52 protein-coding genes and 5 pseudogenes (1 of these 57 running past the window's edge) are annotated in these 55,985 nt (G+C 69.6%); 19 read left to right on the top strand and 38 right to left on the bottom strand.

Going from position 1 to position 55,985, the window contains the following annotated elements; all coding sequences use genetic code 11:
• A protein-coding gene (locus tag ACWD4G_RS30485; protein WP_451299038.1) for a glycoside hydrolase family 3 protein crosses the window boundary here: on the bottom strand, positions 1–548 show its 5' end (the start). It extends 1,261 nt beyond the left edge of the window; the window shows 548 of its 1,809 coding nt (coding positions 1–548); it begins with the start codon at positions 546–548; the stop codon falls past the left edge of the window.
• A gap of 255 nt (positions 549–803) precedes the next feature.
• Positions 804–2,099, bottom strand: a complete 1,296-nt coding sequence (locus ACWD4G_RS30480; RefSeq protein WP_451299036.1) for an MFS transporter — start codon at positions 2,097–2,099, stop codon at positions 804–806.
• 96 nt (positions 2,100–2,195) lie between these two features.
• Between ACWD4G_RS30480 and ACWD4G_RS30475 the strand changes: the two genes are divergently transcribed.
• Positions 2,196–2,906 carry a TetR/AcrR family transcriptional regulator gene (locus ACWD4G_RS30475; RefSeq protein ID WP_451299034.1) on the top strand — a complete coding sequence of 237 codons (711 nt, stop codon included), beginning with the start codon at positions 2,196–2,198 and terminating at the stop codon, positions 2,904–2,906.
• Between the two features lie 455 nt (positions 2,907–3,361).
• Here the strand turns inward: ACWD4G_RS30475 and ACWD4G_RS30470 are convergent, their stop codons facing one another.
• On the bottom strand, positions 3,362–4,366 hold the full coding sequence (locus ACWD4G_RS30470) for an alpha/beta hydrolase (protein WP_451299032.1): 1,005 nt from the start codon (positions 4,364–4,366) through the stop codon (positions 3,362–3,364).
• 311 nt (positions 4,367–4,677) lie between these two features.
• Here ACWD4G_RS30470 and ACWD4G_RS30465 point away from each other — a divergent pair, with 311 nt between their 5' ends.
• The 4 genes from ACWD4G_RS30465 to ACWD4G_RS30450 all read left to right on the top strand — a co-directional run bounded on the left by ACWD4G_RS30465 (position 4,678) and on the right by ACWD4G_RS30450 (position 7,295).
• Positions 4,678–5,034, top strand: coding sequence for an antibiotic biosynthesis monooxygenase family protein (locus ACWD4G_RS30465; protein ID WP_451299030.1), 357 nt, complete (start codon positions 4,678–4,680; stop codon positions 5,032–5,034).
• Between the two features lie 33 nt (positions 5,035–5,067).
• A complete protein-coding gene (locus ACWD4G_RS30460) occupies positions 5,068–5,691 on the top strand; it encodes a TetR/AcrR family transcriptional regulator C-terminal ligand-binding domain-containing protein (RefSeq protein WP_451299028.1) in 624 nt (207 codons plus the stop codon).
• Positions 5,692–6,204: 513 nt separating this feature from the next.
• Positions 6,205–6,801, top strand: coding sequence for an isochorismatase family protein (locus tag ACWD4G_RS30455; protein WP_451299026.1), 597 nt, complete (start codon positions 6,205–6,207; stop codon positions 6,799–6,801).
• A 26-nt stretch (positions 6,802–6,827) separates the two neighbouring features.
• Positions 6,828–7,295 (top strand): cupin domain-containing protein, encoded by a 468-nt coding sequence (locus tag ACWD4G_RS30450; RefSeq protein ID WP_451299024.1) that lies wholly within the window; start codon positions 6,828–6,830, stop codon positions 7,293–7,295.
• Positions 7,296–7,324: 29 nt separating this feature from the next.
• On the opposite strand, the gene ACWD4G_RS30445 is transcribed toward ACWD4G_RS30450, so the two are convergent.
• The gene (locus ACWD4G_RS30445) at positions 7,325–7,774 is read right to left on the bottom strand and encodes a MarR family winged helix-turn-helix transcriptional regulator (RefSeq protein WP_451299022.1); all 450 of its coding nucleotides are present in this window, start codon (positions 7,772–7,774) and stop codon (positions 7,325–7,327) included.
• Positions 7,775–7,866: 92 nt separating this feature from the next.
• On the opposite strand from ACWD4G_RS30445, the gene ACWD4G_RS30440 reads away from it, so the two are divergent.
• The 3 genes from ACWD4G_RS30440 to ACWD4G_RS30430 all read left to right on the top strand — a co-directional run bounded on the left by ACWD4G_RS30440 (position 7,867) and on the right by ACWD4G_RS30430 (position 10,743).
• Positions 7,867–8,217, top strand: a complete 351-nt coding sequence (locus ACWD4G_RS30440; protein WP_451299020.1) for a DoxX family protein — start codon at positions 7,867–7,869, stop codon at positions 8,215–8,217.
• 252 nt (positions 8,218–8,469) lie between these two features.
• Entirely contained in the window at positions 8,470–9,228 is a 759-nt protein-coding gene (locus tag ACWD4G_RS30435) for an SDR family oxidoreductase (protein ID WP_451299018.1), read from the top strand.
• A gap of 75 nt (positions 9,229–9,303) precedes the next feature.
• Positions 9,304–10,743, top strand: coding sequence for a sugar porter family MFS transporter (locus ACWD4G_RS30430; protein WP_451299016.1), 1,440 nt, complete (start codon positions 9,304–9,306; stop codon positions 10,741–10,743).
• Here ACWD4G_RS30430 and ACWD4G_RS30425 read toward each other — a convergent pair.
• A pseudogene (locus ACWD4G_RS30425) lies at positions 10,697–11,103 on the bottom strand (hypothetical protein); the annotation flags it as partial. The gene ACWD4G_RS30430 and the pseudogene ACWD4G_RS30425 overlap by 47 nt on opposite strands.
• 98 nt (positions 11,104–11,201) lie before the next feature.
• Here ACWD4G_RS30425 and ACWD4G_RS30420 point away from each other — a divergent pair.
• Positions 11,202–11,630 (top strand): WD40 repeat domain-containing protein, encoded by a 429-nt coding sequence (locus tag ACWD4G_RS30420; protein ID WP_451299014.1) that lies wholly within the window; start codon positions 11,202–11,204, stop codon positions 11,628–11,630.
• Positions 11,631–11,699: 69 nt separating this feature from the next.
• Here the strand turns inward: ACWD4G_RS30420 and ACWD4G_RS30415 are convergent, their stop codons facing one another.
• From ACWD4G_RS30415 to ACWD4G_RS30390, 6 genes are all read right to left on the bottom strand, one after another.
• Positions 11,700–12,575, bottom strand: coding sequence for an alpha/beta fold hydrolase (locus tag ACWD4G_RS30415; protein WP_451299012.1), 876 nt, complete (start codon positions 12,573–12,575; stop codon positions 11,700–11,702).
• Between the two features lies 1 nt (position 12,576).
• Positions 12,577–13,095, bottom strand: coding sequence for a nuclear transport factor 2 family protein (locus ACWD4G_RS30410; protein WP_451299010.1), 519 nt, complete (start codon positions 13,093–13,095; stop codon positions 12,577–12,579).
• A gap of 248 nt (positions 13,096–13,343) precedes the next feature.
• A complete protein-coding gene (locus ACWD4G_RS30405; RefSeq protein WP_451299008.1) occupies positions 13,344–14,384 on the bottom strand; it encodes a hypothetical protein in 1,041 nt (346 codons plus the stop codon).
• Between the two features lie 109 nt (positions 14,385–14,493).
• Positions 14,494–16,404, bottom strand: coding sequence for a hypothetical protein (locus ACWD4G_RS30400; RefSeq protein ID WP_451299006.1), 1,911 nt, complete (start codon positions 16,402–16,404; stop codon positions 14,494–14,496).
• Positions 16,405–16,510: 106 nt separating this feature from the next.
• Positions 16,511–17,605: a hypothetical protein gene (locus ACWD4G_RS30395; protein WP_451299004.1), complete on the bottom strand. Its 1,095-nt coding sequence runs from the start codon at positions 17,603–17,605 to the stop codon at positions 16,511–16,513.
• Between the two features lie 63 nt (positions 17,606–17,668).
• Positions 17,669–18,709 carry an NAD(P)H-dependent amine dehydrogenase family protein gene (locus ACWD4G_RS30390; protein WP_451299002.1) on the bottom strand — a complete coding sequence of 347 codons (1,041 nt, stop codon included), beginning with the start codon at positions 18,707–18,709 and terminating at the stop codon, positions 17,669–17,671.
• Positions 18,710–18,956: 247 nt separating this feature from the next.
• On the opposite strand from ACWD4G_RS30390, the gene ACWD4G_RS30385 reads away from it, so the two are divergent.
• Together ACWD4G_RS30385 and ACWD4G_RS30380 are read left to right on the top strand one after the other, a co-directional pair.
• Positions 18,957–19,559, top strand: a complete 603-nt coding sequence (locus tag ACWD4G_RS30385) for a TetR/AcrR family transcriptional regulator (protein WP_451299000.1) — start codon at positions 18,957–18,959, stop codon at positions 19,557–19,559.
• Positions 19,560–19,688: 129 nt separating this feature from the next.
• Positions 19,689–20,543, top strand: a pseudogene (locus ACWD4G_RS30380) (transposase); the annotation flags it as partial.
• A gap of 22 nt (positions 20,544–20,565) precedes the next feature.
• Here ACWD4G_RS30380 and ACWD4G_RS30375 read toward each other — a convergent pair.
• The 4 genes from ACWD4G_RS30375 to ACWD4G_RS30360 form a co-directional block, all read right to left on the bottom strand.
• On the bottom strand, positions 20,566–22,203 hold the full coding sequence (locus ACWD4G_RS30375; RefSeq protein ID WP_451299260.1) for a flavin monoamine oxidase family protein: 1,638 nt from the start codon (positions 22,201–22,203) through the stop codon (positions 20,566–20,568).
• Between the two features lie 71 nt (positions 22,204–22,274).
• Positions 22,275–23,078: a nitrilase-related carbon-nitrogen hydrolase gene (locus ACWD4G_RS30370; RefSeq protein WP_451298998.1), complete on the bottom strand. Its 804-nt coding sequence runs from the start codon at positions 23,076–23,078 to the stop codon at positions 22,275–22,277.
• A complete protein-coding gene (locus ACWD4G_RS30365; RefSeq protein ID WP_451298996.1) occupies positions 23,065–24,348 on the bottom strand; it encodes a M20 family metallo-hydrolase in 1,284 nt (427 codons plus the stop codon). The genes ACWD4G_RS30370 and ACWD4G_RS30365 overlap by 14 nt, the downstream gene beginning before the upstream one ends.
• A 45-nt stretch (positions 24,349–24,393) precedes the next feature.
• Positions 24,394–25,857: an amino acid permease gene (locus ACWD4G_RS30360; protein ID WP_451298994.1), complete on the bottom strand. Its 1,464-nt coding sequence runs from the start codon at positions 25,855–25,857 to the stop codon at positions 24,394–24,396.
• Between the two features lie 206 nt (positions 25,858–26,063).
• Here ACWD4G_RS30360 and ACWD4G_RS30355 point away from each other — a divergent pair, with 206 nt between their 5' ends.
• The 7 genes and pseudogenes from ACWD4G_RS30355 to ACWD4G_RS30325 all read left to right on the top strand — a co-directional run bounded on the left by ACWD4G_RS30355 (position 26,064) and on the right by ACWD4G_RS30325 (position 34,374).
• Complete coding sequence (locus ACWD4G_RS30355; RefSeq protein WP_451298992.1) at positions 26,064–27,212, top strand: helix-turn-helix domain-containing protein; 1,149 nt, start codon at positions 26,064–26,066, stop codon at positions 27,210–27,212.
• 606 nt (positions 27,213–27,818) lie between these two features.
• Positions 27,819–28,163 (top strand): annotated as a pseudogene (locus ACWD4G_RS30350) (transposase family protein); the annotation flags it as partial.
• A 942-nt stretch (positions 28,164–29,105) separates the two neighbouring features.
• Positions 29,106–29,330: pseudogene (locus tag ACWD4G_RS30345) on the top strand (DUF5655 domain-containing protein); the annotation flags it as partial.
• Positions 29,331–29,450: 120 nt separating this feature from the next.
• A complete protein-coding gene (locus ACWD4G_RS30340; RefSeq protein WP_451298990.1) occupies positions 29,451–30,629 on the top strand; it encodes a tyrosine-type recombinase/integrase in 1,179 nt (392 codons plus the stop codon).
• Positions 30,626–33,250, top strand: coding sequence for a tyrosine-type recombinase/integrase (locus tag ACWD4G_RS30335; RefSeq protein ID WP_451298988.1), 2,625 nt, complete (start codon positions 30,626–30,628; stop codon positions 33,248–33,250). Before ACWD4G_RS30340 ends, ACWD4G_RS30335 begins: the two co-directional genes overlap by 4 nt.
• Positions 33,247–33,840, top strand: coding sequence for a DUF6262 family protein (locus tag ACWD4G_RS30330; RefSeq protein ID WP_451298986.1), 594 nt, complete (start codon positions 33,247–33,249; stop codon positions 33,838–33,840). The genes ACWD4G_RS30335 and ACWD4G_RS30330 overlap by 4 nt, the downstream gene beginning before the upstream one ends.
• A gap of 102 nt (positions 33,841–33,942) precedes the next feature.
• Positions 33,943–34,374 (top strand): hypothetical protein, encoded by a 432-nt coding sequence (locus tag ACWD4G_RS30325; RefSeq protein ID WP_451298984.1) that lies wholly within the window; start codon positions 33,943–33,945, stop codon positions 34,372–34,374.
• Between the two features lie 89 nt (positions 34,375–34,463).
• Here ACWD4G_RS30325 and ACWD4G_RS30320 read toward each other — a convergent pair whose 3' ends face one another.
• Positions 34,464–34,985, bottom strand: a complete 522-nt coding sequence (locus ACWD4G_RS30320; RefSeq protein WP_451298982.1) for a hypothetical protein — start codon at positions 34,983–34,985, stop codon at positions 34,464–34,466.
• A gap of 372 nt (positions 34,986–35,357) precedes the next feature.
• On the opposite strand from ACWD4G_RS30320, the gene ACWD4G_RS30315 reads away from it, so the two are divergent.
• Positions 35,358–36,065, top strand: coding sequence for a DUF5655 domain-containing protein (locus ACWD4G_RS30315; protein ID WP_451299258.1), 708 nt, complete (start codon positions 35,358–35,360; stop codon positions 36,063–36,065).
• A 301-nt stretch (positions 36,066–36,366) separates the two neighbouring features.
• Here the strand turns inward: ACWD4G_RS30315 and ACWD4G_RS30310 are convergent, their stop codons facing one another.
• From ACWD4G_RS30310 to ACWD4G_RS30205, 22 genes and pseudogenes are all read right to left on the bottom strand, one after another.
• Positions 36,367–37,758, bottom strand: coding sequence for a DUF317 domain-containing protein (locus tag ACWD4G_RS30310; protein ID WP_451298980.1), 1,392 nt, complete (start codon positions 37,756–37,758; stop codon positions 36,367–36,369).
• Positions 37,759–37,816: 58 nt separating this feature from the next.
• Entirely contained in the window at positions 37,817–38,944 is a 1,128-nt protein-coding gene (locus ACWD4G_RS30305; RefSeq protein WP_451298978.1) for a DnaB-like helicase N-terminal domain-containing protein, read from the bottom strand.
• The gene (locus ACWD4G_RS30300) at positions 38,944–40,209 is read right to left on the bottom strand and encodes a DNA cytosine methyltransferase (protein WP_451299256.1); all 1,266 of its coding nucleotides are present in this window, start codon (positions 40,207–40,209) and stop codon (positions 38,944–38,946) included. The genes ACWD4G_RS30305 and ACWD4G_RS30300 overlap by 1 nt, the downstream gene beginning before the upstream one ends.
• Before the next feature lie 5 nt (positions 40,210–40,214).
• Positions 40,215–41,087, bottom strand: coding sequence for a hypothetical protein (locus ACWD4G_RS30295; protein WP_451298976.1), 873 nt, complete (start codon positions 41,085–41,087; stop codon positions 40,215–40,217).
• A gap of 232 nt (positions 41,088–41,319) precedes the next feature.
• Positions 41,320–42,090, bottom strand: a complete 771-nt coding sequence (locus ACWD4G_RS30290) for a hypothetical protein (RefSeq protein WP_451298974.1) — start codon at positions 42,088–42,090, stop codon at positions 41,320–41,322.
• 118 nt (positions 42,091–42,208) lie between these two features.
• Entirely contained in the window at positions 42,209–42,973 is a 765-nt protein-coding gene (locus ACWD4G_RS30285; protein ID WP_451298972.1) for a hypothetical protein, read from the bottom strand.
• Entirely contained in the window at positions 42,970–43,434 is a 465-nt protein-coding gene (locus ACWD4G_RS30280) for a hypothetical protein (protein WP_451298970.1), read from the bottom strand. The genes ACWD4G_RS30285 and ACWD4G_RS30280 overlap by 4 nt, the downstream gene beginning before the upstream one ends.
• 109 nt (positions 43,435–43,543) lie before the next feature.
• Positions 43,544–44,350: a hypothetical protein gene (locus ACWD4G_RS30275; protein WP_451298968.1), complete on the bottom strand. Its 807-nt coding sequence runs from the start codon at positions 44,348–44,350 to the stop codon at positions 43,544–43,546.
• 17 nt (positions 44,351–44,367) lie between these two features.
• Complete coding sequence (locus tag ACWD4G_RS30270) at positions 44,368–46,161, bottom strand: type IV secretory system conjugative DNA transfer family protein (RefSeq protein WP_451298966.1); 1,794 nt, start codon at positions 46,159–46,161, stop codon at positions 44,368–44,370.
• 36 nt (positions 46,162–46,197) lie between these two features.
• Positions 46,198–46,968, bottom strand: coding sequence for a DUF317 domain-containing protein (locus ACWD4G_RS30265; RefSeq protein WP_451298964.1), 771 nt, complete (start codon positions 46,966–46,968; stop codon positions 46,198–46,200).
• A 5-nt stretch (positions 46,969–46,973) separates the two neighbouring features.
• Entirely contained in the window at positions 46,974–47,588 is a 615-nt protein-coding gene (locus ACWD4G_RS30260) for a hypothetical protein (RefSeq protein WP_451298962.1), read from the bottom strand.
• A complete protein-coding gene (locus tag ACWD4G_RS30255; RefSeq protein ID WP_451298960.1) occupies positions 47,585–48,439 on the bottom strand; it encodes a DUF317 domain-containing protein in 855 nt (284 codons plus the stop codon). Before ACWD4G_RS30255 ends, ACWD4G_RS30260 begins: the two co-directional genes overlap by 4 nt.
• A 248-nt stretch (positions 48,440–48,687) precedes the next feature.
• Complete coding sequence (locus ACWD4G_RS30250) at positions 48,688–49,500, bottom strand: DUF317 domain-containing protein (RefSeq protein WP_451298959.1); 813 nt, start codon at positions 49,498–49,500, stop codon at positions 48,688–48,690.
• Entirely contained in the window at positions 49,497–50,303 is an 807-nt protein-coding gene (locus ACWD4G_RS30245; RefSeq protein WP_451299254.1) for a DUF317 domain-containing protein, read from the bottom strand. The genes ACWD4G_RS30250 and ACWD4G_RS30245 overlap by 4 nt, the downstream gene beginning before the upstream one ends.
• Positions 50,300–50,689: a hypothetical protein gene (locus ACWD4G_RS30240; protein ID WP_365403814.1), complete on the bottom strand. Its 390-nt coding sequence runs from the start codon at positions 50,687–50,689 to the stop codon at positions 50,300–50,302. Before ACWD4G_RS30240 ends, ACWD4G_RS30245 begins: the two co-directional genes overlap by 4 nt.
• 299 nt (positions 50,690–50,988) lie before the next feature.
• Positions 50,989–51,750: a DUF317 domain-containing protein gene (locus ACWD4G_RS30235; protein ID WP_365403817.1), complete on the bottom strand. Its 762-nt coding sequence runs from the start codon at positions 51,748–51,750 to the stop codon at positions 50,989–50,991.
• Between the two features lie 12 nt (positions 51,751–51,762).
• Positions 51,763–52,521 carry a hypothetical protein gene (locus tag ACWD4G_RS30230; protein ID WP_451298956.1) on the bottom strand — a complete coding sequence of 253 codons (759 nt, stop codon included), beginning with the start codon at positions 52,519–52,521 and terminating at the stop codon, positions 51,763–51,765.
• Positions 52,522–52,554: 33 nt separating this feature from the next.
• Positions 52,555–53,475 (bottom strand): hypothetical protein, encoded by a 921-nt coding sequence (locus ACWD4G_RS30225; protein ID WP_451298954.1) that lies wholly within the window; start codon positions 53,473–53,475, stop codon positions 52,555–52,557.
• On the bottom strand, positions 53,472–54,254 hold the full coding sequence (locus ACWD4G_RS30220) for a tetratricopeptide repeat protein (RefSeq protein ID WP_451298952.1): 783 nt from the start codon (positions 54,252–54,254) through the stop codon (positions 53,472–53,474). Before ACWD4G_RS30220 ends, ACWD4G_RS30225 begins: the two co-directional genes overlap by 4 nt.
• Positions 54,251–54,673: a hypothetical protein gene (locus ACWD4G_RS30215; protein WP_451298950.1), complete on the bottom strand. Its 423-nt coding sequence runs from the start codon at positions 54,671–54,673 to the stop codon at positions 54,251–54,253. The genes ACWD4G_RS30220 and ACWD4G_RS30215 overlap by 4 nt, the downstream gene beginning before the upstream one ends.
• A 109-nt stretch (positions 54,674–54,782) precedes the next feature.
• Positions 54,783–55,268 carry a hypothetical protein gene (locus ACWD4G_RS30210; RefSeq protein WP_451299252.1) on the bottom strand — a complete coding sequence of 162 codons (486 nt, stop codon included), beginning with the start codon at positions 55,266–55,268 and terminating at the stop codon, positions 54,783–54,785.
• A 215-nt stretch (positions 55,269–55,483) separates the two neighbouring features.
• Positions 55,484–55,985 (bottom strand): annotated as a pseudogene (locus ACWD4G_RS30205) (hypothetical protein); the annotation flags it as partial.

Genomic DNA, 55,985 nt, shown 5'->3' with positions numbered 1-55,985 from the left:
GCGTCCTCGCCGAAGGTGGCGCTGATACGTGACCAGCGGGGCTCGGTGGCGAGGTCGATCTGCGGGTGCAGCGCGACCCGGATACCGACGGCGAGGTACTCGCGCCGTACGGTGTCGGCCCAGTGCCGGACCAGTTCCGGCGAGCCGATCGCGGCGAAGCCGAGCGGCTCGGGCCACTGCGAGAACGGACCGGCCACCAGCGCCGTCATGGGGTTGTTGGTGAAGGCGTGCCGGGGGTCGCTGGAGATGCTGACCGGGATACCGAGCGGGTGCCGGAGTGCCGTCCGCTGCACGGTGTTGTGCCATTCGGCGATGGCGCGGGCGGTGGGGCCGTACAGGACGTTGAAGTGGGTGATGCCCTTGGCCAGCAAGGACCCCATCGAGGGCATGCCGAACTGGCCGGGCTCGTCCAGCGGGGCGACGGTGGACGTGGGCTGGAACATCAGCGCGGCCTTGTCCTCCGGCCCCATGCGGGACAGCAGGTCCTCGACGCGCTGGTCGACGTCGAGCGAAGCGTCCTGGTAGGGGTGGCGGGGCTCGGTGGTCATGGTGCGGGGGCCTCTCTGACGTGGGGGGCAGGTGTTGTCGGGGTGCGTTCTTCGGCCATGCTGTCCCGCCGGGCAGGGCGGTGGGCGCTCGTCCTGTCGACGCCGAGGGCCGGTGGCTCGGTGCCCGACCCCGCCGCGCGGCCGGTCCCGGCCGGTCAGGCGGACGGTGCGGCGGACTTTCGTCGTGGCGGGGTCGGGCGGCATGAGGGGCGATGCCCCGCGGGACCGGCGGTCAGGTCGCTGGCCGGACGGTCGTCACGTGGCGCTCTTGACCCGGGTGATAAGGAGCGAGCCGAGCACGCAGAACAGTGCCGAGACGATGAACCACGTCGAGTAGCCGGCGCCGCCCAGCAGGGAGTTCCCCACCGGGATGACCAGGACGCCCGCCAGGAACGGGGAGACCGACGTGGGCAGGGTGTTGGCCATGTTGAGCACACCGAGGTCCTTGGCGGTGTCCTCCTTGCTTGGCAGCAGCTGGATGCAGAGTGCCTGGTCCACGGCGAAGAGCATGCCGGCGCCGATGCCGATGACGACCTCGACGACCAGCAGGACCGGGAGGCCGGCACCGCCCATCGCGGGAGTGAAGGCGGCCACGATGAGCGCGCCGGAGATGACCAGGCCCGAGACCAGGACGAACGGCTTACGCCGCCCGATCCGGTCGGACAGGAATCCGCCGAGGACGGCGCACACCATGAGCGGGGCGATGTTGAGGGCGTTGGCGATGGCGTTGAAGCGCAGCTGCTCGTCCGTGTCGGTCATGCCGAAGTGGGCGGCCAGGAACAGGGTGAGATAGCCGCTCAGGGCGCCGTAGCCGAGCACAATGAAGAACCTGCTCAGCCAGGCCCAGCCGAAGTCCGGGTTCTTGCGGGGGTTGAACACGAAGGACATGAGCAGGCTGCGGATGCCCAGCGGCTCCGTCGGTGGCTCCGCACGCACGCGGTCCTTGAGTCTGAGGCCGAACCAGGTCCCGAACGCGAGGGCGAACAGGGCGGGGACGAAGAACCGCAGGAAGTCGGTGGACAGGAAGGACAACAGCGCCGATCCCATGAGGATGCCGAGCGGGGTGCTCGCCCCGATGACGCCCGAGACGAACCCCCGCTTGTTCTCCGGGACCTGGTCGGCGACGGTGGCCGTGGCACCGGCGAAGGCGAAGTTCGCCGCGCCCTGAGCGATGCACCAGGCCACCAGCAGAATCGTTACGTCAGGGGCGACGGCGCAGACCGTCAATGCCAGGAACATCCCGAGGACGCCACCGACGACGAACGGCCGGCGCATGCCGAACCGGGACATGCTGCGGTCGGAGAGGCGTCCGGCCAGCGGCTGGCACACCATCGCGAACAGCGCGCCGGTCCCGGTCACCAGCCCCAGCTGGGTAGCCGCCGCGTCGACTCCCACCAGGTGCTGGATCCTGACGGACAGTCCGCCGACGAGCGGGGTCAGGATCGCCATGTACATAGCGAACTGGGCACCCGCCAGGCGGGGGACGTAGCCACGGGGAAGACGAGCGGGTTCGACGACCGCGGCCGGAGCCTCCGGAGAGGTTTCGAGCATGGCGACTCCTAGGGGGACGGGCCACGACGCCGTGGCCGAAACCAAATATCTACACTCGTGTAAGTATTCGTCAATACCCCTGCTAGAGTCGGCCCCATGAGGCCCACTGCCCCGGCGAGGACACGCAAGGCTGAGCAGCGGAACGGCTACGCCAAAGGGCGGGCCCGACGCGCCGCGATCATCCACACCGCTGCGGAACACTTCGCGCAGAAAGGTTTCGGGGCGGCGACGATTCTCGACATCGCCGCCGCCTGCGACATCTCGCGCGCCGGTCTGCTGCACTACTTCCCCGACAAGGAGGCCCTCCTGGAGGCCGTTCTCGTGGACCGCGACACCGAGGACCGCGCCCGGTTCCGGCCCTACGCCGGCCTTCCCGAGGGCCTGGGTGTGCTCCGGGGAATGGTCGATCTCGCCGGCCACAACCAGCTCGTGCCCGGGCTGATCGAGCTCTTCGTCCGTCTGTCGGCGGAGGCGTCCGACCCCGATCATCCGGCCCACGGCTACTTCGTCGAGCGCTACGACCGCATACGCCGCGGTACCGCGCACGCACTGCGGCAGGCGTACGAGGCCGGCCACCTGCGCCGCGACGTGGACCCGGACAAGGCGGCCGTCCGGCTCACCGCCCTCATGGACGGCCTTCAGGCGCAGTGGCTGTTCGACCGCACCATCGACATGGCCCAGGAAGTCCGGGCCGCCATTTTCGACGTCATGACGCCGACCGGGATCACCGCCTTCGAGGCCGTGTCGGTCGCGGCGGCGGAGAGTGCGGGGCCCGATACCACGGCGGCGGGCACCGGCACGTCCTGACCGGGCGGACGCAGGTCGGCCGGAAGCGGGGCCACCTCGTGGGCGATGCACTCGGCCCGGTGCCGCGACGACCGGAGATACGTCCACGACCGGAGATACGTCCACGACCGTGGTGAGGCGTGCTGCCAGGTCGGCCGGTCGGCCGCCCGATCGTCACCGTCTTCCACCGGTCGTTGGCAGAACGGCGACTGAGCGCGGCGGCGCCGGCCTACCCCGGGACCGGTGCGTCGGCGCGCGCTTCACCGACCGTCCCGCGCAGCCCTGTTCGGACAGGTCACCGTCCTCGCCGAGCAGGCGATCGACGCGCGGTGGGGCGTACGGCGCGCTTGCGCGGTCCTCACCGCCGGAACAGCGAGCGGCTACTTCACCGGCGCACAGTGCTCCGGTGAAGTGGCCGCTCGCCGCGTCTCCGTACCACCTGTCCTCGGTGTCGGGCGGAACTCGCCGGCCGGTGGCTATCGGCCGCCGCGGCCCCAGTGCGCGTCGATGAACCTGCGGATCTCGCCGGCCCTGTCCTGGTCCTCGGGTGCCGTGCCGTGGAAGCCGCCGTGGCCGGCCGCCTCGAAGACGTGCAGCTCGGCGGGGACTCCGGCGGCCCTGAGCGCACGGTGCAGGCGCACCGTGTCCGACAGCAGGCAGTCGCGGGTGCCCGAGAGCAGGATCGTGGGCGGGAAGCCCTTGGTGAAGTCGCCGAAGAGCGGTGACAGGTAGGGGTCGCGCAGGTCGCGGCCGTCGGCGTAGAGCCGTACCGCGGGTTGAAGGCTGTCGATCAGCACGGTGTCGATGCCCATGTTGGTCTGCCAGGTGTCGCCAGCCTCGGTCATGTCGGTGACCGGGGTCGACAGCACCAGCGCCGCCGGCAACGGCAGCCCCTCGTCCCGGACCCGCAGCATCAGCGCGGCCGCGAGGTTCCCGCCCGCCGAGGTGCCGCCGACGACGATGTCCTCCGGGTGGTGATCGTCCAGCAGCGTCCGGTAGACGGCCAGGCAGTCGTCGAGCGGGGTGGGATAGGGGTGGTCGGGCGGCATCCGGTAGTCGACCGCCCACAACGGGGCGCCGATCGCCGGGGCCGTGGCGATGGCGACGGCACGGCAGATCTCGCCGCCGCACAGCGTCCACGAGCCCCCGTGGATGTCGAGATATACACGGTGGTCGCCGGGGTCGACGCCCTCAGGGGTGACCGCGTAGACGGGCACGTCGCCTACCTTCAGGTCCTTGACGACCGTCCCGGGGGCAACCGCCCCGGCCGCGCCCGCGACGACCAGGGCGGCCAGGCCGGCGTCCATGGCCGCGATCATCTCGCGCCAGCCCTGGACGTCGTCCGGCGCGGGCCAGTCCGGTGCCGGCCCGGAGATGCCCTGGGCGAGCATCGCCTGAGCCTGTGGACTCACCGAGGTGGGAACCGGGATGTCCCGCGCCGGTATGCGCAGAGGGGGATGTGCGGGGTTCGGCGTCGTCATCGCGCTGCTCCTCAGCGGAAGGCCGGCCTCGAACACCGAGTGCCTGCCCGGGGCTCTGGCCGGCTGGTGATTGAGGAGGGTACCCAACGAAGGGCTTCCAGGTCTGCTGCGGGAAGGGATCTGCTGAAGCGGGGCCGCGGTCGCATGCGAGTGGCCCGGCTGGGTCGTCGCGCGGCAAGCGCCGGGCGGCTCGTCTCTATTTATGGGGCATGTTGTTCCAAAAAAGTTGCTAGATTTCTCGCGAGCACGGACTGCGAGGCAGCGACTTCTCCGGATGTCAGGGCACTCGCCGGCATGAGGAGCAGGACGACATGAACGACAGCGCCATCACCATCCGCGTCGGCGCCGACGGAGCCACGACGATGATCAATCAGTTCACCGTCGAACCGGGCGACCAGGACGAGCTCGTACGACTTGAGGTCACCGGCATGACGGACATCGCGAGCACGATGCCCGGGTTCGTGCGCGGCAGCATTCACCGCAGCCTCGACGGAACCCGTCTCGTGAACTACATCCACTGGGCGGACAGCGATGCCTGGCGAAACGCGCACGCGGCGCTGCAGGCGAACCCGGAGTACCGCGAGCACATGGAGAACGTCCGGCGCATCGCCACGGCCGACCCCCACCCCTACGAGGTCGTCGCGGTCATCGACGGCGCCGGTGCCTGAGCTTCGAGTGACGGCCGCTGCCGGCCTACGCCCATGAGTCCGACAGCCGATGAGCAGCCGTCCGGCGGCCGAGTGCGCGATCCCCGCCCCGACCGCAACCGCATCCTTGCTCTCGGCGCGGCGAAGGCGTTGCTCGTCGAGAGCGGCTGGGACGCGGTCACGCACCTCGCGGTCGCCGAGCGCAGTGGACTCGGGCGCACGACGCTGTACCGTTTCTGGCCCGAGCGGGCGGATCTTCTGCACGATCTGATCGAGAGCGAGCTGCCCTCGGACGAGCTGGTTCCGACGGGAGACCTGCGGGCCGACTTCGTCGCCGAACTCCTGCGGCTCGCCGACCGCGTGAACGACCCTCGCACGGCGACGATGACCCTCACGGTCATGGAGAGAGCCGCCACGGATCCCCAGTTCGCGAAGCTGCGGGCCCGCTGGCACTTCGAAGGCACCAGCGGAGTGCGGGCGCTCATCCGCGACGGTGTTGCCGCGGGCCTGCTCAGGCGGGACATCCCGACTCAGGACGCCGTGGACCAGCTGGCGGGCCCGCTGGTGCTGCGCGGCCTGTTCGCCGCCGAGCCGGTGACGCCGGCCTACGTGGAGCGAACGGTCGATCGCTTCCTCCGCGCGTTCGGGCCCGAGCGGCGCGAAACCCCGCTCGAATAGTTCTTGGACAGTTTGAGTTCTTGGGCAGTTTCCGCAGCGGGGCCTGGCCACCGGATCAGGGCCACGCCCGGCCCACCGTCGCGCGCATTACGTCCCCGAGCGGTGTCCGGCCCGTAGCGGGCGGTGCGCTGGTTTCGGACAAGGCGCGGTCCTGCTCTGTACGACAGGCAGGCGGGTCCGGCGTCCGGGCGCCCCCTGCGCGGGCAGGCGGCTTTGCCCGGCCTTCGGGAAAGGCCGTTGACCCCATGAGATCCGGGAGACGGCGTGCGCATTCCGGCACATCCTCGCGCGATCACGCTGTCCCCGGAGTGCGAGGAGCGGGCGCGAAGCGCACGATGGCTGACGGGTGGGGGCCCGGGTGGTGAGAGCCGGTGGGCGACAGGTTCACGGGCACACGCCCGCGCAGGAAGACCGATCCGCAGAGCAGCCCCTCCGATAGCCGGAACCACGTGCCGGGACCATCGACCGCCCCGCTTCCGCGTCGAGTACAGCACCCTCCGAAAGAGGCCCGTCATGACCGTAGAGATCGCAGAGCCGTTCACCGCCGAGAACTCCGCCCTGCTCCTCATCGACCACCAGGTCGGGACCATGGGCTGGGTCGGCTCGATCGCCTTCGAGGAGATGAAGGCCAACGCTCTGGCCCTGGCCAAGGCGGCCAAGGCCCTGGACATGCCGCTGGTTTTGACCTCCTCCATGGAGGAGTACGCGCAGGGCCCGCTGCTCGCCGAGCTGGCCGAGATAGCTCCGGAGGAGTTCGCCGGCCGGATCCAGCGTCAGGGCGTCGTCAACGCCTTCGACGACAAGGACTTCGCCGACGCCGTCAAGGCCACCGGTCGCAGCCACCTGATCATCGCCGGCGTCACCAACGACGTCTGCACCGTCTTCCCCACGCTCAAGGCCCTTGGTGCCGGTCACCGCGTCCAGGTCGTCGCCGACGCCGGCGGCTCCCCCTCCAAGATGGCCGACGACATCTCCATCCGCCGCATGGACAAGGCCGGCGCAGTCATCACCTCCACCAACCAGCTCCTCGCCGAACTCGCCGGAAACTGGACCACCGAAGAGGGCGGAAAGATGATCGGCATCGTCATGGAGCTTCTGCCTCAGAGCTGAACCAGTCACCGTAAGGAATCCGCATCATGTCCATGGCATTCCTGGCCCAGCCCGAGCAGCAGCAGACGCTGGAGTGGCTGGACGGGGGCACGTTCTCCGTCCTGCTCGACAGTGAGGCCACGGAGGGGCAGCTCACTGTGGGCAGGTTCGATGTCGCCAAGGGGGAGGCGCCGCCGTTTCACATGCACACGCGTGAGGACGAGATCTTCATGCTGATCAAGGGTGAGGCGCTGCTGTGGCTCGGTGACGAGCAGATGGAGCTGTCGGAGGGCGGGATCGTCTACCTGCCCCGGAACATCCCGCACGGCTACCGCATCACGTCGGACACCGCCGACCTGCTGATGATCACCACCCCCGGTGGTATTGAGGGCATGTTCCAGCACGCCGGCCGCGACATCAGCACCCCCCGCCCCAAGGACTTCGCCATCACCCCCGAGCGGCTGGCCGAAGCGGCCGAGAAGTACGGGCAGATCCTCCTCGGCCCGCCGCGCTGACGCGCTTCACCGCCCGAGGCGCACAGTTTCTAGCAGTTGTAGTGACCGCCCGCTGTCCGGATCCGGTTGAGCAGCTCGCTCAGCTGCTCCCGCTCGTGTTGCGTGAGGTCCGCGAACAACTCGTCCTCGCACCTGGTCAACGCGGCGCTCGTGGTCTCCAGCGTCGCGGCCCCCTGCGGCGTGATCTCCACGATGTGGCGGCGGCGGTCGGCGGGGTCGCGTCGGCGCCTGGCGAACTCGTCTCGTTCGAGGTCGTTGAGGATCGCCACGAGTTGGCTCGGGTCCACCGCGAGCAGTTCGGCCAGCTTCTGCTGGCTCACCGGTCCGGCGTCGTCCAGGTACATGAGCGTCATGGCGTGTCGTGGGCTCAGCCCGGTGACACCGAGTGCGCTGCGCACCTGGGCGTCAGTGATCGCGCCCCGCACTGCGAGGAGAAACCCCAGGCGATCCATGGGCGCCCCGCCGCTCGCTGTTGCCATGCCCGCCATCCTATAGCGACGGAGATTGCTAACGAAGGAAAACCATTGATAGCCTTCAATCATTCTGGAAGGTTCATCGTTGGAGGAAGTTCATGTTCGTTGCCTACGCCGTCGTCGCGATCCTGGTGTCGCTGCTCATGACGGCCTCCGGCGGTCTGCTCATAGCCCGGACCGAGGACATGAAGGCCACCATGGCCGCCCTCGATGTGCCACTGGCCTGGTTCACCCCCCTTGCCCTGCTGAAGTTCGCAGGCGCGCTGGGGCTGCTGGCCGGCATCTTCTACCGTCCGCTCGGTGTCGCGGCCGGCATCGGCCTCGTCCTCTACTTCGTCGGGGCGGTCCTAGCGCATCTCCGGGTGAAGGACGTCAAGGGGACGCCGGTCCCCGTCGTGCTGGTCCTGCTTGCGGCCGCCCCGGTGGTGCTCGGTATCGCCTCGGCCTGACGCGAGGCCGGACTCCGCCTGTGCGACCGCGAGGTCGGGCATCCTGCCGTCCATGAATTGCACCCTAAGTGTGCACACATCTACTATTCTGGTGACCGGGTTTGCGCTCTGAGTCAGTCGTGACGGCCCATCGGAGAGTCATTGTGCATGCACTCATAGAGGTGACTTTCGGGTGAAGGCGCCTCTGACAGGACGGGACCAGGGACAGGGGACCGACCCGGCCTCCACTGTGGAACAACCTACGGAGACGCCATGACACCCCCCGCCCCGCAGGCCCTCACCAGCACCGACGTCATGGTCGTCGCCGGCGGTAGCGGCAACATCGGCGAAGGCATCGTCCGGGCCGGTCTGCGCGCCGGTGCCACCGTCGTCGTACCGTCCCGCAGCCGGTCGCGGCTCGACGCCCTGCGCGGGTACGTCGAGGAGTTCGGCGTGGAGGACGCGAAGCTGGACACGCGCGTCGCCGACGTGAGCGACTTCGCCCAGGCGCGCGACTTGCTCGCCCAGGTCGCGGCCGACCACGGCCACGTCGACCTGACAGTCGGCTCGCTCGGTGGCTACTGGTCGGGGCCCGGGCTGCTGCGGACCGAGGAGGGCGAGTTCCAGCGGGTCCTGACCGACAACCTGACCGCGCACTACACGTTCGCCCGGCATGCGCTGGCGCTGATGGCGGCCCAGGGCCACGGCACCCACGTCCTGATCGGCGGCCCGGGAAACCTGCTGTTCAACCGGCACTCCAGCCTGGTCACCATCACGGGACACGCGCAGCTGGCCATGGCGCAGATCCTCGACGCGGAGGCGCGTGAGCAGGGTGTGCGTTCCTATCAGCTCTTCGTCGGGCACATCCAGGACCGTCGGCGCGGTGGTGGCGGCGGCCCGGGAGTGGTCACCCCGGACCGGATCGGTGAGCGGGTGCTGGCTCTGTCCGCACAGCAGCCGAAGGACACCGTCCACACGCTGTTCGCCCGTGCGGTCCCCGGATTCCCCTTTCCGACCGAGACCGGCGAATGACGCCTGCGTCCCCGCTCGACACTCTTGCCACACCGCCCGGTTGTCGCACCGCCCTCTGAACGGAACGTCGCCAGCATGAGCACAGGCACGACCCCCGACCGGCCCGCAGGCACAGCCCCCGCCCCCGCCCCCGGCAAGCTGGGGCGGAGTGTCTTCATCGCGGCGGTGGCCGCGATCGGCGGCTTCCTCTTCGGCTATGACAGTGCCGTCATCAACGGCGCGGTGATCGGTATCCAGCGCCACTTCGACGTGTCGTCGGCGGAGACGGGCACGGTCGTCGCCAGCGCACTGCTCGGCTCAGCCGCGGGTGCTGCCGCGGCGGGACGGCTCGCCGACCGGCTGGGCCGCCTGCGGGTGATGCACATGGCGGCGGCCCTCTTCGCCGTCAGCTCCGTCGGGTCCTCGCTCGCGCAGTCCGTGTGGGACCTGGGCGCCTGGCGCGTCCTGGGCGGCATGGCGATCGGCCTGTCCTCCGTCATCGGCCCCACCTACATCGCCGAGATCGCCCCCGCCGCGTACCGGGGCCGCCTCGCGTCGTTCCAGCAGGGGGCCATCGTCCTCGGCATCACCGCCTCCCAGCTCGTCAACTGGGCGATAGCCAAAGGCGCGGGAGGCCGCAGCGAGAACCCCCTGGGCCCGCTCGACGCCTGGCAGTGGATGCTCCTGGCCGCCGTAGTACCCGCGGTGCTGTACTACGTCCTCACCTCACGCATCCCGGAATCCCCCCACTACCTCGTCGCCCGCGGCCGCAACGACGAGGCCCGCCGGGCGGTGACCGAGGTGCAGGGCACCGAAGCGGACGCCGACACCCGGCTCGCCGAGATCGAGCACGCGCTGCGCAACGCCCACAAGCCCCGTGTACGGGACCTGTTCGGCGGTTCCTTCGGCCTGCTGCCGATCGTCTGGGCGGGCATCGGACTCGCCGTCTTCCAGCAACTCGTCGGCATCAACGTCATCTTCTACTACTCGTCGATCCTGTGGCAGTCGGTCGGCATCGACCAGTCCGGCTCCCTGCTGATCAGCCTGTCCACCTCGATCGTCAACATCGTCGGCACCGTGGTGGCGATGCTGTTCATCGACCGCGTCGGCCGCAGACCGCTCGCCCTGACCGGCTCGGCGGGCATGGCCTTGTCCCTCGCCTTGGCATCCTGGGCCTTCTCCTACAAGACGGGCACGGGCGACAGCATCTCCATTCCCGACGCCCAGGGCACGGTGGCCCTCGTGGCGGCCCACACCTTCGTCTTCTTCTTCGCCGTCTCCTGGGGCGTCATCCTGTGGGTCATGGTCGGTGAGATGTTCCCGTTCCGGATCCGGGCCGCCGCGATATCCGTGGCGACCGCCTTCAACTGGCTCGCCAACTGGGCCGTCACGGAGAGCTTCCCGCGCATGGCGGACTGGAACCTCTCGGCCACGTACGCCTGCTACGCCGCCTTCGCGTTGCTGTCCGGTGTCTTCGTGCTGAAGGTGGTCAAGGAGACCAAGGGCAGACAGCTGGAGGACACGACCGTGGTTTGAGGCGAGCGGGAAACCCGAGCAGACAGGACGGCCTGCCGTAGTAGGCGTTATGGACCGAGATCGTCGACGTGTTGTTCGTCTTGTCGGTGATCTTGGCGCGAAGGGAGACGGCCCTGCCCTTCGCCGAGTCCCTCGACGGTGACCGGGAAGGTGGCCTTCTTGCCTGCGACGACCTTGCTGTCCAGGCCGGTGGAGGCGTGGAAGCGGGCCACGGAGGCCGGCAGTTGTACCGTCTGCCCGGCGGACGGCTCATTCGAGTGGAAGGGTCCAGGTCGTGTCGATCCGGGTGGACGCGGACGCGAGCTTGGAGCTGCGCTAGACCGAGGTGGTCAGTCGGTACGCGGCGACGCCGGCCGGGACTGGCGAGCAGCCACCTCACACCCCGCGCCGGCGGCCGCCTCCTCGCTGGCGACAACCGCGCGGTCCGTCTCCCCTCCGGGTGTCTCACGGTCCGGAACTTGGTCCAGGGCGAGGACGGCACGTTCCTCTCCTTCACGGCCGACGGCTCCCCGCTCGCCGCTGGCGACCTCGCCGGCCGTGTCGCTCTCTGGGGACGGCGACCTGCGTCACCGCACGGGCGTCATAGGCAACGCTTCCCCAACTCCCCGTCCGAAAACGGGGATACGGTCAGCGCCCTCGCCCTGAGCCCCGACGGCCGTACGCTCGCGGTGGGCGGCGACAAGGGAACGTTCCAGCTGTGGGACACGGAGACCGGGCAACCACTCGGCGGCCCTCTTCGGACCCCCGGTGAGGCGATCGACACCCTGGCCTTCGCAGCCGACAACCACACCCTGTACGCGGGCAGCGCCCACGTCCCCCTCCAGCGGCACGCCGTCGCCCCCGCCCAGGTGGTCCGAGGGGTCTGCGCCCGGCGGGGGCCGACCTGACGAGGGCGCAGTGGAAGACGTATGCGCCGGAGACCGCGTACCGGAGGGCGTGTGGCCAGGGGCGCTGGGTCAGTGATCGGGATCCGCCGGCCGCGCCGCGAGCGAACGGATGACGTCGATCACGAAGTCCGGACGCTCCTCCGCCGCCCAGTGCCCGCACCGTTCGATGACACCGCCGGTCGCGTGCTTCGCGACCTGCTGGACGGAGGCGAGGCTGAGCCCTCCGAGGCAGGACTCGCCGCCCCACGCCACGACCGGGATGTCCAGCGGGACCTTCGCCCGCTCGGTCACCTGCTCGGCGGTGGTGAAGAAGTCCTGGTAGACGCCGAGTCCGGCGCGCAGTGCGCCGACCTGGGTGATGGCCGCCACGTACTCGTCGAGATCGCTCTCGGTGATCGCGGCGGGGTCGAAGGCGAAGTGCTCGAAGAACCAGCGCAGATAGGGCCGTTCCTTGCCGGCGATGAGGAACTCCGGCAGGTCGGGGACGGACTGGAATCCCATGTGCCAGAGGAAGTTGCCGCCCGGCTGCGGCTGCATGGCCGCTTCCATCATCCCGACTCCGGGCAGCGCCATCTCGATGATGCCGAGCGCGCTCACTCGGTCGCGGTGGTCCGCGGCGTAGAGATAGGCGAAGACCGCCCCCCAGTCGTGGCCGACGACCGTCACGTCGTGGAGGTCGAGGAGCCGTACGAGCTCTGCCAGGTCGCGGGCGATGGTGACGCCGTCGTAGCCGGCGGCCGGCTTGCCCGAATAGCCGAAACCGCGCAGGTCGGGCGCGACGACGGTGTAACCGGAGAGCCCGGCCATGACCTGGCGCCACTCGTACCAGGTCTGCGGCCACCCGTGCAGCAGCAGTACGGCCGGACCGGAGCCTCCGATGACGTAGTGCAGGCGGACGCCGTTGACGTTCGCGGTCCTGTGCTCGAAACCGGCGGGCGTATCCACGTCAGGCTCCGAAGATGGCGGCGGCTGCGGTCTGCCACGCGGGATCGGTGACGTCGATCAGCGTCGGGTTGCCGTCGCACCACTGGAAGGTGTGCTTGAGCCGAGAGATCTTCCAGCCGTCGTCGGTGCGCCGGAAACTGTTCTCGTACCAGCCGTACTGCGTGTAGTGGTCGTCTCCGGTGCGGTTGGGCATCCGGTGCCGCGACACGTGGTAGAAGACGCCGTCCGCCTCGTCGCCTCGCACGTCGATGGAGAAGTTCGAGTACTGGTGCATCACGACCAGCCGTCCGAGGCAGGCTTCGGCGAACTCCGCCCAGACCGTCGGCGTGGTCGTCGCCGCGGGGCGGCCCGTCAGGTCGAAGAAGTCCACCTCGAACGGGTCCGCGAGGGTGTCGGCGTACAGCTTCCAGTCGTGCAGGTCGAGCCCGCGGCCGAAGCGCAGCATGACGTCGGAGATCTGCTGCCTGTCCCAGAGGTTCTGCACCATCACGTCGGTGTTCGGCGGCGTTGCCAAGCCCATCGTCGACTCCCTTGTCCGGCACGATGCGCGATGCACTCGCATCGCACTCTCGCGATGTGGGCGACCGTAATGTGTATGCAGTTTGGGTGTCAATGTGCTTGACGCGCACTGTTGGCGGAGGGGTGTGTGGGTGCCTTTGCCTGGGGCTCGGCTTGCCGACGGGGTGGTGGTTCGATCTTGATCTTGGTTTAACTGTATGCAGTTTTGTTCATGCGGTCTCGCGGGAGGCGGCGCTCGTCGTCCGCTGTTCAGAATCCCCGGACGCAGCGGAACGTGCCGCCCGTCATGGCGTAGGCCACGCCGGGCCCGGAGCAGCTTCCGGTGTCGGTGTCCGCGTCGTGCGTGGCGGTCGCGGTGGTGCCCGGGCCGGAGGCGTAGGCGTAGGCCGTGAAGCCCTTGCCGGTCGCCGTCGCGGTGGCGGTGGCGCCCAGGTCGGCGAACGCGCGGGCTGTGGCGGCGAGCCGGGCGATGGCGTTGGCCGTGCTCTTGGCGCCTTCGGCACGGGCCAGGGCGAAACTGTTGCCTCCGGTTGCCTGGGAGGAGGCGAAGGCGGCGAGGGCCGTCGCCAGGGAGTCGGCGGAGTTGCCGTCGCCGCCCTGGGCGCTGCTGGAGGCGCGTCCGCCCGAACTGCTCTTGGAGAGCGCCTTGTTGAAGTCACCGTCGAGTGCGCCGGCCTGCGCGACGGACTTCCTGCCGCCCGAGTCCGCGCTCGCGACGTTGTGGTCGCCGTTGCCGGACGCGGAGAAGGCACAGGCGTTGTCCGCCGTACCGACGCAGCCGTCGGCCACCGATGTGGCGGAGTTGTGACTGCCGTTCGCCGCGCTGGCGTTGGCGAAGGAGTCCGGGCGCTCGGCCCGGGCCACCGCGCTGTTGCCGACCGCGCCGCTCTTGCCCTCGGCGTTGACACCGGACCGGGCGAGCGCGCCGCCGCCGTCGGTCGCGGCGGCGAGCGAGGTGTTGTTGTCGCTGCTGAGGTCGGACCTGCCCTTGTCGAACAGAGCGAGCGAACCGGCCACGGCGCCCGCCGACGAGCCCTCGCCGTCAGCGTCGGCGGACGCCTTGTTGCCGTCGCCGCCCAGGGCGTACGCCTCGCAGGCGGCGTTGCCCTTCTGCGCGCCGTCCTTGGCTCCGTCGACCTGCGCGCACCGATGCGCCTGCGCCGTCCTGCCCGAGGCCGGCTCGTTCGCGGCCTCCTCGCTGCATCCCGCGAGCAGCAGCGCGCACGTGCCGAGGGCGATGACGCGCCGGAGGTGTCTGCACCTGGCTGGGGCTGTCCACTTGGCGCGCATCGGCTGCCTTTCCTTGTCTGTCGGTCGGGGGGCGGGGGAGAGCGCGGGTCGGGGTGGCGAGGTTCCGCCCCTCCGACCCGCGCGTGTTGCCTGGGCCGTCGGACGTCGGTCAGAACCCGCTGCCGCAGCTCTGGCCCGTACCGATCAGCGCGTACGTCACGCTCGCGGCCGAACACGACACCCCGGTCGTCAGGTTGACGCCCAGGAAGCCGGTCGTCGTCGTGGTGTTGTGCACGGCGCTCACCGTGCCGCCCTTACTGGCCGTGGCCGTTGCCTGGGAGTGCGGGCCGGCGGCTGTGGCGTCGGCCTTGGAGCCGGTGCCGTCCGCGTTGGCCAGGGCCACGTTCTCGTAGCCGAGGATGGCCAGGGTGTCGGCCTTGCCGCCGCCGGTGGCCGCCGACTTGGCGGTGCCGTAGTTGTTGTAGATGGCCCGGGACCGCGCCTGGGAGTCCTTGCCCTCACCGGTGGCGAGCGTCTGGTTGTAGCTGCCTCCCGAGGCCTCGGACCAGGTGAAGACGTGATCGCCGTTCGGGACCGCGACAGCCAGGTTGCCGTCGCCGTAGCTGGCCTTGGCCGTGGCGTTGCCGCACGGCTGCTGCGCCTGCGGCAGCGGCGGCAGCGGCCACGGGCAGTCGGCCTTCATCCCCGCGTGCGGGTTGGTGGGCTGGTTCGGCAGCGAGGGCGTGGTGTTCCACACGATGTCACCGCCGTCGGTGGCCTTCGTGATCGCGGTGTTGTACTTGCCCCGTTCGGCCACGGAGTACGCCTTCGCCTTGTCGGCCGTGGAGATCGCCGTGTTGGTGTCGCCGTCCACCGCGCGGGCGTTGGCGGTGGCGCAGGCGTCCAGCGGATAGGTCGTCTCCCCGGAGTTCACGGCCTGCCCGATGGGCGAGCACGGACCTGTCGATCCGTTGCCCTTGGACTTGGCGATGGCGAGCATGTTGTCGCCGTAGCTGTCGTACGCCAGCGCGTGACCCCGGTCGGTGGCTGTGGCGAAGGCTTCGCTGTCCTCGCCCTGGGCCGCGTCGGCCCGTGCCTGGGAGTTGGCGCCCGAAGTTGCGGCCGCCCGGTGACCGTCGCCGTAGCCGGCGTTGGTGATGGCGGCCGAGTTCTGGCCGTTGGCGATCGACAGGGCCTGGTTCTTGAAGCCGAGGAGGGTGGTGGCCTGGGCGCCCGAAGGCCCGTCGCCGTCGTTGCTGCCGTTGAAGCCCAGCGCGATGGAGCTGTTGTCGTCGCCGGACCTGCCGGCGGCGCGGGCTTCGCCGTTGTCGGAGGAGCCCGCGAAGGTCTTGTTCCGGTCGCCGTTGATGCTGTCGGCGGTGGAGAGCGACTTGTCGTTGCCGACGGCCGTCGCCTGGTTGCGCTGGTCGTGGTCGCCGGTACCGGAGTTCGCCGTCGTCCGGGATCCGGCTGTGGAGATCGCGTCCGACGTGTTGCCGCTCTGGCCGGCGCGGTCCGCGTCGCCGGACTTCGCGGTGGCGGCCGAACCGGCGCCCTGGGCCTTGGCGTCCGCGTCGCCGTCGTGGTTGGCGCTCGCCTTGGCCGAGGCGGCATCGCCCTCGGCCCGGGCGCGCGACCGGTCGTCGCGGTCGGCGTTGGTGGTGCACACGGCGGTCCCCGACTTCACGACGTCGGTGCCATCCTGCTGTGTGCAGGCGTCGGTGGCCCCCGCGGCCCAGCTGGGAGCGAGACTCTCCGCCTTGGGCACCGCGCCCTGGGCCGACTTCAGGAGGGCGGCGATGTCCGCGTCGAGCTTCGCCTTGGCGTCGACGCCGACCTGTTTCATCGCCTTGTCGTCGGCGATGTCGGCCTCGTCCATGAACTTCTGGAGTGCGGCGACAGACTGGTCCGCGGAAGCGGAGAGCTTGCCGGTCGACGCGTCGACGACCGCCTTGAACGTCGCCAGCGCGTCCGCCGGGGTCGACGGACGGGCGGACGCCGCCTCGGCCGGCTTCCCCTCCGGGCGTTGCTTCGGCTCGGCCGGAGACGCTCCCATGGTGACGCCGATGAGCACTGCCACGTAAGCGCTGTTGCGTATGCGCCTGCCAGTACTCCGTCTTCTCGCCCTGGTCCTGCGTGACATCACTGTCCCGCCCTTCTCTGGAATCTGCTGGAATTCTCCGAGTTCATACGCGCGGTACGGTCAGCGGCTGGAACTCGGCGCCGCCGATGAGCATGTCGGGATACGACTTCCACTGCCGGATGAGGGTTCCGCCAAGCCCGTTGGTGAGTGTGCGCGTGCGGCCGTCCGGGTAAGTGAAGGTGCCTTCGATCCGGTCCCAGTCCAGCAGGATGGTGGGGGAGTCCGGCGACTCGCCGACACTGCTCGCGGCGTAACTCCCCACCGCTTTACCGGTGAACTCCAGGACGCCTGCCTCTGTTTCCACGGTCACGTGGTAGCGAGACGGGATGAAGGTGCCGGTCGACGGGTTGTACGCCCAGTCGTGGTGCTCGATCTGGAATTCTCCGGTCGGGAAGTACTGCTTCTCCTCGTTGAGGTAGAGCGCCATGTCCTTGTGTTTGCTGAGTTTCATCTCGTCGAGGTTTCCGGACAGTTCGTCGAAGTGGAACCACATCCAGTCGTGCCATGCGCCCACCTCCGCGGGGCAGGCGTCGACCGCGTAGTACCGTTCCCGCTGGCCCGCGCCGCGGATCGCCACTTCCCGACCCCGCACATGCAGCGTGCCCTCGACCGTGCCGGCCCAGATGTAGCCGTAGGAGATGCTGTGGGGTACGTACGACTGCGGTGTCTCCTTCCCGTACCACATGGGAAATCCGTTGCCGGTGTGCACCCACTCTCCCGATATCCCCGCGGCCTGGTCCTCCACCGTGTAGTGCCACGTTCCGTCGGGCCTGCAGACGATATGGACGGTGTCGATGTCGACCGCGACCTGATCGCTCGTCTTTGTCACGGTGAGAACGCCACGCGGGTGGACGTGCCATTCCGTGGCGAGGCCCTTGGGGAATTCGGTGACCTTGTGGGCCGATCCGCTGGGTTGGGCGACCCTTCCCGGCTCCGAGCGGAGACACATCTGCCAGAAGTCCAGGTTGCCCCAGCCCTGGGCCAGTGACATCGCGCCGATGTTGAACCAGTACTGGTTCCCGTCGTCCCCGTGGACGCTGGTGACCAGATTCCAGCCGATCATCGCCGTGTCGCGTGCTTCTTCCGGGAACCCGTGCCCGTCTTCTTCGAGCGTGACCTCCGGGTTGGACACCTTCATCGCGGTGTACTCCTTGTCTCTGGAAGGTCGGTTGTTTTCGCTTTCCTCGGGGATACGGCGGCCTCAGGCCAGGTTGGCGACGATCTGCGGCAGGTCGAGCGAGGAGGCGATGCCGGGCGGGGCCGCGCAGACGTAGGGCACCGCGTTCACCGGGCGGCTCGCGTTGCCGTAGCCGACGAGGGACCGGTCCTCCTCCGTCGGCCAGATGAAGCGGACGGTGGTGTCCAGGGGCACGTCGCCGTCGACGACGACGCGCCAACCCTGTCCCGCGAAGGGGAAGTTCCAGGACGGATCGAGATCGGGGGTGATGTACCAGGTGGGGATCATCCGCAGCACGGGTGCACCGCCCCGGAGCCCCTGGATCTCGATCCGCCATGCCGCCACGCTTCCGGCGGCGAAGGTGCCCGCCGCGGTGGTGACCGGGGTCTTCGCGACCGCTACCTCGGCCGACGCGGTGATGTCGTCGAGCGGCAGCGCGAGCGACTTCGCCAGCCGGCGCAGCGAAGAACCGTAGTGCTCCCTCGTGGAGGCGGCGACGCCGGTGACATGGGCCGCCGCGGGATCGCCCCCGAACAGCATGGAGAGCATCTCGGGCGAATCGCGCTCCGACATGTCGGCGTACTCGTGGATCGTCAGACAGGTGAGCCGCCGCTGGAGCGAGGTCAGCGCGACCGGGAGGGCCTCGGTGATGAACCCGGGGCTCGATCCGGCGCTGCACAGTGAGGTTCCACCGCGTCGGCAGGCCGCCTCGATGCGCTGCCGTATGCCAGGATCCATGCTGTCGGGGTCGTGGAAATGTTCGAGCAGGGTTGAGATGTTCGCACCCGACTCCAGGAGTCGGCACACGTCGTCGAGGTCGTACGTCATCGGCATGTAGACGACGCAGTCGGGCTCGGCGGCGACGATGTCGTCGATGCTCCTGGTGGCGACGACGCCCGTACGGTCCCTGCCGCACAGGTCACCGGCGTCGCGCCCCGCCTTCTCGTCGGAGTACACGTACACGCCGACGAGGTCGAACCGCGGGTGGTCGATCAGGGCGCGTAGGGCGGCCATCCCGCTGTGGCCCGTGCCCCACTGGGCCACGCGATAGCGCTTGTCGCTCATCTTTCACCTCGGTCATCCGGTGGCAGGAATGCTGTTCGCCCGCGCGTACTCGAAGCGGGTGCGGATCGGTGACCAGTGGCTCGCGGTGACGCGGCCGGGGGTGGGGGAGGCGTCTCACCGTGCCACGGCTCCTGGTCGGAGCTGTGATGCGTGAATGCGCGACCGGCTATTTTATGCTTAGCCGATCGGCTAGTTGGAAGTTAGCTGAGCGGCCAGCTCAGGGTCAAGCCGTCTGTATGCTTCTGCCGTGAACAAGGCCGACGCCCCGAACATCCGACGCCCCGTGCCCGGGACGGTGACAGCTGCTCAGTCTCGTGTCGTCTCGGCCGCACTCGATCTCTTCGCTCAACACGGTGTGGCGGGAACGTCGTTGCAGATGATCGCCGACGAACTGGGCATCACGAAGGCGGCCGTCTACCACCACTACAAGACAAAGGACGAGATCGTCCTCGCGGTCGCCGACGCCGAACTCGCGCGGATGGAGGCGACGATCGACGACGCCGAGGAAGAGCAGTCATGGACGCAGGCGCGCGAACGGCTCCTGAACAACATGGTCGCGCTGGCTGTCGAGCGACGTCGGACGATGGCGACCATCCTCGCGGATCCCGGCATCGCGCGATTCGCCCCCATGACGGGATCGTTCCGGCGTGTCATGGGCCGCATGAATCGCCTGCTCCTTGGCAATGACCCTGGACCGGACGGGGCCGTTCGCACGGCGATGATCATCGCCGCGATCAGCGGGGCGGCCGTGCATCCCTTGGTCGTCGACCTCGACGACGACACCCTCCGTGCCCAGCTGCTGCCGCTCGCGAAGCGTTTTCTCGATCCGACCCGGCCTGATTCGACCTGACGGGGCGAGGCCGACCGGCACCGCGCGTGCGGACCCACCCTGACGTGAGCAGGCGACTGGTGGGGGATCCGTCAGGCGTGGGTGCATGCCGTAACGCATGACGAAACCTGCACCGCGGCCGGCTTCAGCATCGAGACGAAGCGGGGCTCGCCGAGCGCACGAAGGGCTAGCCGATCGCGGCAGGCAGATGCTCGCCCTCCTCATCCAGACGGGCCTGGATACTGCGATCTGGATGTGGTGCTCGCGGTCGCCCTCGGTGGCGGCTGCCTGGCCGACATCGGCATGCTGCGGGCCGAGCCGGCCGTGTTCGGGCCGGTGGCCTCGGACCCGACAGTCTCCCGGCTGATCGACACGCTCGCGGCGGGCGGCCGGCGCGCCCTGGACGCGATCCGCAGTGTCCGCTCCCAAGTGCGCGAACTTGTATGGAAGTTGGCCGGCGCGTCGGCGCCTGATGCGACCGGTTGTGTGACCGTGGACCTGGGCGGCGTGTTGGTGATCGCGTACTCCGACAAGGAAGACGCGGCTGCGACCTGGAAGAAGACCTTCGGCCATCACCCGCTGATGGGCTCCGTCGACCACGGGTCCGGCGAGCCGGTGGCCGGTCTGCTCAGGCCCGGAAACGCCGGCAGCAACACCGCTGCCGATCACATCACGGCCACCCAACTGGCCCTGGCCCAGCTGCCCAATCCCTATCGACGCGGACGGTGGCTGTCGTATTCGGTCGGCATGACCATCACCGACGCAATTCACCAGGCCGTACTCACGGTGCCACTCGCGGGATGGACGCCGGCCGCCGAGCCGGACGGAGAGATCCGCGACGGGGCCTGGGTCGCCGAACTCACCGGCGACATGCTCAACGGTTGGCCGAAGGACATACGGCTGATCGTCTGGAAGGAACGGCTGGACCCCGGCGCCCAGTTGAGGATTACGGATGCCGACGGCATGCGGATCACGTGCTTCGCCACCGACACCACCAGCCGCCCCACCCCCGCAGGACGCTAGCGGCCTACGGCAGCCTGATCGGCCTGAGTTCCTCGAAGCGGTCGCCCGGTCCGGGATTTGTGGCCGTGGTCTTGCCGCCCAGCTGGGTCAGTACGCCCCACACCGCGTTGAGGCCTGTGGTGACGGCGCCCTCGGCCCAGCCGCCGGTCCAGGACACGTCGTCGCCGGCGAGGTAGATGCCGCGGTGCGCCGGATCGAAGTCGTCCTGCATGAAGTGGGTGTAGAGGCGTTCCTGGTAGCGGTAGTGGCCGGGCAGGTTGTCGCTGAAGGCGCCCATGAAGTTCGGGTCGTCCTCCCACGAGATGGTGACGGGGTCGCCGATGATGTGCGAGGCGATGTCGACGTTCGGGTAGATCTGCTTGAGGGAGTGCAGCATCAGCCGTACGCGCTCCTCGACGTCCAGCGGCAGCCACTTCAGCGCGTCGTCGTTCCAGGTGTAGGACAGGCAGATGAGCGCGGGCTGGTCTGGGCCGTTGTCCAGCAGATAGGTGCCGCGGGTCAGCCGGTCCGTCAGCGTCGTGCTCATCACGTGCTGCCCGGTCTCGGGGTCGATGTCCTTCCAGAAGGGGCGGTCGACGACCACGAACGTCTTCGAGGACTGCATGTAGTGGGTGCGCTCGATCGCCGTCCACATCGGGTGGCTGAAGAGCGATTCGTCGGTGTCGATCCGTGCGGACAGCAGCCAGGACTGGCAGGTGGCGATGACCGCCGGGTAGGCCGAGGCGCGGCCCCAGCGGTCGGTGATCTCGATGCTGTTGCCGGGTATGTCGGTGCGCCGGATCCGCTTGACCGCTCCGCGGGGCGCGCCCCCGTGCAGGGAGGCCAGGCTGGTACCGGCCGGCCAGTGGGCGATGCCCTCGGGTGCGTGCTGCCACAGGCGTTGGGGCAGGAGTTGCGCGCCACCGAGGAGGCGCTGCTGGTCGTCCTCGGCGTTGACGTACACGACCCGGAGGATTTCCAGCATCGAGTCGGGGAAGTTGGTGTCCCAGCCACCGGTGCCGAACCCGACGAGTCCGAAGGCCTCCCGGTACTCGAACGGCAGCGACGAGAACGCCTTCGACGTGGCCAGGTAGTGCGAGAAGGACATGTCGTCGAGGCGCGGGACCAGCTCGTTCCAGAGCGTCTTGATCCTGGCGTAGTCGCGCTCCGCGATGGCCTGCTGCATGGCGCCGAAGTGGGCGCGTTCCTCCAGGCAGTCCCTCCACGCGGCACCCACGTCGTGGAACATCTGCGGCAGGTCCGCCGGGGACTCCGCGTAATGCCGGCGGCCCGCGATCTCGATCACGGTGCTGTCGGAGGCCGAGGTGAGCGGGTTGGGGAACGGCTGGGTGTCGAGGCCGAGCAGGTCGACGTAGTGGAAGAAGGCCCGCGCGGAGCGGGGAAAGCGCATCCCGCCGAGGTCGGCGACGGGGTGGTCGGTGCCGGGCTGGCGGGCGCCGCGCAGTCTGCCGCCGAGCTGGGCGGACTCGTACACGACCGGCTTCAGGCCCAGCTTCATCAGCTCGTACGCGGCGACCAGGCCGGACATGCCGGCGCCGACGACGGCGACTTCCCTCCCGTGCTGCTCGGCCGGGACCGAGCCCAGGCCGTCGGGGTGGGCCAGGTACTCGTCGTAGGGGAAGGGAAAGTCGGGGACCAGCATGCTGATCCCGCGCGAAGGCGTGTTCACTTGGGTTCCTGAAGGGCTCGTGCCGGGGTGTGATCCGGCGCGGGTCATATGAGCGAGGAGGAGAGGTAGTCGGTGTCGCGGCGGGCGTCGAGCAGGGTGCGGCGGTCCACGTCGGCCACCACCAGCTCCTCGCCGGTCTCGTCGGCGGCGACGCGGCGTCCATAGGGGTCGCTGAGACAGCTCAGTCCCGCGAAGCCGGGCCCGGCGTGGTTGGCGTAGGCGATGAAGAGCTGGCTCTCCAAGGCCCGGGTGGGGACGACCATGCCGGGGACGAGACGGGTGTCGAAGGGGGCGGGCTGTCCGTCGGCGGACGAGCGGAGCGGCACGGCGGTGGGCACGCACAGCAGCTCGGCGCCGGAGCGCGCCACCGCGCGGGTGAACTCGGGGAACTCGACGTCGAAGCAGATGCCGAGCGCGATGTTCACGCCGTGCAGGGGGACGACCCGGGGCTGCTCAGTGCCGGGCGTGAACACCGAGTTCTCCGCCGGGCCGAACAGATGCGTCTTGTGGTACCTGGTCAGTTCCAGCCCGTCGGCGCCGAACAGCGACGCGCTGACGAAGCGTTCGCCGTGGCGGTGGTCGACGGTCGAGGCGACCAGGGCCAGCCCGGCCGACCGCGCGATGTCCGCGATCGACCGCCGCTGGGCGTGACCGTCGTCGGCCGCGACGGTCGCCGGGTCGTAGCCGCTGACGAACAGCTCCGGAGTCACCAGGAGTTGCACGTCCTGCGACCGGCCGGTGTGGGCCGCCTTCTCCAGGGTCGTGAGGTTGTGCTGCGGGTCTCCGATCACCGCGGTGGCCTGGAGGACCCCCACCCGCAGCCGCGCGGGCTGCTCAGCGGGTGTCATCGAGCGCGCCTTCGCACAGCCGCCGTGCGACCTCGGTGAGCACGTCGACTCCGGCGCACAGGTCGGTGTCGTTCGTGTACTCGCCCTCGTTGTGGCTGACGCCCTCGACGCTCGGGACGAACAGCATCACGGTGGGGACGACGTCGTTCATGTTGATGGAGTCGTGCCCGGCCAGCGTATGGACGGGCCTGCTGGTGAGCCCAAGGCCGTCGGCACACTCGCGCGCCAGGCCGACGCCGGCGGCCGGGTACGGCCGCACGCCCCAGGCGTGCGAGCCGTGCACCTCGATACGGACGTCGACCTCGTCCTCGATCAGCTTGATGCCGTTCTCCAGGAGCTGCTTGGCCTCCGCGAGGACCTCCTCGTCCGCCGAGCGCAGGTCCATGGTCAGGTCGACCCGGCGGGCGACGACGACCGGGGAGTTCGGCAGCACGGTGAACTGGCCCACCGAGGTGTGCAGCACGCCGGCGGGGTAGCGGTCGGCCAGCTCGCGCAGCAGCACTACCAGGCGGGAGGCACCGAGTACGGCGTCACGGCGGTCGGCGATGACGGTGGAGCCGGTGTGCGCCTGCTCGCCGTGCACGGTGACCGTGAACTTCTCCGCCGCCCAGCAGGAGTCGACGAGCCCGATCGTGGTGCCGGAGTCCTCCAGCGAACGACCCTGCTCGATGTGGATCTCGGCGCACGCGGCGGGTACCGGCCCGGTGCCGGTACCGGTGTGCCCGATGGCGGAGAGGGCCTGCGCGACCGTCACCCCGTCCGTGTCCCGGATGGCCAGGGCGTCCGCGGCCGTCATCTTCCCGGTGTAGACGGAGCTGCCCATCATGGACGGGGCGAACCGCGACCCCTCCTCGTTGAACCAGTCCACCACCGCCAGGTTGTACTTCGGCAGGTGCCCGGGCACGTGGCCCGAGGCCAGCCGCCGCCCGGCATGCAGCGCCGCCGCGACACCGTAGGCCCCGTCGAACTTGCCGGCCAGGGGCTGGCTGTCCAGGTGAGAGCCGACCAGGACGTACGGGGCTCCCGGGTTCCACTCCAACAGCCCGAAGACGTTGCCGATCGCATCGGTCTCCACCGTGAACCCGTACTGGCTGAGCAGGGCGGTGAACCATGCCCGCGACTGGGCGTCGGCGGTGGTCGCAGCCTGGCGGTCGACACCGCCGCCGGGGGTCTCGCCGATTCGGCTCAGCGAGCGGAAGTCACGCAGGAAGAGTTCGGCATCGGTGGGGCCGCTCGCAACGCCGGGCGTGTCGGTTCGGTCAGTGGTCATGGGGGAGTCCTCCTCGGGACGGATTGGTGGGGGAAACGGCCGGTGTCACTGGGGAGTCGGGTCGCTCTCGGCTTCGGCGGGGCTACGGTCGGCCGCGAGGGCGAGGACCCGGCCGCGCACCCCGAACCAGCCGACGATCAGCGCGGGGACGATGACGAGGAGTGTTCCGACCGTGAAGGTCCCCACCGGGTAGTCGAAGAGCATCAGGACGAGGACCCCGAACAGGAACACAAGCGTCAGGTACGAGGTCCAGGGGGCGCCGAAGAGACGGAAGGCGGGGCGGCTCACCCGGCCCTGCCGCGACCAGCGGTACAGCCGCAGCTGACACAGCACGATGGTCGCCCAGGTGCAGAGGATCGCCAGGGCGGTCGCATTGATAGCGATCTCGAACGCCCGCTTCGGGACGAGGGCGTTGAGACCGACCCCGAGCAGGGCCAGTACGGCGGTGAAGAGCACGCCTCCGTAGGGCACTCCCTGTCGGCTGAGGCGGCCCATGTACCGGGGAGCGGTGCCGGAACGGGACATCGAGCGGTAGATACGGCCGGTCGAGTACAGGCCGGCGTTGAGGCTCGACAGCGCCGCCGTGAGCACCACCAGGTTCATCACGCCGCCCGCGCCGGGCACGCCGATGCCGTTGAAGAACGTCACGAACGGCGACTCGCCGGCCCGGTAGGAGGTGTACGGCAACAGCAGGGCGAGCAGGGTCGTGGAGCCGACGTAGAACACGGCGATGCGCCAGATGACGGCGTTGACCGCACGCGGCATCACCTTGGCGGGGTTCTCGGCCTCGCCGGCCGCGACACCTATCAGGTCGATGCCGGCATAGGCGAAGACGACGCCCTGCACGATGATCACCGCGGGCAGGAGCCCGTTCGGCAGGATCCCTCCGTTGTCGGCCACGGTCGAGAGCCCGGCGTTATGCCCGTCGACCGGGAACCCGGCGGCGAGGAACACGGCTCCGGTCACCAGGAAGACCACGATCGCGGCGACCTTGACGAGAGCGAACCAGAACTCCATCTCGCCGAAGAAGCGCACGGACACGAGGTTCGCGCAGGTCACGACGAGCAGCGCGGTGAGCGCCAGGAGCCACTGGGGGACGCTGCGCAGCTCCGGCCAGTAATGGAAGTACGTCGCGACCGCGGTGATGTCGACGATCGCGGTGAGAGCCCACGAAATCGAATAGACCCAGCCGGACACAAAGGCGGCCTTTTCCCCGAAGAACTCGCGGGCGTACGAGACAAAGGACCCCGAGTTCGGGCGGTGCAGTACCAGTTCGCCGAGTGCGCGCAGAATGAAGAAGGCGAAGATTCCGCAGAATGCGTAGACGATCGCCAGCGCAGGTCCGGCCGATGCGAGTCGGCCGCCGGCGCCCAGGAAAAGGCCGGTACCGATGGCCCCGCCGATGCCGATCATCTGGATCTGCCGGTTGGAAAGTCGCTGCTGGTAGCCCGACGAGTCGCCGCTGGAACCAGCGGGAAGCGTGGACTGCGTGTCCGTTTCGACAGCCACGAGCTCCTCCTTTTTTCTCGGCACCTGGGGGTGCGCACCGGAAGAGTGTCAGCGGCAGTTGGAACGGACAATGAAAAATCGCACCGCGCGCGGCGGCAAAAATTTGGCCTATGCACAATGGGAGTCCGACGATTTCCGCCACGGGCCACCGCTACGTAACATCACTGCACCGCGTGGCATGGCGCAGCGGTGGAAAGGAGACGTGCGTGTCCGACCACGACACGGAGCGATGGGACGACGCCATCGAGCGCACACGCGGTCGACTGGACGCGATGGTCGAGCAGTTCCTGGCCCGGACCATGGCGGACCCCGCGTACGCCGACTCCGTGCTGACGGCGGAGGATCTGCGGCGGACAAGTGTCCAGTCCTTCTCCGCCATCCTTGACAGCCTGCGCTCCGACGGGACCGCTGACGTGCTGGCCTCCATCGCGCAGTCCATCGGCACTCGGCGGGCCGGGCAGGCCGTCCCGCTGGACAGCCTGCTGCGGGCCGTCCGGCTCGACTTCACCGTGCTCTGGGACAACCTCGCGGACCCCTCCTGCGGGGCAGATCCAGCCCTCCTGGTGCGCAACGCGGGACGGGTGTGGGCCACGGTGGACACCTTCGCGGCCCACGTCCAGGAGCACTACCTCGCGGAACAGGTGGCGATCGAACAGGCCGACGCCGACCTCCAACGGCAGTACCTGTCCCAGCTGTTCGGGCCCACACGTCCGACCGCCGCCGCGCTGGACCGGATCGCCGGGGCGCTCCGCATTCCCAGGACGGGACGTTTCTGTGTGGCGGCCACATCCCGGGACGACGGAGTCACCGTCCGCAGAAGACTGAGGGCCCTCACCCGGCGGGACGACGTCTTCTTCACCTACGACATGGGACACCACACGCTCTTCATCTGGCCAACCGCGCAGACTGCCCTGGCCGGACTCCCTGCCACGGCCAAGGAGCTGTTCGCCGACACGGCAGTCGCCGTCGCACCGGTGGCGCGCGGACTCGTCCGGGTCCGGGAGGCGGCTGCGGCGGCCCGGGAGATCATGACGGACCTGCCGATGGACAGCACGGGTGTCGCGACCCTGTCCGACCGCTGGAGATCGGTGACGCGGCACCTGCTGGCCGGTGTCGGTTGTGAACTCGGGCAGATCGTCTTTCCGTATCTGGAGAAGTGCACGGAGCTGGAAAGGACGAAGATTCTCGAAACGGTCCGCAACTATCTGGAAACGGGCAGCCTCGGAGAGACCGGTCGCGCTCTGAACTGCCACCGCAACACCGTGCTGAACCGGCTCAACGCGTTCGAGAAGTACACCGGGCTCGATGTGCAGCGGCCCTACGACGCGGCAGCCGTGATCATCTGCCTGGAATAGCGGCGAGGCCGCCGCCTTGCCATCCGATGGCCCCAAGCCCATGGTGGGTATAGCCTGCGGAGATCATCGGCAGGCCGGTGACTGACCTCTTCACCGCCGATGGCGCGACGCTGCATTGCGACGAGCGACACCTGGACTCGCGGGTGCGCCGGAGCCCCTTGCTCGACGCCTACTGTGAGGCGGCATGCCTGGTGACCGTCGACTCCGGCCGCGCGTCGGACGCGCCCTCGGACGACACGCTCATGCGATTGATGTTCGAACAACATCCCGCTCCCCACGTCGTGTACGACCGCGACGCAAGGGTGCTGCACGGGAACGCGATGATGCTCAGGACAACCGGTGTCTCGCAGGACGAGGCCGCGGCCGACGACCGACCGAACTCGTCGACGACGGAGTGTCCGAGGACGTGGAGCGGCGGATCCTGTGGGTGGGTCCGAGTGGGGGGCCGGAGTTCACCGCGCCCTTCGTCAAGCTCCCGGGTGATCCACGGCCCACGCCTGGGCCGTGGACATCTATCCGCTCCATGACGCGGCAGGCTTGACCCACACAGCGGGCTGGGCGGTGTCCGACGACTCCCAGCAGTACGCCTCCCGGCAGCGCCTCGCCCTGGTGATCGCCGCGGCCCGGCCGGTGCCGGGCACCACCGCGGACGCCCATGCCTGGCGTGCCTCCGGCCTGGCCGAGCACTGCCAGGACGTGACTGTGCTGGGCGACGGCGCCTACCTCAACTGCGGGATGGTCACCCCGCACCGCAAACGCCCCCATCGGGCCCTGCTGTCGGGCGAGGAAGAAGACAACGCCGCCCACCGCAAGGTCCGCGCGCGGGTGGAGCATGTGATCGGCCGGATGAAGAACTACAAGATCCTCCGGGACTGCCGGCAACGCGGCGACGGCCTTCACCATGCCGTCCAGGCCGTCGCGCACATGCACAACCTCGCCCTCGCGTCATGACCAGAGGACTGCCTCCACGGGCCCTGACCTGCCCGAACACCGCCTTGTGCAACACGCTTTAGAGAGCCCTAGACCCAGTCGGTTTGATTCGGCTCTACCAGTAATTCGATGGAAGCGCCGAGGAGGAAGTGCTTCAACCGACACTTCGCCGCACAGCAACTGCCCTGTGGAGTCACGGCCGTGCACGGCCGAGACTTCACAAAATCAACCATCAACGTGGCCTTCTTGACCGCGCGGGGTACACGGACTCGTACTGCAGCTCGCGGACGGTGCCGGTCGTTTGGTGATCCTGGAAGAGGGTGAGTTCTCCGGCAGCGCTGCCGTACCCTCAGGCCGGTCACCAGTGCCGACAACGTGCGACACAGTGGGAGACACGGTACAACTGGCTGTCGTATAAGGATAGGAGAGGGTGAACATGGGTCAGGGAGCTTCTCTATGTAGTTGGTCTCCCGACCGCTATGCGATGCGCCGCGCGTGTATGCGAGTTGGTGCGAAGAGGCTCCTGCCTCAAGTTGGTGGCGGGAATGACTCCTGGACCGATCGCCGAACGCGTGTCGGCCCCACCACCGTTTCGCGCGAGGCGGTTCCAGCGTGTTCTCGCTCCCTTTGCCGACCAGGCCAGCCCCCATGAGACGGGGCCAATGCAGATTCCCGATCGAGCCTCACGGAGATCGCGAAATGGAGGCAAGTGCCATCCGAATGTGGGTCCACTTCTCGTTCCTGAAGCCACTCAAGACCTGGGCAGGCCCGGCCGAGCTATCCCTCCGGGCAGGGAACGGTGTGTAGGTTCTTCTTTCCTCATCCGCGAAGTGCTGTGGGAAGTCAGCACGTCCCAGTAGCCAGGGCGGAGCTTTTCACGCCATCTTCACGTGTTCGAAGGCGGTCGCGGAAACAATTCCGGCCCTCCCTCGCGTTCTCGATCTTCGAGCGGAGGAGGGGAAGGTGTCGGGCCTGAAGCTGTTCCACACGACGAAGGGCGGCGTGACGGAGGTCGCGCCGCGTCTTGCTGAGGCCGAGGCGGATGTGCAGGCACTCATAGAGGCGCACATGGAGACGATGCTGGGGGTGCGGTTCCTGGCGAGCGAGTACAGCACCGGCCCCTTGCACAGAGGCCGAATCGACTCGCTCGGCCTCGACGAGAACGGCGCCCCTGTGATCGTCGAGTTTACCGACCGCAGGTAGTCCTGCCCGTGATGTCCGTCTGGGACTGTGACCAGCACGTCCCAGGCTTGTTTACCGACCTTGTCCGGGGCGTCTGTCATGTTCTGGAGTCGGTACGGAGGACGAGTGGCACGGCACGTGGTGGTCGGGGACTTGCGGGTCCAGCGGATCGAGCGGAAGGACGGGTGGCGGTCGTGGACGATCGTGTGGCCCGAAGGTGCGGTGCACACGGAGGCGGACCGGTTCCTGCGTCTGCATGATGGTTCGGGTACGCAGAGGACGTACGCGTATCTGCTGGTGGACCATCTGCGGTGGCTGGAGCGGGAGTGCCTGGCCTTCACCGAGGTCCAACTGCGGGATCTGGAACGGTACATGGGCATCATCGGTGCCGAGGTCCGCATGCCGCTCGGCGAGCCGTGGCGGGTCGGTAAGCGCCCCTATGGCCGCTCCGCGTTGTCGATCGCGGCAGCTTGTCTGAAGGGCTTCTACCTGCATCAGTCCGCCCTCGGTATCAACGGCGAGCTCGGCAAGAGGCTCGATAAGTCGCGGCTGCCGTCGCGGGTGGACCGGCGGCGTTCGTTTCTCGGGCATGTGAAGTCGTCGCTGCCCACCAACGCATTGGCGCCGAAGGGGCCGCGCCGCCGGCATCCGAAGATGCTTCCGGACGGCGCTCGGGAGAGGCTGCTGGAGACGGTGAACTCCGCCCGGGACCGGCTGGTGGTCACCTGGCTCGCCGACGGCGGGCTTCGCATCGGCGAGCTCTGCGGACTTCATCTGGTCGACCTGCACTTGCGGGAGAACGCGGCCTGTGGCGAGTGCCGCGCCCCTCACCTGCATGTCTGCCACCGGCCTGGCAACCCGAACTGCGCTGAGGCCAAGAGTAAGCAGCCCTGGCGGGTCGAGCACGGCATCGTGACCGGTGGGCTGATCAAGCGGGTCAGCCCGGCGATGGTGCATACCTACTTCGAGTACGTCACCACCGAGTACCCGCGCGGAGCCGGGCACGGCATGCTCCTGGTCCAACTGCACGGCGCTGATACCGGACAGCCGTGGGCGCCGGTCGGGGCCCGGCGGATGCTCGGACGGGCCGGGAAGCGTGCCGGGCTCGGGGTCGTGAAACCCCATGCCTTCCGGCACTCGTTTACTTCCGCGGTTCTTGACGCTGCCGACGGCAACACGTTGATCGCCCGCGACGCCGGCGGCTGGGCGTCGGCCGCGATGGTGGATGAGGTCTACGGACACGTCGATGTACACGACCCGGTCTTCGATGCCGCCCTGCGCACGGTCTGGGGTGAGACGAAGTGACGGCGCCGTCGCTGCTGCCGCAGGAGGATGCCCGCACGCGACGGGACCGGCTGGAGGTGCTCACCGCGCTGGTCAACGGGCCCGAGTTCGACCAGGCGCTGCGCGGCGGGGTGCTGAAGATCCCGCCGATGCACCTGGTCTTTCCGTGGAGCTGCACGGTCGTCGACTGCGCGCGGCCCCGCTGGCGGCGCTACGCGATGTGCTCGGTGCACGCCGGGCAGTGGCAGGAGGCGGAGGCGCGCGGGATGAGCCGGGCTCAGTTCCTGCAGATGGCGGAGCCGCTGTCGGCCACGGAGATGCCGGAGGCGATGATGTGCCGGATCTGCCCGCAGCGTCCGGCGTTCAGCCTGCAGCTGGTGCTGTGCTTCCGGCACCGCAACCGGTGGCTGAGCCACCTGAAGCGGCACCCCGGCGGGGGCGAGGAGGAGTTCGAGCGGTGGCTGGCCGACCAGCCGGCGCTGCCGGGCTACGGTGAGTGCCGCGCGGACGTGTGCGACGAACTGGCCGCCTCGCCGCTGGGGTTGTGCGGTGCGCACGAGCGCGGCTACATCCGGGCCGGGCGGCCAGGCGGGGCGAAGCTGCCGAAGAACTTCTTCGCCACCTACGAGCGCCGTGATCGCCCTGTCCCGGTGACCTGCGAGGACGAAGTCGCCTTCCGCGCCTGGTGCCGCGCGCAGCTGCCGGTGCACCGCACCGGAACGGTCAACCTGCGCGGGCTGCGGCCCTTGCTGCGGGCGGAGTTGCAGTGGGGCGTGTATGTCCATGGCCTGCAGCCCGTCGCCGTGTGGCATCTGACGTGGGTGCAGTCGCTCGCGGACGAGTGCCAGCGCCGCGACGTGGAATCCCTGGCCGGCCTGGATGCGTCCGTCTTCCACCGCGACTACCACCAGCGCATGGTCCAGGAGATACAACAGGCCCTGCGGAAGATCTACTTCACCCCCTCCGACACCCGGAATGCTGGCTACATCGAGACCGAGCACTTCGGGGTCCGCTTCCCCCACCGCTCCAGCTACATCGACCTGACCTGCATCACCCAGCGGTGGCTGCGCGACCTCTTGTGGGACCACATCGCCGACGTGCTGCGCTCACCCACCTGCCCGCGCAGCGCCCAGCCGGTGGACTTCGTGCGCCGCGCCGGCGCCGAACTGTCCGCGTTCTTGGAAGCCGAGGCGCCCGGCGGCGGCCACGACCCATCCGTGCTGCGCGGCGAGCACGTCCACCGCTTCGTCGCAGACCTGCGCAACCGCGAACGCCTCGGCCTGGCCTTCCGCGGACAGGCCCGCCTGGACGGCAAAAGGGCGAAAGTCACCGAGAACTCGCGCCGGATGGTGTTCAACTACGGCCGGTCTCTTCTGCGCGGCGCGCTGGACAGCGGCAGTGCCGAGCAGATTGGCCTGGACCGCGCCTTCATCGCCGCCATGCCGGTCGGCGGCCCGGGCACCCCCCGCAGCCGCAACCCCTTCCCCGACGAAGTCGCCCGCGCGCTTGCCGACGAGGCCAACCTGCGGCAGCTCGCCGACGGCTACGACCGTCACGACCGGGGCCTGCGGGATGTGTGGGAGACCATCATCGTCACTGGCCGGCGCGCCGGCGAGGTCATCCAGCTCCGGCTGGACTGCGTCGGCCGCTACGGCGGGCTGCCTCTGCTCTGGCACGACCAGACCAAGGTCGGCAACCTGAACGCGGCCGTCCGCATCCCCGACCATCTCCTGGACCGGCTCGAAGAACGCCGCCGCAAGACCCTGGCCCACTTCGCCGATCGGCACGCCGGCCGCCCGCCCACTGCTGCCGAGCGCGCCCACCTGGCGCTGTTCCCCACCGACATCCTCAACCCCGACGGCCGCCGCGCCCTGTCCTACACCTGGTTCCACACCGGCTTCCGCACCTGGATCGCCGACCTCGACCTCGGCGGTCACTACGTCGCCCACCAGGCCCGGCACACGCTGGCCACCCGACTGCTACGGCACGGCGCGACCCTGACTCACATCCGCCGCTACCTCGGCCACGTCTCCGACCGCATGGCCGAGCACTACGTCCACCTGACCCAGTCGGACCTGGACAACGTCCTCCAACACGTGTGGGTCGCCGGCCCCGGCACCGCTCACCCCGGCGAACTCCTCACCAGCGACACCACCCCGCTCACCCACGAGCAGGCCCAGGCCCTGGCCATCGACCTCTCTCGCCGCAGCACCCCCGCCGAGGGTGGATTCTGCACGTTCCAGCCCGTCGTCAACGGCGGCACCTGCCCCTGGAACCTCGACTGCCACAACTGCGACAAGTTCGTCCTCTCTGGCGCCGACCTCCTCTACTGGCGGCGCAAGCGCGAGCAGTGGCGGCTGCTGGCCGAGCGCGCCCCCGACGACACCACCGCCGACTACCTCCACCGCTACTTCGAGCCCACTGCCCGTGCCATCGACGGCCTGGAAAAGGCCCTGGCCGGCCTCGGCCTCCTCGACGACGCCCTCGCCCTGGACCTGCGCAAACCCCAGGACTACTTCCACCGCGTGTGGTCCACCGCCTTCCGGGCCGCCGACCTCGCCGACGCTGGCGTTGAGGAGAAGAGCGAGTACAGCGATACGTGCTCAGCCGAGGACACCGGCCCCGAACAGGATGTCGCATGACCACCGCCCACGCACCGCGCACGACCGCGGCCCTGGCGGCCCGTCGCCAGAAGACCGGTGCCGCCCTTCAGCGCGTTCACGACGCCATCGCTCGATTGCGGCGTGAGAAGGCCCAGGTCAGCGTCGTCGCCGTCGCCCGCCGCGCGGACGTCTCGCGCACCTTCCTCTATGACAACCCCGATGCCCGGGCCGCCATCGCTTCGGCAATGACGGAGGCCGGCGAACGACGATCGGGGATGCTCGTGGAAAAGGACGACGAACGCGAGGCAACCTGGCGCGAACGCGCGCTGAACGCAGAGGATGGTCTCAAGGCCGCCCACGCCGAAATCCGCACCCAGCGCACCAGCATCGGCGAACTTCTCGGCCAGATCCGCGACTTGGAAGCAGAGTGGACCGAGGCGGCCATCCAGCGGATCACCACAGAGAACACCACCCTCAAGCAACGGGTCCGGCAGCTCACCGCCGACAACCGCCACCTCGACGAACGCCTCCAGGCCGCCCGTTCCAACCTCCGCTTCCAGGACCGCCGCATCGCAGACCTCGAAGCCCGGCTCGCCGCACCAGGGGCAGGGGCAGGGGCAGGAACATGATCCTGCCCCGCTGAACAAGGCTTCGGGGAACAATGGAGCAGCCGTTCGGACGGACGGCTGCTCCATTGTTCCCCGAAGCCGACGAAGGACTACACATTGACCATGCAGTTCCCGGATCCCGGGCACGTCATCGAGACCGAGATCCGGATCAAGGCCCGAAGGATCCTCAAAGCCATGTCCGCCGATGCCCTCGCGGTGTGGGAAGAGGCCATGGAAGAGATCAAGGAAGATGCACTGGGCGAAGGCATTGTGTTGTCCACCCAGGCATTCAAAGGAAAGTTCGACACCGACGACGAAGTCTGGCTCGGCCCCCGGGAGCTGAACCTTGACCGGTACATGTGCGAAGAGGGCCTGGGCGTGCTGACGATGGTCGAGTACGCCATCGCAGGAACCGTCACGCGGTGCGAGGTGGTCACGTGCCGTCAGTTCGGTGATGTGGTCCACCGCATGGTCGTCGGGGAAATCGTAGTGGGCGGCACGCTCACCAATCCCAGCCGTCCGGCGATCCCCCAAGAACGGCTGGAACTGCCCTAAAAGCAAATACAGTTCAACGGAGCAGATTACCTTCGTGACCGATGGGGGTGCCTATCGGAGAACAACGGAAGGCACCTCCCTCACCCTTGTCACGCGGATTCCGCCTCCGCTGCGGCCCGGCGGGCCAGTCGGTGCGCTTCGGGAAGGGCTTCGGGCGTCGTCAGAGGAAGACGCACCGCATGGGCATTGTCGGCTTGGACGTTGCGCGCGGCAGCAAAGCGACAGCCGTCCGCGGCGTGGCCGGGAAGACGGAAGTCCAGGTACGTACGGTCCGGACGTACGTAGCAGTAAGCCCCCACCCTGCGCGGCCCCGGAACGTACAGCTTCACATAGCTGGTCTTCTCAGTGCCGAGTTCGGCGACGGCACCGTGATCGCGAACTTCCGTTTCTACGAACGAGATGAAGAGGTCGGCGTGCTGGGAGGGGGCACGCGTGCGCAGCAGGGTGAGCACGTCGCGATCCAGTACAGGTTCGGTCCGCACCTCTGCCGCCTGCGAAGTGCTGTGCAGACTGAAATCGGCCCCGTGAGCGGCCAACGCATCAATCAGCGCGGGCAGTTCCTCGGGGCTCGCGTGAATGCTCACCTTGATCATCTGAATCGGCTCCTTCATCTCGTACGGGTACCTTGCGGCAGCCAACCGAGAGCAGCATAGGGGAAGCAGATGGCCAACTGTCAACAGTTCACCGACTGCTGTTCGTTTACTCTTCGGGTTCGCGGCAGCTGCGATCGTCAGGGTTGTCTGTCCTGTCCGATATCGCGGCATGTGTGCACCGTTTTGCGGCCAGGCGGGCGGAGCCGCCATTCGACAGGCCGTGACTCCGGTCGCTCACGCTTCGACGGCACACGCTTGCGGTTCAGTGCCACGGAGTAGCCGCTCTGATGGACGGGCCCTCCCCGGAGAGGCCCCGGACGGGGTACGGCAACGACCCAGACTCGGCGTCACGGGCATGTAGTCTATGTATCGTCGCAGTTCAGAGTCGGTATCCAAGCTCCTGCGGTCGGTAAAATCGAGTACAAGCGCGGGACTGACGCGGGCCTCATCAACCAGGGACTGTTCTATCTGTCCTGGCTGATGGATCACCGTGCCGAGTTCGGGTACCTGGTCCGCGACCGGCTCGGGGCGACGGCCGCAGCCCAGGTGCTGTGGAGCGCTCCCAGGCTGATCTGCGTGGCGGGCGACTTCACCCGCTACGACGTGCACGCTGTGCGCGAGCACCGGAGGTCGATCGACCTGGTCCGCTACCGACTCTTCGGCAGTGACCTGCTCGGGTTTGAGGTGGTGGCGTCCGTGAGTGACGGTATGCAGGTAGGCCGTCGGATGCGTCGACAGGCCGCGGCACGGGCGGCAGTCGACGTCCAGGGCGCGTCGATGGTCGAGCTGGCCAACGCGGTCGACGAGGTGCTGCTCGGTCTCGGAGACGGTGTCAACCGCATCGAGCGCAAGCAGTACCGGGCGTATCAGCGTCTGCGGAACTTCGCCTGCGTGTGCCTTCCTCAGCGGAAGAAGCTCCTGGTCTACCTGAAGGTCGACCCGAAGCACGTTGACCTCGTTCCCGGGTTCACGCGGGACGTGTCCGGTCTCGGCCACCACGGGACGGGTGATCTGGAGGTGCAGCTCCGCACGCCGTGGGACGTGGAGCGAGCGCAGGATCTGTTTCGCGCGAGCTACGCGGCGGCACCCTGGTCATGACCGTCAGAGGTGGGCTCTGTGGTCGTCGGGTGTCCCTTTCGATGTATGGCAGGTTGCGGCGGTGGACTACCAATGGTGCGGCGCAGTCCCGGATTCGGTAACCGGGACTCCGCCGCTAGCCGGCGTGCTGGGCCCAGGTACGACGGTAAGACTCCTGCGCTTGCTGGCACGGGAGGTGTACCGCCGGAGGACCTGACCGCCGTGCTACTGGACGGCGCCCGCCTCGGGAAACATGCCAACGTGTAGCTGTTCACAAGGGCAGCGCTGTGGAGTATCGCGGGCCTGCGCTGATGCGGGCAGGTCAGCGGTGGTGTGCCGCCGGATTCCGCTGGGGCGGATTGGGCGGGAGTGCGGCGGCGATGTTCGCGGTGGGTGCTGCCGTGCCGGAAACGGAGCGGCGGGTGCCCATTCCGTGAGCGAGTTCCTCGCTGAGGTCGGCGAGAAGGCCGGCGGGGGTATCGGCAGTGGCGTTGATGGCCCAGACGGGACGGTCGATGGTCGGGCCGGCCCAGAGGGTCCAGGCCGGGAGAAGCACGTCGGAGCCTGGCGCAGCGAAGGTGTCGAAGGCGATGCCGGCGTCGCCTGATGGCGTCTGCCAGTGCAGGTACCGTCCGGGCGCGGTCTGCTGCCAGCCCGCGTCGATGAGGGGGCGGGACACCTGGGCGATCATCCTCGGGGTGACGGGGCTTCCAACGGCTGTGTCCCAGGCGCCTCCGGCAGCTAGGACGGTCAGCAGGGTGTTGAGAACGGGCGCGGGGGTGGTGGCGGCGACGGTCATCTGCCACAGGAGGCCGCTGACCGGTGTTTCGTACGCGGCGATGGTCCACTTCGGGTCACGGGATTGGGCGTCGTGGTCGAAGAGGGCGCGCAGGGTGAGCGATTCATGGTTGGCGATGGTCGTGTTGTCGTCCCAGGTTCTGTACTTCTCCCAGTCGCCGTTGTTGTCGAGGAAGGTGTTGAAGGCGGCTTCGTGGTCGCCGGGGTCGGCGGCGTAGGCAGGTACTCGCTCGGCCACCGGTGCGACGGTATCGGTCGGGGCCGTGTCGGGTGGGACGAGGCCGGTGCGGGCGTGGGCGGTGTGGCGTTCGGTGTCGGTCATGGGGGCGGGGCCGGGGCGTACGTCCTTGCCGTGAGCCTGTTCGAAGGCGGTGAGGGCTTGGGCCGGGGAGACGAAGGCGTGAGTTATGCGACGCAGGTGGTTCTCGCCGTGTAGGAGGACGCTCTTGCCGGTGTCACGGTAGGTGCCGACGGCCACGGTGTCCCAGCCGTCCTCGGCGTGGGCGTGGGCATGGATGACGAGCCGGCCGTCGCGGATGGCGTCGTGGATCTTCTGGGCCTGGTCGGAGCATTCGCGGATCTCGTCACGGCTGAGGCGGGACGCGGGGTAGTTGACCCACGTCCACTCCTCGTCGATGGATCCCCGCAGGTCGGCGGTGATCTCGGTGGTGATGCCTTCGGCGTACAGGGCGTGGGTGGCCTTCTCGGCCCAGTACGGCTCCTCGCGGTCGATCCGGGCCAGGACCATGGTGCGTTCGTCGAGAGAGTCGAAGCCGTGAGCGGCCAGCAGTGCCTGGGCGGTGCGGTGGCGGCTGCCAGTCAGGCGTGCGACGACCGCGGTGGGATGGGCGGGATGGACGCCTAGGAGGACCTGGGCGTCGAGGCGGACCGGGGCGTCGGGAGAGGTGCTGGTCATGGAGGGTGGGCTCGTTTCGGGTGAGCCCGACCGCGGACGGCCGGGCCCGGTCATGGGGTCATCGGTGGACGTGCGGGCGGAGTAGTGCGGGCTGGGGTGGAGGGCCGGTCGCGCGGGGCGGTTGCCTGCGGTGTGCCGGCTGGCTTTCGGCGGGCACGGCCTGGGGCGCGGTGGCGCGCATCCAGCGGGTACGCAGGGAGCCCAGGTCAGCCAGGGCGCGTCGGCTGCCGGTGACGAGCTGGTGAGGGGTGTTGGCCAGGTCGTCGGTGTACGCGGTGATCCGTGCGGCGACCGTATGGGCGCGGGCGAGGAGAGCGCGCTGAAGGATCTTCTCGCCCCAGTACTCGGGTGAGCCGGCGGGCGTGGAAACCAGGGCCATCAGGTCTTTGGGAGTGAGGGTGCCGGTGAGCAGTCCGCGGTGCTGGGCTTCGCCGAGGACGGTGATGGGGTCGACCATGCCGCCGCGGTGGACCAGTGCGGTGATGGACTGCCAGAGCGCGGCGTGCAGCGGCAGCAGGAAGTCTGCCTCGGTCAGCCACCTCATCTGGCGGACCTCCGCTGGGTAGGCGGTGGCGGTTGCCAGGAGGAGGCGCTCTTCGTCGAGGTCCTCCTCGCCGGCCTGCCGTGGGACATCCGGAGGGAGCGTCGTGCGGGGGAAGGAGCCGGGGTGCGGGGCGAACTGTTCGGCGAGGGAGTCCAGGACGCGGCTGATGTCGTCGGCCATGCCGAGCGTCGCGGTGGCCGGGTTGGGCAGGCCCGGGTCGCTCGCGGTGGACGCGAGGCGTTCGGCATGGGCGCGCAGGATCCGGCGGGCGTTGTCGGCGCGGATCATCCTGGCGTACGCCGTCGCGTGCTTCGACTGCGGGCAGAACTGGATGAGGGCGTGAAGGTAGGAGGCGTTCAGGCCGGGAGCGTGCGGACGTGCGTGCTCCAGCACGGCGTTGAGCCAGGCGGTGTCCTGGGCGTGGTTAGCCGGGTCGGGCGGCGGGAGCGTGCGGATCGCGGTGAACAGCGCGGCATGGGTGTGGCTGTCGAAGTGCTGGGCGATCAGCGGCTCGGTGTCGGACAGGCGGGCGGGTTCGAGGAGGAGGGCGCCGAGCAGGGCCTGCTCGGCGTAGTGGACAGGGTTCGGCGCCGGCACGCGGTCGTTGCCGTCGTCCTCGTCGGGTTCGGAGGTGTGGGGCATCAGGCGGCGAGGGTGAAGTCGTCGGGGTTGAAGGGCTTGCCCAGGTGCGGGGCGAGGAGGTGGGCGGCAAGGCGCGGGGGTACGGCGTTGCCGATCTGCGAGAAGGTTCGGCCCTTGTTGCCCTGCCACGGATAGTCGGCGGGGAAGCTCTGCAGCACGCCGGCCTCCCGTGCAGTGATCTTGATTGGGGCCAGTGCCGCTCGCTGCTCGTTGTCCGGAACACCGGAGGCGTGGTCCGGGATCCAGACGCATTCGTTGGCCCGGTGACCGAAGAACAGCGTGCCGGCGGGCTCGTCGGCCCGGCGCACGGTCGCGTTGGTCTGGTTGTTGCTGCGCAGTGACCACGACCAGCGGTGCTCCTCAGCGGTGAACGTGGGCGCCGGAGCACCTGCGGGGCGGTCCTCACCGGGCCGGGCGGCCCAGCCGGGGTCCTCCCCGTTGGAGGCCAGGACGAGTTCTGCGTCGGGGTGGGGCGTCCAGGTGCCGCGGTCGCGGGCGTCGGTCAGCGTCTTGCGGGAGCCGGAGGGGAAGGGTTCGGGGCCGCCTCCTGGTCCGCCGCCCGCGCACACGGTGGGCACGGGACGGTCGGTGGCGCCCCAGCCCAGAGCTTCGGCCATGGACACCCAGCGGGCTCGGCCGGGCCCGAACAGCGACTCGGGTTCGGCGGATTGTGCGTGGGTGGGCGGCGGGGGCTCGGCGGTGCGGGTGCGGGAGGCGAGCAGGAGCGCCCGCTTCCTCGTCTGGGGGACGCCGTAGTCGGCGGCGTTGAGAATGCCGGTCCACACGGAGAATCCCCAGGTCCGCAGGATCGCCGCGTACTGCCGCCACAAGGGCAGGACGTCGGGGACTTCCTCCATGAGCACCCACTCGGGCTCGCCCACCAGGTGGAGGGCGTGCAGGTAGCGCATGGGCTCGGCAGCGAGGAGCGAGCGTGCGTCCGCGCACGCGCCGAGCAGCTGCTCACGGGTGTCGCGTCCGGCGGCGAGATCGGCGACGGCCTGGTGGACGAGGGGCTGGTCGATCAGACCGAGGCGCTTGCCCGCCATGCTCCATGCCTGACACGGAGGGGAGGCGATCAGTCCGAGGATCCTGCCCGAGAAGATCCATGCCGGGTAGACGGCGACATCGGTCCGGATCGTCAACTGCCCGGCCCGGGCACGGGTCTTGCATGCCCACTCGTCCCACTCCAGGCCGACATCCCGCGCGCCGAGGACGGTGAGCGCGTGGCTCCAGCCGCCGGGCCCGGCGAACAGGTCGAGGATGATCCGCCTCAAGAAGCCAGCCCGAAGTCGTCCTGCACCGGCTCGGTTTCACCCCGGCAGGCCCAGGGAGAACAGCCGTCGGCCACGCCGTCCTCCAGCTCCTCGGCCGCGGCGACCGGGTCGTCGAGCTCCTGCTGACGCGCTGCCCATTCGGCGGCCGTGACGTGGTCAATGGGGGCCCGGCTGAGCGGTACGCGGGAGCGGTGCAGGAACGCCTGCCCGAGCAGACGGTTCCCGGAGGCGTTGGCGCGGGCGTTGCCCTGGCGGATGGCCGTGTCGAAAGCGACCACGTCCGCCCATTCCTCAGGGCTGGTGTCCCGGATATTTCGCCACTGCTGATTTCCGTGAAATGGACAGCCCAAGCAACTCGATTTTGGCGTATCGGCCAGGCCGATGGAGGTAAGGTAACGGACGCAGTCCGCGCGCGACCAGTTAAGATCGATGAGCGGGTGCCGATTGCGCATGTACTGGACGTCGGAATCCTTGGCTCGATGGAATTCATCGGTCGAGATGCCGACCCACTGCTCGACGAAGACATCCTTCGGGATGCGCAGCGGGTAAGGGTAACCGAGAAGTTCCCGGACTTTCTTCTTGATCGGTTTGATCTTGTATTCCCCGGTGCACTGGCGCTTGGTCATCCCAGGTCTGCCGTCCTTGTTGAGGATATAGAGCGGCATGGATGCGAAACGGTGTTCCGGGTCGAGTGCGTCCGCGCGAATGTTTCCGGAGGTAACGCGCAAGACCGGTATCCCCGCCGGTTCGGCTATCTCCTTCTCCAGGCGTTCGAGATGATCGTAGACGGCCTTCGGTTCCCATCCTGTGTCGGCGAATATGGCGTAGTCGACCTTGGGGAGAATTCCATGGGCTGACAGGGCGAGCATCGCGCTGGATTGAATTCCGGCGCCAAGCGAGATCGATCTGAATTCGGGGGTGTTGGGAATGGTGCGTCCTTGTAATGGGCGGAGGTGCGGTGAAGTGGCGACGGCGGTCCGGGCGGCGGTGAGCGCCGGCCGCGGAGCGGATCAACAGTCCGGGGCTGGCGGAAACCCGGCTGCCGTGCTGCTTCCCGTTGGCGCGGGGAGCTCCGGACCGGGTCCTCGGGCACGGACGGCGTCACCGGCGTGGGCCCTGCGCCACGATGGTCTGGGGCGCGGTGGCTGTTGTGGCCGGTGGCGTGGCCTGGGGGCGCGGCTGTTTCAGGGCCCGGTGTCCGTCCTCGGTAACGGTGATCTTCTGGCCGTGGTAGAGCAGCGGGGTGCTGGTGTCGGCGGTGACGAGTCCGCGTTTGCGCAGGGCCTCGTAGGTGGCGATGGAGACGCGGGTGCCGTCGTCGGTGGCGACGCGGGTGACACCCGCGCGTCGTGCGTTCTCATACAGATGTCCGCCGTCCCGAAGGGCTTCGAGGGCGGCGTACTGGCTGCGCGTGAGTGCGAGGCGGTGGTGACCGGTCGTCTGCTGCGTGGATGCCGCCTTGTGGCCCGGCGAGGAGGCCAGCTTGTCGGTGATGCTGTGGGCGAGGTAGTGGCACCCGGTCGCGCTCAGGTCGAGCTGATGTGCGGCATCTTGAAGGTGTGAGGCCATGCGCGGAAGCGCCTCGGTATGCCGTGCGGCGCGTGACGACGCGTCGTCGGCCGGGTAGCCGGAGAACGGCGCGCCCTCGTACGGGTTGGCCATCAGGGCGTTGGCGAGGTCGTTGGCAGCGAGCGAGGAGCTGTAGACGACCGAGGCCAGCAGCTCCAGGCCGGATCGGCTGCCGGCGAGGGCGGTGTAGGTGCTGTGGTCGAGGGCGGTCAGGTGCGCCAGGGCGGCGGCGGTGAGGTTCTGCGTCTGCACCAGGAAGGGGCTGATGCGGCGCAGGGCGTCCGTGCCGGGGGTGTAGGACACGTCGCGGACGCGTGCGTAGAGCTCTTCGAAGTCTCCCGCCAGCTGGCGGAGTTGACGGACCTGTTCGTTCAGATCGAGCGGGGGCGTGGAGATGAGATGGCTCCTGGAGGCAGGTGGTTCAGCGGCTTCGGGTGGCTGCCCGGCTGGCGGTGGGGATCGTGCGGGGCGTCGTGCCGGGGGCGGTGCGGGGGCCCGTCAGGGGCAGTCCGATGACGGCGGCGAGGGCTGTCACGCCTGCGGAGGTGAGGCGCACGCGGTCCTGGGGTGGCCCGCCGTGGTAGGCACCCGGAGCGGAGCCCGGGCTCCGCTCGGCAAGATCCTTCGACTCCAGGGCCCGCAGCGTGCTCATGAGGACCTTGGGCTCGCGGGAGCGCGTGAACTCCCGTCCCAGGGAGCTGCTGGCCACGACATGACCGCAGGCGATCTGCTCCAGGGCCGTGCGCTGGGTCGCCGTGAGCTGCTCCTCAGATGGGATGGCGGATGACGAGCGGCGTCGTTGTGTCTCGCAGGAGAGACTCGCGGCGCAGCCGACCGCGGCGGCGGGAGCCAGGGCGGTCAGTTCACGCGCCTCCTGGAGGCCCAGGTCGGCTGACGCGGCGCTGAGCAGGGCCAGCTGCTTCAACCGCACAACGGTCTCCGTCAACTCCGTACTTGCGTAGAGCCGTTCGTCCTGGATCGCTTTGATGGTGGTGCGGGTGGCGGACGCCAGGCGCTGGCTGGAGGCGACGTGATCCTGCTGCTCGGGTCGGGCCGCGGGGTCCAGGAGGAGATCGAGGGCGTCGTTGTGCCGGGTGTACTGGTCGGCGAGGTGGAGCAGCCGCTCGACGGGGGTCCGCGGTGGCGGTACGTCGAACAGCAGGGATTCCGCAGGCACCATGGTCATGAGAGGCGCCGTACGGCCGGGGCCGACGCGGCCACGGCGATGGTCGTGTTCGCAGACGCGCAGCGATGGGGCACCCCGAGGCAGGCGCGGGCCGCTGCCAGGGCCTGCCTGGCGTCGTCGACGTGGACACGCAGCTGGCCGTGGTGGTCGATCGCGTCGACCTGCTGCTGGAGCGTGCCTTGAGCGCCGGGCCGGGCGAGGATGGCGAGAGGGGCAAGCGCCAGGGTGTAGTGGGCGATGGCCCGGCCCAGGTGCCCGGTCGTCTGCCCCAGGGCCTTTGCCGAAAAGAGGCCCGAGGCGTTCGGAACGAGCTGGTACTCGATGTCGCCGGCCATGCGAACGGCCAGATGGCATAGCAGGCCGATGTGCCGGGTGGCGGTGACCAGTCCGTCTCCGTCACCAGTGATGCGATGGTCGCGCAGGTCGGCGATGACGGCATCCACGGCATCGTGCGCCTTCATGGCGTTCAGATCGACTGGTTCGTGGGTGTGAATGGGCGCCTCCGGGGCGGGGACGAGAGAGGAAGGGAGGGGCGCGGGGTGATGAGCCGGTCTCGAAATGCTGGCGCGGTCACCGGGAGGGCGGGCCGACTGGCCTGCCTGGTGAGCCGGGGCGGACCGCGGTGACCTGTGCCTGTGGTGCCGTCGGCGTGTGTGGGAGGGCGGAAGCGAGCCAGGTCAGCAGGCTGGTGCGACCGGTCTTGGTGAGATGAAGGCGCCAGCTGGTGAAACTCGGGTGGGTGACCTCGCGGCGGACGAGGCCCCGGGATTCGAGGGAGTTGGTCGTGGCCCGGGTGACGTGCAGGTTTCCCTCGCAGAAGACATAGGTGTGGCTGGCCTGCTGGGACAGGTAGACGGTGCCGAGGGAGACCTCGCGCAGCACGGCGTACTGCAGAGGGGAGAGCCGCCCGGCCGGCGCTGTGACGGTGGTGGCCTTGTCGGCGGGCGGCAGGACGGAGGCCAGCGCCTCGACGGCGTGGGTGCACACGGCTGGCACCTGGGCGAGCAGGCTGCCAGCGGCGTGCAGGGGCTTGCTAGCCGCAGCGACGAGTCGGCGGTCCCGGCCCGGCCCGTCGGCTTCCGGCTGAAGCCGGCGGCCGTGGGTGACGAGTCCGGCGACGATCTGCTCGGAGGCGAGTTCGACGTGGTGAACAGCGGTGACAAGCCGCGACGTCGTCTCGCGGACCTCCCGGTGCGTGTGGGACAGGACCTGGCACGTGCCGGCCCAGGGGCGCAGTCCGGAGGCGATCGCATCGGCTGTGTCCGCGAGTTCCCCGAGCACGCGTAGCTTCAGGGGGAGACCGGCGTCGAAGGCGCTCCGCAGATCATCACGCAGCGCCACGGTCTTGCTGCCGAGGTCGAACAGGTCACCGTGCATGCCTCGGACGGGAGTTGTCACGCGGCCGTCCCGAAGTCATCTTGCTGCGGTGCGTGCTTGGCTACGGCGCGCGTGGTGATGGCCTTCGACGCGCGGGCGGAGGCGGCGGACAACTGGTCAGCGCCGGGCTCCAGATACCAGGGGCGCAGATCGAGCATGGCGGCCCGCAGGCCGGTCGCGAAACACAATGCGGTGCCCTTGGGCAGGGCACGGATCGCGTCCGCGGGCAGAATCCGCTCCTGCCGCATCGACACCGAGGTCGACTTCCCCGACTCGGAGGTGGACGTCGAGGTGGTCTCCACGTCGTGGTCGCCGATCAGACGGGACAGTTTGTCCGCGAAGTCCGGATCGTCGATGCCGGAGCCGATCACCTTGACGGTGGAGGCGGACCACATGGCGTCCATGCCCGCGTCTCCCCAGACTTTCTGGCCCTGGCGGTAGGACTGCAGGATCGTGATCGGGATGATCCCGCGCGAGCCCAAGTGGCTGTACAGATCGGGGAGATCGCTGATTTTGCAGACGTTGGCGGCCTCGTCCAGGATCGCCAGCATGGGCGGGTCGAGGCGCCCGCCGGCGCGTTCGGCCTGGGCGGTCGCGGCGCGCATCACGGAGTCCGCGCACGCCGCGATCAGGGCGGAAGCTCCGCCGCCGCCGTCCTTGGACAGCAGGTAGAGCGTGTCGGCGGAGCCGACGAACGCGGACGGCTGGAACTCGGGAATGTCCTTCTGCGGGGTGACCCAGGCTGCGATCTCGCTGTTCAGGAGGGCTGCGGCGTACTGGCGAGCGGTCTCGTAGATGCCGTCCCGAGTCTCGGGCGGTCCTTCGACGGTTCCCTTGAGCTGGGCGGCGACCGCGGCGAAGCCGTGGTCGCGGAGGATGTCCAGCGGGGTGCGGTCGGCGGGGAACGCGAGCCACTGCATGACGTCCGTGACGGGGCGTTCGTCGAGGGCGACGGCCAGGAAGAGCTGGGAGAGGATGTTGCTGCCGGCCTTGGACCAGAAGTCGCCCTGCTGGCTCGCGTCCACGGACGCGGCGAGGAAGTGTCCGGCCAGGCGGCCGGCGCCGTCCAAGGTTGTGGCGTCGGCGAGCGGGTTCCACCACATCCGGCGCTCGGCATGGGCGATCTGCTGTGGGTCCATCGACCAGACCCGTCCCACGGTGGCGCGGGCGTCGAGGGTGGCGGTGTACGCGTCGCCGGCTGCCTTGTTGGAGGTCAGCAAGACCGCGCCGGGGGCCGCCAGGATGGAGGGGATCGCCAGGGAGGTGGTCTTGCCGGAGCGCGGTGCCATGATCGCGACGGCGACGTCCTCGTATCCCATCCGGACCTCGTGGCGGGTGCCTTGTAGGTTGCCGAGCAGGATGCCGGTATCGGCCGGGTCGATGTGCTTGGCGGTCTTCAGGCTCGGCCGAAGCGAACGCGCCTTGGCGGTGATCGCCTTGGCCATCAGCGGCTCGATGTCCTTCGGCTTCGCCAGGGCGGCGACCTTCTTCCGCCCGCCGCCGGCGGTCTTGTGCCGGGACCAGACGACAGCGGCGGTCAGCGCGAGAGCGGTGATTGTGGTGACGGGGATGATGCGAGTGGCCCAGAGCAGGGACGTTTCCCCGGCCCGGGGCCACAGCTGAGCCGGATGGAGCAGGGCCTGGACTGGCTGGTACGGCGCCCAGGGCGCGGAGACGGTGATCCGGGCGGTGAGGTTGCCGCACAGCCAGGCAAGGTTGGACAGGGGGACGGCGACGGCGAGGGCGCCGAGGAGCACCTTGAAGGCGAGGTCGTAGCCGTCGCTGCTGGAGGCGGGCGAGGTGTTGGTCACGGGCAGGGTCCAGGGAGGGGAGGGCGTGAGGCCGAGTCAGCGCGTACGGCGCGTTGGGGGCTCGGATCGGTGCGGTGGCACGGATGGGGCCGGACGGGCCCGGCGGGCGGCCAGGTCCTGGACGCGCTGTTCCAGCGGATCCAGCCCGGTGTCCGAGTGCGGCGGTGCGGAGACGGTCTGCAGGTGGGGGCGCACGAAGAGGGGAATCGCGGCCGGATCGCGGCGCAGCGGTGTGACCTCGGTGAGGGCGCGTGTGAGGGCGGAGACCAGGGGCAGCGGAGTGTCACCGCCGAGGTGGGCGCGCCAGATCACCGTGTCCGAGTCGTTGGGTAGCGTCGTGGTGATGAACCAGCTGCCCGGCCAGGGCCCGTGGTCGGCGCGCTCGACCCGCAGGAGGCCGTCGGGGGACGACGCCGTGAGATCGGAGTGCTCCAGCCAGTCGGCCGCGTACAGGATCTCGAAGGGGTCGCTCGCCGGTACCTGCGTGGGGGCCGTGAGAGTGTCGGTGAACACGGCGAGGATCTCCACCGGGACGCGGGCTGTGAACCGTGCGTACCAAGCGGGGTGTTCGCCGGTGGCGGCGTGGAGGATCGTCCACCACGGCTCGTCGGGGTCCGGGTACAGGCTCAGCTCGGCCTGCTGGTCGCGGCGGATGAGGTGGACGTACGGGGACAGCGGCATGTGGTCGTAGCGCCATCCGTCGGCCTGGTGGAGGGCTGCTGTGATCCAGCGCGGGTCCCCGCCGCCGGCCAGGCAGGGCGGGGAGACGAGGACCTCGTCGGCCGCGTCGTGCGGCAGGAAACGCATCCGCCTCACCGCCGGGCCACGGTCGCCGAGCTTGCGGACACCGTCGGCGCGGGCTGGGGCGCGACGGCGTCCAGGCGGGGCGGGGCGGCTTGGGCGGCGGCGTGGATGGCGAGGATCGCCGGGGTGTGCAGGGCGAGTTCGTTCAGCGCGTGCCATGCCTCGGCGTTGCGGGCGTCGACCAGGTCGTCGTATGCCGCTGTCCCCGGCCCAGCACCCGGCGGCAGGCTGTCGAGGTGGGTGCTCCAGTCGGCTTCGACGGCGTCGAGTTGGTCGAGGGCGTCGTCGGCCGCGGTCAGATGCCACGGCCAGGCCGGCTGGATGGTACGGGCGGGAAGATGCTGGAGCTGGACGGCGGCGGTGGAGAGCAGGTCGCGGGCGAAGGGGCGGATCTGCGCGGCAGCCTCCCAGGTCTCGGCGTCACGCCGGGCCGCACGGTGTCCGTAGGGGTCTTCGTCGTGGGGCCAGCCGTCGGGGTCGGTGTGCTGGTCGGAGTAGGTGTCCCAGGTGTCCAGGATCTGTTCGCTGGTGCGCACGAAAGCGGTGAGCTGGTTGAGGCGCTGGTGATGGAGGACGCTCGGGCAGGAAGGCGGGGCGGTCAGGGAGGGGTATTCCTTGCTCATCGGGGGCGTGCTGCGGTCGGCACTGAGGCCGGGGTGGGGGCGGCTGAGGAGGGGGCGGTATCCGGGCGTCGGCGTCGGGTGGCGCGGGTGAGGGCCTGGATGTTCTTGATGCGCTGCTGGTGGGCGTCGGCGACGACACTGCCGGTGCGGTGGGTCCGCTCGTGCTGGACGCCGAACGGCCAGCCGTGCTGGCCCCAACCGCGCAGCAGGGGTTCGGCGCTGGTCAGGGCGGTGACGAAACCGGCGACGGCGTGCGCGGGCGTGTGCTGGTCGAGCCAGCCGTCCCATACCGCAGGGCCGTCGAGGGCGCTCTCGCCGACGGCGGCGGGGTACTTCTTCGTGCGGATGCGCCAGGTGAAGGAGGCGAACTCGATGTCGTCGGGTCGGCTGTATTCGACGACCGCCCGCCGATCCGGTGAAAGGGCTTCGTGCCCAGTGCCGTTCTCGCTCTGGGTGACGCACCAGCCGGCCTCGCGGAAGAGGTCCCACGGGTCGGGTGCGTCGGCGGGGGCGGGAGTGAGGAGTGTGTCGGTGAGTCCGGCCAGGATCTCGGCCGGGATCTGCCGGCTGAACGAGGCGGACCAGGTCGTCGATTCCGGCGGCTTGGCGGTCAGGTGCCACCAGCGGCTCGACGTGAACTGGCTGGCCACCTCCAGCCGGGCTGACAGGTCCGGGCTGGTGAGCTGGGTCTCCGGACAGGCCGGGTCGGAGGTGACGCTCCATCCGGCGGCGAGCAGGGCATGGGTGATGTGGCGGGCATCGCCGGCACCAGCGAGATACCGGGGGCTGGTGACGTGAAGGAAGTGCGACTCGTGATCGCGCCGGAAGGCGGTGAGCTGCCGCTCGGTCACCGGCACGCGCTCACGCCTGCCTGCGGGTTGCGGGCCGTACGACGCGGGCCCTGCCCGAGCGCGGGCTGCGTGTCGTCGAGCGTGCGAGCGGTTGGGCGACGGCTGTGGCGGTACTACGGCGGGAGCGCACGCGTCCGTTCACGGCCGTTTCCCCAGGGGGCGTCGGCGGGCTGGGGGTCGAGGAGGCGAGCATCAACGTCCTTGCATGAAACGGGTGGTGAGACAGTTCGGCGGGGCGCTCCGCCCGGCTAGCGGCGCTTCCTGCGAGGTGACGGCCCTGGTGGCGCGGTCCGGCCGGGCGGGTGCGGCATTGAGCGCTGGGCCACCTCGAGCCGCTGCCGGTGCATCTGCCGGAGCTGCTCTGGCGAGACGGCGCTCCGAGTTGCGGTGCGGTGGAAAGCGGCGCTGGGCTCTTGGCCCTCGTCGCGCAGCAGCGGTGCGGGGTCCGTCAACGCGGTGACGAAGCCCGCGATGGCCGCCGGGGGTGCTTCCTCGTCGATCGACGCGCCCCACAGCCACCGACGATCAGCAAAGACTTCCGCCTTCCAGCGCCACTCAGGTGTGTCGGAGGCGACGGAGTTCGGCACCACGGCCAGCATGGCTGTCTCGTCGGGCGACAGCGCATACATCTCGGGTCCCTGGCGGAGCAGAGACCAACCCCGGCCAGCCGCCAGGTGCCACAGATCCCCGAGGGGGACGAGTGCGTGGCTGGTGACGGCGTCCGTGAACCCGGCGATGATCTCGACAGGGGTGTGGCCGCCGAACTGGGCGGACCACTCCCGCCGTTCGGCGGGATGGACGCGCCACCAGGCCGCGCGCGGCTCGGGCGCGGTGGGCTCCAGGGTCAGATGGAGCTGCCGGTCGGGGCTCTCCAGCAGGACGTGCGGATAGCCGGGCACCGAGTGGTTGCTCCAGCTGGCGGCGAGCAGATACTCGGTCACATGCCGGGGATCGCCGCCGCCGGCCAGGTGCCGTGGCGTGACCTCGTCCAGCCACCGGATGCGGTTGTACTGGTGAACGGTGGGGCCATTGACGCGGGAGTAGAAACGTTCGTGGCTCACCGGGCCCGGCCCGACTGCCCGGCGTACGGGCGCGCGCCGGGCGGGGTGCGGGACCGGTTGGTGGCGAAGGAGTGGCGGGCCCACGTGGCCGCCCTGGCGGCGGTGATCCTCGCCTGCTGCCACGCGCCGAGCTGGGACAGCAGGACGGACACCGAGGTGGTTCGGATCCGTTGGGAGGGCGGAACGCGGCCCAGGGGCCGCATCACGGGCTCCGGGGCCGCGAGCGCGGCGCTGAACGCCTGCACCAGATGCATCGGCGTGGTCGGCGTGAACAACGCCTCCCATACCCGGCCGTGTTCGTTACGCGCACCGGCCCACCAGTGCGCCTGCCCGGGGCCGGACTGGTGGAAGCGGACGAAGGCGCCGCCGTCCGGGCTGCGGGCGGTGAAGTGCCGGCCGCGCTCGGTCTCCCAGCCCTGCTCCAGCAGGGGCTGCCACACGTTGGGGGCGTGCGCCGTGCGTTCGGTGGACAGGGCGTCGGTGAGACCGGCGATGATCTCGACGGGCGTGTGCCGGCCGAAGGTGGCGTGCCATGCTTCCTGGCGCGCGGTCTGCTTCCCGCGGATGGTCCAGCCGCCGGGCTGGGTGAACGGGTCGTATCCGATGCGCACGGACTTGTCCGGGCTGTCGAAGACGACCGGTCCGCCGGTCTTGGACTTGTCCTTCCAGCCGGAGGCGCGCAGGTACTCGGTGATGTGGCGCAGGTCGCCGCCGCCGGCGAGATGGCGGGGCTCGACGAGGTAGAACTGCTGGGCCTGCTGGCCTACGGCCCCCCAGCCGGTCCACTGCTGCTTCTTGTTCAGCGGCTCCTCCTGACAACCATGGCGGAGGGGACGGGCTTCGCGGGCGTGGTACCGGCGGTGGCGGAGGGTGCCCCGAATTGCTTGAGGGTGTCGGCGTGCCCGTCGAGTTCCGTGCTGATGTGCCCCAGTTCGTTGGCGGAGCGGCCCATCGCGAGCCATACCTCGGGAGGGAGCGTGCCGCAGTACGCCTGACCTTGGGCGAAGCGGGATCCGGTGGCGATCAGGTCGGTCACCAGGGCCAGGACGCCGTCGTCGTAGGCGAGGACCTTGACTAGGATCTCGGCCGCTTGGCGCGGGGCGGCCTGGGCGAGATGGCCGTCCAGGGTCTTGAGCAGGTCGGCGATGTGCTCGGCGAGGCGTACGGGGTGGGATGAAGGGTCGGTCATGGGCCTCCTGAACGGGCCGGTGCGGACTGCTAGTTGTGGTGGCGGATGCGGTAGCTGTCGATGAGAAGGTCCATGTCCCGGCGGCGGGTTTCGTCGAGGGCGGCCTCGGGGTGCCCGCCGGCCAGCAGGCTGTTGCGGGTGCCTGGGCTGGGAGTGACCGCGCGCAGGTAGCGGCGGAAGAGGACTACGGCCAGGCGGGGTGGACGCTCAGAGGTGATGGGCGCGGGAGTGCGACGTGGTGTGAGAGGTACGGAAGGCTCCCGGAGTGAGAGTGACGAGCGGAGCGTGGGGAGGGGCGGTCAGTGCATGCGGGTGGGCCTTATGCGGATGGTCGGGGGCGGCGGCCCGGAGGTCCGTGCGCTGGGAAGACGCTGGCGGCGGGCTTCGGCGATCCGTGCTTCGAGCAGTGCCTGCTCGTCGTCCCAGCCGAAGGTGGTCGGGGTACGGCGCGTGTAGGGCCCGCAGCGGTACATCGGTATCCCGATGGCCATCCGCGGCAGCGGGTCTCGGCAGGCGAGGCTGTCGGTAAAGGCGGCGACGAGCCGGGGCGGGGTGTGGGCGGTGAAGGCGGCGGTCCACCAGGTGTGTCCGTCGACCGTGCAGGCCGAGTGCCAGGCGTGTGGCGACGGGTCGGCCGCGTTCTCCTGGGCGAAGCGGACCAGGCCATCCGGTGACACCGCCGTGGGCGCGGCGGCCTCGGCGTCCGTGGTCCAGCCGGCCGTGTGCAAGGGACCGAGGATGTCGGCGCGTTGGCCGGTGTGGGGCCGCAGCATGGTCTCCACGAGCGCGGTGACGTACTCGACGGGCAGGTGAGCGCCGAGGGTTGCGGTCCAGTGCCGCCCGGCTGGGCTGGTGGCGTGCAGGTTCCAGGTCCAGGCGCCCCGGCGGTCGTGGCCGACGTGCAGGGAGCCGTCGGGGCTGGTCAGGAGGGTGTGGTAGTCGATGGTGGATGCGTCGCGCCAGCCGTGGCCGCGCAGCAGCCATTCGGTCAGGTGGTCCCAGGCGTTGGCGCCGGCAAGGTAGCCGGGCGCCGCCAGGACGTAGGGGGTGGGGAGGGGCACAGGGGGATCGGGTCAGCGGCTGCGCTGCGGGGCTGTCACCGGTGGGTTCGGCGGCACGGTCGCGGCGGTACCGAGGGCGGGCCGGGCGGGCGGATGGCGCAGGACGACGCTGACGCCGAGCTGGGACAGGCGGTGCCCGGCCGTTCGTACGGACGCGGCTTGGTGGGCGGAGTCGTCGCCGGACAGGACGAACACCTCGCGTGCGGTGTCGAGGACGAAGCCGGCCTCGGCCAGGGCCCCGGCGATGTCGTCGCGGCCGGGCCGCTCGACGACGAGCGTGTCGTCCGACCAGGTCATCACCAACGATTCCGGCTCGCCGGACGATGGCACCGTGCGGCGGGCGGCAGTGGCGTGGACCTGGGCGAGGGCCTTGTCGTAGCGGGGCAGCAGGTCGTAGCGGATGTCCTCGGCGGCGCTGAACGGATCGGCGGCCACCACGATGCCGTCGGGCTCGCGGACGCCACGGAAGGCTTCGGCCGGCGCCTCGGCGGGGGCCATGGCTGCGATCAGGTAGCCCTCGCCGGGCCCCGTACGTTCCGCGACGAACAGGCGGGTGCCGTCTTCACGGGTCAGCACGGCGCAGTGGTCCACGGCGCGCCTGGCCAGGGTGTCGGCGACCTCGTTCATGTCCCACACCTGGTCGGTGAGGACGTCGTGGTCGCCTGTGCCGCCGTGGTCCGGGTGATACGTGCTGGTCCAGGCGCCGGGCAGTTCGCTTGCGAGGACGGCGGCGAAGGAGCCGAGGCCGGTGTCGGGCGTGGGGTCGTGCATGGTCTCCTCGGAAGAAGCTAAAGAGGGGTGGGGTCAGCGGCGGCCGTTGGCCGAGCCCGACGCGGCGGGCGCGATGACGGGGCTGGTGGCCGTCCGGGCCGGAAACGGTGTCGATCGTTCCGGGGTAGGCAGGACGGCGGCGGTGGCGTCGAGGTCCTGCTGGATGCCGTGCAGGCGGTGGGCGATCAGCTCCAGTTGGTGTCCGGCGGCCGGGCCATAGGCGTGCGGGAGGCGGCCGAGACGGTGGGCCGTGTGCTCGACGAGACCGCGCACGGTCGCGAGCGGACCGGTGTTCTCGTCGGCGAGCTGCCGCAGCAATCCGCCGAGTTGCGCGGTGGCGTCCACGGCGCCGGGCGTCGCGCCGCTGACCGGTGCGGCGACGCGCTGCGCGAACTGGGTGCTCTGCCCGGGACCCGGGCCGCCGCCCTGGGGCGAGCGAAGCCCGAGTTCGGCCTCGATGCGCCGGCACTCGACGGCCAGGAGCGCGGGCAGCCGGTGGTGGTGCAGGGTCCAGGTGCCGTCCGCGCGGATGAGGTTGGCGAGCAGGTCGAGGCGGCCGGGCTGTGCCTGGACGGCGATCCAGCGGCAGCCCTGGTCACCCGGCCGCTGGATACCCGCTGTGCGGGCGAGCCAGTGGGCGATTTCGGACCACTCCGGACCGGTGAGCACGCGGTCGGCGGGATGCAGACGGATGTCCGCGTGCCAGATGGCGCGACGGTCGTCCTGCGGACTGACCGCGAACGCGTGCCACCTGCTGGGGTCGTCCAGGTGGTCGGCCCACTCGGCGGACGTCCACGTCTTCTGCTCGTCGTCGGGCGTGCAATAGTCCAGCCCCGGCCAGTGGGCGACCACCGTGTACTCGGTCAGTCCCTCGTGGCCGCTGACCGGTCGGCCGAGGGCCTCGGCGAGCGGCTCGGAGGGCATGGAGTCGCGCGGACGGATACGGATGATCATCGGGAGTCGGGCTTCCTGCCCTGAGGGGCGAGTTGGATCAGGTCGAACGCGGCGGTGATCAGGGTGTGTTCGCGCACCAGGTCGGCGTGGACGGCCGGCTGGCCCGGCGGCAGGAGTTCCAGGGCACGCTCGATGGCCGCGTGTGCCTGGGGGTAGTGGCCCAGCGCGCGCAGTGCCGACGCCTTGCGGAACTGCGCGATCGGATCACCGTCGCCGCCGTCGGGCAGCCGGTCCACGAGGGCGAGCAGGGTGTCCGCGCGGCCGGGCAGCAGGCCGCCCAGCCACACCCCGTGCAGCAGGACGTGCAGCGTCTTGGGGTGATCCGGCGTAGCGGCGAGGACCTGCCCCATCACGGCCAGACCGTCCGAGCGGGACTGGCCCAGGCGCGCGAAGGCATACAGCGCCCAGCTGTACGGGTCTGCGTCGAGCACGCTCAACGGCACCTGGTTCAGGAGGGTTTCGATGGAGCGGCACCGGAAGTCGTAGCGCAGGGCGCTCAGGTAGAGGTGCCGGTACGTCCGCGCCACGACCGGGCCTGGGCCGGGTCCGTGGGCGGTGGCGTGCTCGGGGGTGAGCAGGACCAGCGCGCTGGTCCCGGTGGCGCGGGCCTGCCAGGCGACGTCGGCGCACACCTCGGCCGACTCCTGCCAGGTGGCGTCCAGATCACGCAGGGCCTCGGCCAGTCGCACCGGCCACTGGGTTCCGGTGACCGTCTCGTTGGCGATCGACGCCGCGCTCGCCAACGCCGCGGTGCGCTCCGGGGCGCAGGCGGGGGTCATCGTCCGCCTCGGGCGTCGGAGGCGTGCACCACCTGGTTGAGGGGGGTGAGCGCGTACCAGCCGCAGTCGACGGTCCCGTCGGCGCCGGCCAGGCGCGGCAGGAGGTAAGTCCGCAGCGCCTGCTGGTAGATGAGGCAGTCGGGGCAGCGGCGGGAGAGATGGACGAGGTAGCGCGGGTGCGCGGTGACGTAGGTGCGCGCCCCGCCGGCCGAGTCGTACAGCCGCCACCCGTCCTCGTCGGTCGGCGTGTGCCACGAGGGCGTGACGACCCTGTACGCGTCGCCCCACAGGTCGTTGCCGGAGATGCCCTTGAGGATCACGACCTCGTCGCCGGGCCGGAAGTGCTGGTGGGTGATGTCCCGTTCGGGGGTGACGATGTCACCGGGGGCATGGAGAGGACGGGAGACGGCGTCGGGCACAGCAGGATGTTCCTTCCACGAGCAGGCGTAGACAGGCGGTGGGAGGAACAAGACTCCGGAGAATCCCCGGTTTCGGTAACCGGGGATCGTCGGGTATAAGGACCCGTGTCTACCGGAACGGGTTCTCGCTTCCGATGTCGTCGGATGTGGCGGCGTCCAGGAGTTCGGGCAGGTCGGTGGCCTCGGCATCCCTCTGGTCGATCCACCATCCGGCGCGGGTGACGGCGCGGATCGTGTCCTCCAGGACGGCCCAGTCGGCCTCGTCCCAGCTGCCCTCGCTCACGAGCACGCGGTAGGCGGCGGTGACGAGCTGGTGGCGGGAGCGTTCACCCCAGGCCAGTGCCCTCTCGGGTCCTTCGAGCGGCGGCATATCGAACTGCGCGGCCCACTCGGCGGCGACCCGCTGCTCGGCGGCACGCTTGGCGGCCAGCCACTCCTCCTTGCCGGCGCCGTCCTCGTCGCGGGTGGCCTTCCAGCAGTCCGTGCAGTCCCTCTCCGCGAGCCAGCGGGCGAACCCGGCCCGCCGGTCGGCGGGCCGGCCGGACAGATCATGGACGACCTCGTGGCCGCAACGGTGCTCGACAGTCCACTTCAGAGGGACCCCCGGGGAATTCCGTTTGGTGGGCGTTACGTTCGAGGTCGGGCTGCTGGTCTGGGGCTTCAAATGGAGTGCCTTTCGCTGGCGGTTGGGGTGGTGGCCTGCGTCGTTGCGGGGGGGTCGTGCATCAGATGCACGAGTCATGCGGCGGACGGAGGTGGTCTGGAGTGCTTGGCGGTGGTCTCGGGGACGCTTCCGCCTTCTGCGTCGTCTCAGCGTGTCCTGCGGATGGCGTCTGTGGCCGCCGTGGCGATGGCGACGGGAGCGCTGGAGGGCTGGGGCAGGTGCAGCAAGGTGGTCCCCGGCAAGTGGTGGGACCCCGCGGTGAGGGTGAGCTGGAGTACGGCGCAGCCGGCGGTCGTGAGCTGCTTGACGCGGGTGACGGCTTGAGCGGTTTCGTCGCTGCCGTACCGGGCGTCGGTGACGATCACGAGGAGGCGGCCGGCGCCGGGGCGCCTGAGTTCGAGGCCGTGGTCGAGTGCGTCGATGGCGTCGCCGAGGTTGTGGTGGCCGCCGTTGGCATCGAACGTCGTCACGCGCTCTGGTGCTCGGTGGGTGGGTCGGGTCAATGCGGTCAGGTGCATGTCATAGGCGATGGTGGCGGTAAGGGAGTCGGGGCCGGTCAGGGCTGCTGCGCGTGCCACGATCCAGGCAGCGGACGCGACGGGCGCGCAGGCGGCACGCATGGAGCCGGAGACGTCGACGGCGATACCC

Source organism: Streptomyces sp. NPDC002643, from assembly GCF_053592555.1.
The sequence above is the reverse complement of the archived record's forward strand: the minus strand, read 5'-3'. Positions and strand labels throughout refer to the sequence as shown.

Excerpts from the sequence above, each read along its gene's own strand:
- ACWD4G_RS30480 (WP_451299036.1), bottom strand. The coding sequence starts at position 2,099 with ATGCTCGAAACCTCTCCGGAGGCTCCGGCCGCGGTCGTCGAACCCGCT.
- ACWD4G_RS30475 (WP_451299034.1), top strand. The coding sequence starts at position 2,196 with ATGAGGCCCACTGCCCCGGCGAGGACACGCAAGGCTGAGCAGCGGAAC.
- ACWD4G_RS30470 (WP_451299032.1), bottom strand. The coding sequence starts at position 4,366 with ATGACGACGCCGAACCCCGCACATCCCCCTCTGCGCATACCGGCGCGG.
- ACWD4G_RS30465 (WP_451299030.1), top strand. The coding sequence starts at position 4,678 with ATGAACGACAGCGCCATCACCATCCGCGTCGGCGCCGACGGAGCCACG.
- ACWD4G_RS30460 (WP_451299028.1), top strand. The coding sequence starts at position 5,068 with ATGAGTCCGACAGCCGATGAGCAGCCGTCCGGCGGCCGAGTGCGCGAT.
- ACWD4G_RS30455 (WP_451299026.1), top strand. The coding sequence starts at position 6,205 with ATGACCGTAGAGATCGCAGAGCCGTTCACCGCCGAGAACTCCGCCCTG.
- ACWD4G_RS30450 (WP_451299024.1), top strand. The coding sequence starts at position 6,828 with ATGTCCATGGCATTCCTGGCCCAGCCCGAGCAGCAGCAGACGCTGGAG.
- ACWD4G_RS30445 (WP_451299022.1), bottom strand. The coding sequence starts at position 7,774 with ATGGCAACAGCGAGCGGCGGGGCGCCCATGGATCGCCTGGGGTTTCTC.
- ACWD4G_RS30440 (WP_451299020.1), top strand. The coding sequence starts at position 7,867 with ATGTTCGTTGCCTACGCCGTCGTCGCGATCCTGGTGTCGCTGCTCATG.
- ACWD4G_RS30435 (WP_451299018.1), top strand. The coding sequence starts at position 8,470 with ATGACACCCCCCGCCCCGCAGGCCCTCACCAGCACCGACGTCATGGTC.
- ACWD4G_RS30430 (WP_451299016.1), top strand. The coding sequence starts at position 9,304 with ATGAGCACAGGCACGACCCCCGACCGGCCCGCAGGCACAGCCCCCGCC.
- ACWD4G_RS30410 (WP_451299010.1), bottom strand. The coding sequence starts at position 13,095 with ATGGGCTTGGCAACGCCGCCGAACACCGACGTGATGGTGCAGAACCTC.
- ACWD4G_RS30405 (WP_451299008.1), bottom strand. The coding sequence starts at position 14,384 with ATGCGCGCCAAGTGGACAGCCCCAGCCAGGTGCAGACACCTCCGGCGC.
- ACWD4G_RS30395 (WP_451299004.1), bottom strand. The coding sequence starts at position 17,605 with ATGAAGGTGTCCAACCCGGAGGTCACGCTCGAAGAAGACGGGCACGGG.
- ACWD4G_RS30390 (WP_451299002.1), bottom strand. The coding sequence starts at position 18,709 with ATGAGCGACAAGCGCTATCGCGTGGCCCAGTGGGGCACGGGCCACAGC.
- ACWD4G_RS30375 (WP_451299260.1), bottom strand. The coding sequence starts at position 22,203 with ATGCTGGTCCCCGACTTTCCCTTCCCCTACGACGAGTACCTGGCCCAC.
- ACWD4G_RS30370 (WP_451298998.1), bottom strand. The coding sequence starts at position 23,078 with ATGACACCCGCTGAGCAGCCCGCGCGGCTGCGGGTGGGGGTCCTCCAG.
- ACWD4G_RS30365 (WP_451298996.1), bottom strand. The coding sequence starts at position 24,348 with ATGACCACTGACCGAACCGACACGCCCGGCGTTGCGAGCGGCCCCACC.
- ACWD4G_RS30330 (WP_451298986.1), top strand. The coding sequence starts at position 33,247 with ATGACCACCGCCCACGCACCGCGCACGACCGCGGCCCTGGCGGCCCGT.
- ACWD4G_RS30325 (WP_451298984.1), top strand. The coding sequence starts at position 33,943 with ATGCAGTTCCCGGATCCCGGGCACGTCATCGAGACCGAGATCCGGATC.
- ACWD4G_RS30320 (WP_451298982.1), bottom strand. The coding sequence starts at position 34,985 with ATGAAGGAGCCGATTCAGATGATCAAGGTGAGCATTCACGCGAGCCCC.
- ACWD4G_RS30310 (WP_451298980.1), bottom strand. The coding sequence starts at position 37,758 with ATGACCAGCACCTCTCCCGACGCCCCGGTCCGCCTCGACGCCCAGGTC.
- ACWD4G_RS30305 (WP_451298978.1), bottom strand. The coding sequence starts at position 38,944 with ATGCCCCACACCTCCGAACCCGACGAGGACGACGGCAACGACCGCGTG.
- ACWD4G_RS30295 (WP_451298976.1), bottom strand. The coding sequence starts at position 41,087 with ATGCTCGCCCTGTCAGCCCATGGAATTCTCCCCAAGGTCGACTACGCC.
- ACWD4G_RS30285 (WP_451298972.1), bottom strand. The coding sequence starts at position 42,973 with ATGACCATGGTGCCTGCGGAATCCCTGCTGTTCGACGTACCGCCACCG.
- ACWD4G_RS30280 (WP_451298970.1), bottom strand. The coding sequence starts at position 43,434 with ATGAAGGCGCACGATGCCGTGGATGCCGTCATCGCCGACCTGCGCGAC.
- ACWD4G_RS30275 (WP_451298968.1), bottom strand. The coding sequence starts at position 44,350 with ATGCACGGTGACCTGTTCGACCTCGGCAGCAAGACCGTGGCGCTGCGT.
- ACWD4G_RS30265 (WP_451298964.1), bottom strand. The coding sequence starts at position 46,968 with ATGCGTTTCCTGCCGCACGACGCGGCCGACGAGGTCCTCGTCTCCCCG.
- ACWD4G_RS30260 (WP_451298962.1), bottom strand. The coding sequence starts at position 47,588 with ATGAGCAAGGAATACCCCTCCCTGACCGCCCCGCCTTCCTGCCCGAGC.
- ACWD4G_RS30240 (WP_365403814.1), bottom strand. The coding sequence starts at position 50,689 with ATGACCGACCCTTCATCCCACCCCGTACGCCTCGCCGAGCACATCGCC.
- ACWD4G_RS30230 (WP_451298956.1), bottom strand. The coding sequence starts at position 52,521 with ATGCACGACCCCACGCCCGACACCGGCCTCGGCTCCTTCGCCGCCGTC.
- ACWD4G_RS30225 (WP_451298954.1), bottom strand. The coding sequence starts at position 53,475 with ATGATCATCCGTATCCGTCCGCGCGACTCCATGCCCTCCGAGCCGCTC.
- ACWD4G_RS30220 (WP_451298952.1), bottom strand. The coding sequence starts at position 54,254 with ATGACCCCCGCCTGCGCCCCGGAGCGCACCGCGGCGTTGGCGAGCGCG.